The following is a 56659-nucleotide window of genomic DNA, read 5'->3' on the forward strand; positions in this document are numbered from 1 at the left end:
CGCCGACGGAGAGATCGATGCCGCCGGTCATGATGACGAAGGCCATGCCGAGCGCGATCAGGGCAAACATCGAATTGTAACGCAGGAAGCTCAATATGTTGTACTGAGACAGGAAGTTGTCGTAGCGCAGCGCTCCGAACAGGATCAGGCCGAACAGCGCCAGGATCACGCCTAGACGCGCCATGTCGCCGGAGGATCTGGGCGCTAGAGCCTTGAGGAATGCGTCCATCGACATTTCTCCTTCACGACCTACCTCGTTCATGACTTGCCGGCGCGCTGCTGGATAAACACCGCGAGCACGATCAGGGCCGCTTTGACGATCAGCGCGGCGGCGTCCGGCACGCCGTTGGCAAGCAGGGTGTAGCGCACCAGCTGGATCACCAGGGCACCGACCACCGTTCCGATGACATTCGCTCGGCCGCCGGTGAGCAGCGTGCCGCCGACGGCGACCGCGGCGATCGCGTCGAGTTCCATGCCGAGGCCGACGAGGTTCGCGTCACTCGCGGAATTGCGTGCGACGACGATCAGCCCGGCCACCCCGGCAAGCGCGCCACTGATCATGTAGACGATGAGCTTGACGCGCGGGACGGGCATGCCGGTCAGCCGGGCTGCCTTCTCATTGCCGCCGACCGCGATGATCTGCCGCCCGAAAACCGTATAGCGGATCGCGGCCCAGGCGATCGCTGCGATCACCGCCATCAGGATCACCTGCGCAGGAATGCCGGCGACGCGTCCCATTGCGATGAACTGGAAGCCTTCGTTCCTGAAAACCTGCAGGTTGCCGTTGGTCATCACCTGGGCGATGCCGCGGCCGGCGATAAAGAGCACGAGGGTCGCGATGATCGGCTGGATTGCGAAACGGGTTACCAGGAAACCATTGAAGAGACCAAGCAGGCCGGTGACGACGACCGGCAGAACGAGCGCGAGTGCGACCGCGACCGGCATGTTCGATATCGGAAAGAGCGTTCCCATGAAAATCATCGGCGCGAGCGCGCCGGCGATCGCCATCAGGGAGCCGACGGAGAGGTCGATGCCGCCGGTGGCGATCACCAGGGTCATGCCGGTGGCGACGATGACGATGGTGGCGACCTGGGTGAGATTGACGTTGAGCGTCTGCAGCGACAGGAAGTTCGGAGTGAAGACGACGTTGAAAAGGATCAGCGCCAGGAAGGCGGCGAATGTGCCGTAACGTCCGGCGAGTGTGTAGAAACGTTTGCCGGAGGGAACTGCGTCTGCGGCAGCCTGTGTCTCGATCGTCGTCATGCTATTCCACCTGGTGCGCCATGGCGGCAAAGAGCGCCGCCTCGCTTAGGTCCTTGCGCGGCAGTACGGCGACCGACGTCCCGTCGCTGAGAACGGTGACCTGGTCGGCCGCGGCCAGCAGTTCCTCGAGTTCGGAGGAAATCATCAGTACGCCGAGGCCTTCGTCAGCGAGCCGGCGCAAGAGGCGGAGGATTTCCGATTTCGCGCCGATGTCGATGCCGCGGGTCGGTTCGTCGACGATCAGCAGCTTCGGGTCGGTGCAGAGCCATCGGCCAAGCAGGACCTTCTGCTGGTTGCCTCCAGAGAGTTCCTTGATTGGCTGGTCCGGCGAGGCGCACTTGATCCCGAGCGCGGTAATGTAGCGTTCGACGATTTCATCCTGGCGCGCACGATCAATGATGCCGGCGCGGCTCAGCTTCGGCAAAAGCGCGAGCGTCATGTTTTCGCGGATGCTCATGTCAGGGATGATGCCGTCGACCTTCCGATCCTCGGCGACGAGGCCGATGCCGTCGGCGATGGCGTCCGCAGGCTGGCGATAGGAGCGCGTTTGGCCGTTGTACCGGATTTCGCCGCGTTCCAGGCGGTCGGCGCCGAAGATCAGATTGGCGGTTTCGGTGCGGCCGGAGCCGAGCAGGCCGGCAAGTCCGGAGATCTCGCCTTCGCGGACCGAAAGACTGACGTCCCGGACACGGACGCCGGATCCTGCATTCTGCACCGACAGCCGCACCGGCCTCCGCGTGCCCTCGTCGGCGTCCTTGGCGATCGCTTCGAAGGCTGCAAGTTCCTTTCCCAGCATGTGCCGCACCAGTGCCAGCTTGGGCATGTCCGCCATCGCGCTGGTGGCCACGGTCTTGCCGTCACGCATGATCGCGACCCGGTCGCAAATCCGGTAGAGCTCGTCGAGGCGATGGCCGATGAAGATGACCGAGACGCCGTCCCGTTTCAGCGTTCGGATCGTGTCAAAAAGAATGGCCACTTCCCGTTCATCGAGAGACGAGGTCGGCTCGTCCATGATGACCAGCCGCGCCCTTTGCGTCACGGCGCGCGCGATCGCCACCATTTGCCGGGTGGCAGCGCTGAAGCGAGCGACGGGTGCGTCGACATCGATCTCCAGATTGAAGTTCCGCAACACCGCAGCGGCACCCTCGCGCATCGCGCAGCGATCGATCAAGCCGAAGCGCCGCGGCTCGCGCGACAGATAGATATTCTCTGCAACGGATCGCTGCGGGGCGAGATTGATCTCCTGGTAAATCGTCGCGATGCCCCGGGCCTGGCTTTCCGCTGGCATGGAGAAGGCGACCTCCTCTCCGGCAAAGACGATCGTCCCCTCGTCGCGCCGGTAAGCGCCGGTGAGAATCTTGATCAGTGTCGACTTGCCTGCGCCGTTCTGCCCGACAAGCGCCATCACCTCGGCTTCGCCCACGTCAAGAGAGGCCGAGCGAAGCGCGGGAATGCCGTTGAACGACTTGGAAATGCCCTGCATGGACAGAAGCATAAGTCCCTCCGGATGCCGATCTGTCTTCTGCCGCGGACCGCCGATAATTGAGCCTGGGCATCGCTGATTGTACCACGCCTAGAGCGCCGCGCGTCTGAATTGGTGGGCAAAGATCGCTGCAGCAGCTCGCCACCGGCCGGAGCGGCATTGTTGCTCCGGCCTGGAAGGCGGATGTCAGTAAGCGTTGGCGAGTTCGGCAGCCGCGTTTGACGAGTCGTAGAACTTGTCCTCGTTTATGACCCAGGGATCGATCTTCTCACCCTTGGCATAGCGCAGCATCGTCTCGAAGGCCTTGGGCCCGAAGCGCGGATTGCATTCGACGACCGCAGCGATCTTCCCATCGATTACGGCCTGAACCGCTTCCTTGCCGCCGTCGATCGACAAGACCAGCACGTCCTTGCCCGGGACTTTGCCCGCCGCTTCGATTGCCGCAATCGCACCTATCGCCATTTCGTCGTTGTGCGCATAGACGATGTCGGCATCCGGATGTGCCTGCAGCAGGGCTTCGGCGACCTGCCTACCCTTGTCGCGTGCGAAATCGCCCGTCTGCGAGGCAACGATCTCGAAGCCGCCCGCCGCCTTGATCGCTTCGTCGAAACCTTTCTTGCGATCATTGGCGGGCGACGAGCCGGTCGTGCCTTCAAGCTCGATGATCTTCGACTTGCCGTTGGCATTCTTGACCAGCCACTCGGCAACGCGCTTCCCTTCCTCGATGAAATCCGAGCCGATGAAGGTGACGTAATCCTCACCGGCCTTGGCAAGCGACGGGTCGACGCTGCGGTCGAGCAAGATGACGGGGATGCCAGCCTTCTTGGCGGCCATGACGGCCGGGATCAACGGCTTTTCTTCGCGCGGCGCCAGGAAGATCAGGTCGACGCCCTGAGCGATCATCGAGTTGACGTCGGCCACCTGCTTGGCGGCGGATCCAGCGGCATCGGTGTAGACGAGCTGATGGCCGAGCTTCTCAGCCTCCGCTTTCATGCTGTTGGTCTGGGCGATGCGCCAGGGATTGTTGGACTCCGTTTGCGCGAAGCCGACCTTGTAGGTTTCCTTCTGTGCGAGTTTGGGCAGCTCAGCGAAGGCAACCGTGCCGGCGACGGCGATTGCGCCGGCCGCCGTGGCGGCAAGCATGAAGGCGCGACGTGAGATCCTGTTCATCGTGTTCTCTCCTCCCGGTTTGCCGGTACTCCTCTACCGGATGCGAGCACTTTGTGCTTCACATGGGCAAACCTTGCGCTAATAATATTAGCAGTCAAGGCTAAAGTTATTAGCACTTGCAAAAATCAATGCGGCGCTGCAGCGCCGACAGGGGGCCGAAATGGCGAAAGGCAACGGACGCAACGCGTCGCCGAAAGAAACGAGCGGCGGCCGGCCGACGATGACGGACGTAGCGCGCATCGCCGGCGTGTCGCAATCGAGCGTATCCCTCGTGCTCAACGAAATGTCTGGTGCCCGCATCTCGGCAGAAACGAGGACCCGTGTGCGCGAAGCCGCGCAGAAGATCGGCTACCGGCTGCCGAACACACGTCAGGACCTCGCCCGGGCACCGGCGATCGAGAAGGACACGATCGCCTTCATCGTCGACGAGATATCGACCAGCCCGCATCCAGTCGTCAGCCTCGACGGAATTCGCGACTACGCCTTCGAGCAGGGACTGCTCGTCTCCGCCCATGCGACCCGCTCCAATCCCGATCTTGAAAGCGCGGTGCTGCGCGCCATCTTGCGCGATCCGGCAATCGCCGGGGTCATCTACGCGACCATCTTCACCCGCCGGGTGAGCGTCCCGCGCGAGCTGGCGGATATCCCGACGGTGCTGTTGAATTGTTATGCCGAGCCGCGCCAGCATATGGCGATCGTGCCGGGAGAGGTCGCCGGCGGCTTCGCCGCAACCGCGCATCTGACCTCCCTCGGTCACCGACGCATCGGCTTTATCAACGGCGAGCCGTGGATGGACGCGGCGATCGACAGGCTCAAAGGCTACAAGCAGGCGCTCGCCACCGCCGACATCGCCTTCGATGAGACATTGGTGCGCGACGGCGACTGGCTGCCATTGCGCGGCTACGAGGCAGGCCTCGACCTGCTTGCGATGGACAATCCGCCAACCGCGATCTTCTGCGGCAACGACCTGATGGCAATCGGGGTGCTTGAAGCAGCCTCGGAGCGCGGGCTGCGCGTGCCGGAGGACCTGTCGGTGATGGGCTATGACGATCAGGAACTCGCGCGCTACACCCATCCGCCGCTTTCGACACTGGTGCTGCCGAACTACGAAATGGGCCAGAAGGCGGCTGAAATCCTGATCGACATGGCGATCCACGGTAAGAGGCCGCGCCCGATGACGATCAAGGTCGACGGGCCGTTGGTCCAGCGGGGAACGACCGCGACGATCTCCGGCGTGGCTTCGCTGCGTCGGTCACGATGATGGCCGTCGGCGGCCGTTCCTCAATTGCGAGGGAGGAGCGAAAACCTGCATCCTCCATTCGGTTCCCATCGCAAGGCCGATCATCAAGGCCGGGCCTTGTCGCCTACGATCAAGGACGCATAGCTGCGGCGGAACTGGGCGAGGGCTATGAGGATCTCGTGGCTGACGCGCGCGCGGAGATGGCAGCTGGTCCAATGGGGCGCGTGAGCCCGCTGATACGGGCACTCGCCGTCAGGCGTCGAAAGCCTCATCGTAGCGGCGTGAAATAGGAAAAAACAGATTGTACATCACCGCCGGCAGGAAGCGGCTGGGGGGGGGATGGTCGTATGCCACAATCAGAGGCCAATGGTGCTTGCATGCACGGAGAGTCTGTTCCGGGCAAGGAGGACACCTCGCCCGGGCGTCACCGATCATCAGCGGAGGCCCGAAGGTCAACAGAACTGCCGGTTACGGACCTGACATGGGTTGGTCTTGTCGGCTTGGCTGATCCAGTCCGTCCGGGTGTGGACGCCCTGATGGCGACGCTTCATCAGGCCGGGCTCCAGACGATCATTCTTACGGGCGGCGGCCCCCGAAAAGGTCGGCGTCAATGGTGCGGACAATATCGAAATCAACGACGCCGAGGAACTCGATAGTATGACGGCACAGGAGTTGACCGCCACCTTGCGCCGGGTGCACGCGTTCTCCCGCGTCTGTCTCGCGCAGAAACTCAAGGTCATTCGTGCCTTGCAGCAATCAGCGGCTACGGTGGCGATGATCGGCGACGGCATCAACGACAGTCCGGCCTCGCGCGCTGCCGATGTCGGGATTGCCATAGGTCTTGGCGGGTTCTCGGCGGCGCGCGAGACTGCCGACATCTTTCTGGCTACGGATGATCTTGGCGGGGTTGACTACAGTGAGCGCTGGCGCTTTTCCGCGCGGGCATCCCCGCCTACCGTCAACCGATCAACTGCGAGCCGAGGAAGATGAGGCAGCCAGCCAGGGCGCCCACGATCGTACCGTTCATGCGGATGTATTGGAGATCGCTTCCGACGACGAGTTCCAGGCGCTCGACGAGCGTTGGGCTGTCCCAGCTTCTGACCACTTCCGCTACAAATGCACCGATCTCGTGACGCCAAGAAACCAAATAGACGGCAAGTTCCTCCAGAAATTCATCGATGTGTCTCGACATCGCATTGTCGTTCGCAAGGGTCCTGCCGATGAGCATGCAGATTTTCTCAACGGCTGCGCGCGCTTTTGAGTTTGGCTGCGACAGATCCTCAAGCGTCACCCGTGAGGTCTCGCGCCACACCGCCGCGACCCATGCCTTAACATCCGGGTGATCGAGGATACGATTCTTGGAAGCGTTGATTTGCTTGCGCTGCTCCGAGGAGTTGAGGAGCTCATCGATCAACCCGGCGAGTGCTTGGCGAAATTTCAGCCGGATCTCGCTCTCCGGCTCCCGCAAATCGTTGAGGAGATCGGCACAACCGGTGATGATCGCGTCGGCAATTTTTCGGTTTATGGTCCGCGGTATCCACCAGCGACTGCGTTGTTGAACGAGGGAATAGATCTGGTCGCGGTTCTCTTCCAACCATCGGGCGGCAACACCAAGGGTGCGCTCGAACAGGACATCCGCCTCGCCGCTTTCGGTAATCATGTGAATCGCGCGTCCTATCACCGGCGCGATGTCGGCTTGCCGAATCTGCTTGCCCAGGGTCCGGCGGACGAACTCGCGCAGATCGTGGCTGTCCAATGAGCGAACGAGATATGGCATTGCGGCGACGACAGCATTGGCGATGACCGGTGCAGTCGCCGGGGCCGAGAGCCAGGTCGCAAAACGCTGCGCCGCGTGAGCGTTGCGCAACTTCTTTATCAGCACCTCCTGAGTAAAGAAGTGTCGTTCGATGAAACGGCCCAGGGTCTGTCCGATGCGCTCCTTGCTCTTAGGCACAATAGCCGTGTGCGGAATGGGGAGGCCTAGCGGGTGCCGAAAGAGCGCGGTCACTGCGAACCAGTCGGCAAGACCGCCGACGATTCCGGCCTCGCTCGTCGCGCGCAGAAGTCCGATCGAGAAGCCGGGAGCGGCGATGAAGTGTGTTCCAATGAAGACGACGCCCATGCCGATGAGAAGGGATGTCGCCAGGGCGCGATTGCGTTTCAGCCGACGTCGCAGGGCATCTTCGGCACGGAGCGGCGGAATAGTGCCGGGAGAGGAGGATGGGGTTAGGGTGTCAAGTGATCGAATACGATCCGGGGCCATGGCTCAACCTCTTTTTGCATCGACGCGTCTTTTGGGTCGTCGCGGGAAAAATCTTTCAACGCTCGACAACCGCCCAATCAACAAGCATGGCAAGAGCTGCTCTGATGCAAGTTGTTCGGGTGGGCGCTGCCGCCCGGCCAAGCGTGAGTATCCGACGATACTCCGATCCGTCCGTGTTGGTTACCGTCCAGCGCCGCGCGTCCTTTCAGACGCGCAAAGGTCGCTGTAGCACATTGAATTTCTGCATGTTTTATCCCTTAAATCGGCTCCGATTTGAGGAAACATACATTAGGGGAGATGGACGACATGCTGCCGCTCGCCTTTCTCGAACATCAGTCGCCCGGACGCGTCCGCCTGAAGGTTCCTTCAAAGCGCGGCGATCCGTTATTCTTCCAGGACGTTGCCCGGGATCTCGCCGGAAACGGGATTGTCGGCAACCTGCGGACCAATCCCCCCGGCAGCATATCATTTGGCCTCCGGCGATATCGACGCGCTCAGCGCCGATGTCGCCGCGCGCCGCATCTTCGAACTCCGTAGGACACGGTCCCGCACGGTCAGTGCTCGCTCCCTCGAACAAGTGGTGAAGCACGGCGGCGATGTCGGTGTTCTTGGGGGTATCGGCGTGGGGCTCGACGGGCTCGCCCTTCTGCAGGCGGTGCGAGGCAAGGCGTTCGGACCGCCAGCGAATTCTCTGGCACGCTTACGCCGCTCATCGACTCCTGCGGAGCCCCATGCTGGCTTCGACTCTGGCCGGGATCGGTGTCCTGCAACTCCTGAGGGGACGCGTTCTTGGATCCGCCTCGGCATTTGTATTCTATGCGTTGGTGATCCAGTATCTGGCCAATGCGGCCGACACCGACCGCCCACGCTCCAACTGATACTGTTCGAGTCGATCAGGCATGACAGGCGAGTTCGGCGCGCTTCATGCCTGATCGTCGCCGAGGAACGCAGCGACGCCGCGGCAACGTCGTTGTCGCTGATCAGGCAGACCGTCGACACCACCGATGAATAATCTTGTGGAACCTCCGATACTAGGGCACAATTTGTGGGTGCGGCGCTATCCAAGATCCGGCCGTCTCGCGCCGGGCGACAGTTCGCGTCGGAGGGTCGGCGTCGATGGACCAGGGGTTCTTTCTTCTGTTCGCTGCGGTGTCCGTGATCACGGCCCTGACTGTGGTTCTCGCGCGCAATCCGGTCCACAGCGCGCTGGCACTGATGGCCTGTTTCCTGCAGATCTCGGCGCTCTTCGTCCTGCTTGGGGCGCCGTTGCTCGCCGTCATCCAGATCTTCGTCTATGTCGGCGCGATCATGGTCCTGTTCCTGTTTGTGATCATGATGATCGACGTGCGCGAAGCGGTGCTGCAGAGGTTTTTGCCGGGCCGAAACCTGCCAGCTCTGGTGCTGCTCGTCCTGCTCGGCATCGAGATGCTCGTGCTGGTGCTCTGGAGCGACCGCTTTTCGGCGACAGAGCCCGCCGCCGCACGCGGCGGCGATCAGATCAGAGCGCTCAGCACGACACTCTTCGCCGACTATCTCCTGCCGTTTGAAGTCGCCTCCGTCATCCTCCTGGCGGCGCTAGTTGGCGCCATCATGCTGGCACGGAAGGAGTCGGGGTGATGGTTCCACTGTGGTGGTATGTTTTGCTCGGAGTGGTCCTTTTCGTGATCGGAGCGGCGGGCGTGCTGGTCAGGCGTAATATCCTGATCGTGCTGATGTCGCTGGAGCTGCTGCTCAACTCGGTCAACATCAATTTCATCGCTTTCGGGCGCTACTACGCCGATTTTCGCGGGCAGATATTTGCGATCTTCGTCATCGCAACCACTGCAGCGGAGGTTGCCGTCGCCCTCGGCATCCTGGTCGCCCTCGTGAGGAACAAATCCACCCTCAAGGTCGACGACGTGACCGTGATGAAAGGATAGCGGCTTGGACCCGGTGATATCAATCCGGCCGCTGGCTGCCGTCACCGTCGCAGGTCTGGCGGCCCTTGCAGTTCTCCTTTTGAACAAGCGCGAGAAACTCCGGGATCTGGTCTCGCCACTGGCCGCGATCGTCATGTTCGCAATTGTCGCCTCGATGGCGCCGACGGTGCTCGCAGGCGGAACGGTCGAATTGCGCCTGTTCGAGTTTCTGCCGGGGATCGACTTCGCCTTCCGGGTCGATGCTCTCGGCATGGTGTTTGCCACCGTCTCGTCGCTGCTGTGGATCGTGGCAGCGATCTATTCGATCGGTTACATGCGGCACCTGAACGAGCACGCGCAGACCCGATTCTTCGCCTGTTTCGCCACAAGCCTCGCGGCGGCCGTCGGCGGCGCTTTCTCCGCCAATCTGTTCACGCTGGTCATCTTCTACGAGGTCTTGAGCCTCGTGACCTACCCGCTCGTCTACCATCACGAGGACGAGGAGGGATGGGCCGGCAGCCGCAAATACCTCGTCTACCTGATGGGCGCATCGAAAAGCGTGCTACTTGCCGCGCTGGCGCTGACCTACCATATCGCGGGTTCGCTCGACTTCGTGGCGGGGGGGCTGCTGGGAAAGGCCGATGCGTCGGCGCCGCTGCTGACGGTCGTCTATTTCTGCTATCTCTTCGGTTTCGCCAAGGCCGCGGTGATGCCGATGCACGCCTGGCTGCCTGCCGCGATGGTGGCGCCGACACCGGTCAGCGCGCTCCTGCATGCGGTCGCCGTGGTCAAGATGGGCGTGTTCTGCGTGCTGCGGGTGGTGTTCCATGTCTTCGGCGTGGGGCTTGTGGGCGGGTTGGGACTGGGCATCGCGACGGCCTATCTCGTCTCGTTCACCATCCTGATGGCGTCTGTCTACGCGCTGACGCGCGACGACCTGAAGGCGCGGCTCGCCTATTCGACGGTGAGCCAGCTTTCATACGTGGTGCTGGGCGCGGTGCTCCTTTCGCCGGTCGCGATGGTCGGCGGAATCATCCACATCGCGGCGCATGCCTTTTCCAAGATCACTCTCTTTTTTTGCGCCGGGTCGATCTATTGCGCGTCCGGCAAGCGAAACATCAGCGACATGGCCGGTATCGGCCGGAGGCTCCCGTGGACCATGGGGGCGTTCTTCGTCGCCTCGCTCAGCATGATAGGGGTGCCGCCGACCGCAGGCTTCGTCAGTAAGTGGTATCTGACACTCGGCTCGGTTCAGGCGGGGGAGATCGCGTTCCTGATCGTGCTGCTGGCGAGTTCGGTCCTGAACGCCGCCTACTTCCTGCCGGTCAGCTACGTCGCCTTTTTCGGGGCGGAGGCGCCGGAGAGTCCGCCGACTATCCGCGAAATTCCGCTGGTGACGGTCCCTCTGGTCGCGACCGCCGTTCTGTCGGTCTTGATGGGCGTCTTCCCCGGCTATTTCCTCGCTTTGGCGGAAGGAGTGGTCAGATGATCGAGCGCATCGTCGGTTTCTTTGGCGACGAGACCCATGCGACACGGCGGCGTCGGTTGTTCTATCTGGTGCTCGTCCTGATCGTCGTCGCCGACTTTCTCGTCTCCCGCGAACATGCCGAATACCTGTGGGAGCGCCTGCCTGGCTGGTCGGCCGTCTACGGCTTCGGCTCCTGCGTGCTGCTGATTTTCGTTTCCAAGTTCCTCGGCCATCAGGGCGGACTCATGCGGCGCGAGGACTATTATGACTGACTTTGTCCATCCCGCCTTGCTGTTCATTCTTGGCGCCGTGCCGATCCCCTTCCTGAAAGGGACGATCCGCAAGGCCTATCTGGTGCTGATCCCGGTGCTGGCGATCCTTGCTGTGCTCACCGTGCAACCAGGCAGCTACGGAGCGGCGCGGTTTATCGGGCAGGAAATCCTCGTTGCGAAGATCGACAGGCTGACGATCATCTTTGCCACCGTTTTCACCATCATGGCCCTGATCGGCATGGTCTATGCGCTGCACCTGACGCGCCCCGGCCAGCATGTGGCGGCATTCGTCTATGTCGGCAGTGCGCTCGGCGTGGTGTTTGCCGGCGACTACCTGACCCTTTACCTGTTCTGGGAGGGCATGGCGTTTGCCTCTGCCTATCTGGTTTTCGCCCAGGGAGGCGAGCGCGCGACCCGCGCTGCGTTCCGCTACCTCATGGTCCATATCACCGGCGGCGTCGCCCTGTTGGGCGGCATCGTTCTCCACGGGCTCGCCACGGGCTCGCTACTCTTCGGTCCGATAGAAGGAGGCCCAATCGGGGGAGGAATGGGCGCCGGCGCCTATCTGATTCTCGCCGGGTTCCTGCTCAATGCAGCCGTGCCGCCGCTCAACGCCTGGCTCACCGACGCCTATCCGGAGGCGACCGTCACCGGGGCGGTGTTCATGAGCGCCTTCACCACCAAGACCGCCGTCTATGTGCTGGCGCGAGCGTTTCCCGGCACCGAACTGCTGGTCTGGCTCGGCACCGCGATGGCGCTATACGGCGTCGTCTACGCGGTGCTCGAGAACGATAGCCGGCGGCTTCTCGCCTATCACATTGTCAGCCAGGTGGGCTACATGGTGGCCGGCGTCGGCATTGGTACCGAAATGGCGGTGAACGGAGCCACCAGTCATGCTTTCGCGCATATCCTCTACAAGGGGCTCCTGTTCATGGGGGCCGGCGCGGTGATCCACGTCACCGGGCGGCGTAAGCTCACCGAGCTCGGTGGGCTCTACAGAAAGATGCCGCTGACGGTGGCGCTCTACATGGTCGGCGCCTTTGCGATCTCGGCATTTCCGTTCTTCTCGGGCTTCGTCACCAAGTCGATGGTGGTTGCCGCTGCGGGGCAGGATCACCGCGCGCTGGTGTTGCTAGCGCTTACGATGGCGTCGTCCGGGACGTTCCTGCACACGGGGCTCAAGCTCCCGTACTATATGTTCTTCGGCACGGACCGGAAGCTGGAGGCGCGGGAGCCGCCCGGCAACATGCTGGTTGCAATGGGCATGGCGGCGGCGCTCTGTATCGCTATCGGGGTTTTCCCTCAGCCACTTTACGCGCTTCTTCCCTATCCGGTCGACTTCGAACCCTATACCGGCGTTCATGTCACCGAGAGCCTCGGCGTGCTGATGTTCACCGCACTGGGATTCGTGCTGTTCCTCAGGGCGCTTGATCCGGAGAACACGATCAGCATCGACACCGACTGGTTCTACCGCAAGGGCGCGCGAACCTTTATGTGGCTCGCCGAAAAACCGCTTGCACGCTACGAGAAGGCGGTCAGCAACGTATCCGAGACCGCGGCGCTGCCCTTCCTGCACGGGACCGCGCGGACAGGACTGCGGGTCGATCTCAACGCAGTGGATGCCGTCGTGAATGGCGTCGCCCGCGCGATCCTCAATGGCGGCGGGACGTTGCGGCGCCTCCAGACCGGCGTCGTGACCCATTACGCGCTGGCGATGATCGCCGGTGTGATCGCGGCTACGGCCATTTTCGCCGTTGCGTGGCAATAGGGGGTGCGATGACGGTCCCACTGCTCAGCCTCATCGTCTTCGTGCCGGTCGCCGGGGCGGCGCTGCTGATGTTTCTGCGCAACGACGATGCGGTCCGGTGGACGGCGCTTGGTTTCACCGTTCTCGATTTCGCTCTCTCGATCGCGATGCTGGCCGGCTTCGACACCACGACCCATGAGATGCAGTTCACCGAGAGGCGCCCGTGGGTGCCCGCGCTCGGCATCACCTATGCGCTCGGCGTCGACGGGATCAGCGCGCTCTTCGTGTTCCTGACCGCGCTGTTGGGCTGGATTTGCGTGCTTGCCTCATGGGTCGCTATCGACCGCAAGGTGAAGGAGTTCATGATCAGTCTGCTCGCCATGCAGGCGCTGATGCTGGGGGTATTCTGCGCGCTCGACCTTTTCCTGTTCTACGTCTTCTGGGAGGCGATGCTGATCCCGATGTACCTGATCATCGGTGTCTGGGGCGGCGACGGTCGGGTCTATGCGGCGTTCAAATTCTTTCTTTACACGCTGGCGGGCAGCCTCCTGTTCCTGGTCGGCGTCATCGTGCTCTATTTCCAGGGCGGCGAAACCTTCGATATTCTTGCCCTGACAGCGAAGGATTTGCCGTTCCAGGTACAGTCTTGGCTGTTCTTCGCCTTCCTGATCGCTTTTGCGGTCAAGGTGCCGATGGTTCCGGTCCATACCTGGCTGCCGGACGCCCATGTGCAGGCGCCGACGGCGGGCAGCATCATTCTTGCCGGCGTGCTCCTGAAGATGGGCGCCTACGGGTTCCTGCGGTTCTCGCTGCCGATGCTGCCGGAGGCGTCGGTGTATTATTCTACGCTGATGCTGGCGCTTTCGGCGCTCGCGATCGTCTATGGCGGGTTTCTCGCGCTGGCGCAGGACGACCTGAAGAAACTGGTGGCCTATTCCAGCATCAGCCACATGGGCTTCGTCACCATGGGAATTTTCGCGCTGAACCTCCGCGGGCTCGAAGGCGGCATTCTGCAGATGTTCAATCACGGCGTCACGACCGGTGCTCTGTTCCTGTTCGTCGGCCTGATCTACGAACGGACCCATACCCGCAGCATTGCCGACTATGGCGGGCTGATGAAGGTGGCGCCAGTCTATACCGCGTTCCTTGCGCTGTTCACGCTGTCGTCGATGGCGCTACCGGGAACGAATTCGTTCGTGGGCGAGTTGCTCGTGCTGTCGGGCGGGTTTGCGGCAAACCTCGCCGTCGGCACTGCCGCCGTGCTCGGTGCATTGCTGGGCGCGGCCTACCTGCTCGGCATGTACAGGAAGGTCGCGCTTGGTCCGGTCAGCGTCCGCGCCCAATTCAAGATACGCGACGTGAACGGTCGCGAGATCACGGCGATCCTGCCGCTCGCCGTCTTCGTGCTTTGGGTCGGGCTCTATCCAAAACCCTTTCTCGACGTCATGGACGCCTCGGTGAAACACCTGCTGACGCAGGTGCATGACAGGGAGAGCGGCCAATGACCGCCACCGAGCTTTTCCAGTCGGTTCTGGCAAGCCTGCCCGAGATCGTCGTGGTCACCGGGGCCTGCGTTCTGCTGATCGTGGGACAGCTTGTGCCGAAGGGGCGGGAACATTTCCTTGTCTGGGCTTCCGTCGCGGTGGTGCTGATTGCCGCCTTGCTCACACTCATGCTGGCGGGCGAAGTGCGGCCGGCCTACACCGGCATGTTCATCGCCGACCGCTTCGCGGTATTCTTCAAGTTCGTGTTCTACCTGGCGACCGTCCTCACATTCCTGCTTTCGCGAAAATATGCCGACATAGAAGGGATCGGGAGCAGCGAATACTATGTCCTGCTGCTCTTCGCACTTTCGGGCATGATGATCCTGGCCTCGGCGACCGATCTCCTGTCGATCTATGTGGGCCTCGAACTGATGGTGCTCTGCACCTATGTGCTGACCGGCTTCCTGCGGGGAGAACGGCGTTCCAATGAAGCGGCGCTGAAATACGTCATCCTTGGCGCAGCCTCGACCGGGATCTTTCTTTACGGCGTTTCGCTGGTCTATGGCCTTACCGGCACCACACAACTGGACGCGATGGCCGCGGCGGTGAGCGGCGATCCGCTCGATCCGGGATTGTTGCTGGCGGTGGTCTTCATCGTTGCCGGGCTGGTCTTCAAGGTCGGCGCGGTGCCGTTTCATATGTGGGTGCCGGACGTCTATGAAGGCGCGCCGACGACGATCACCGCCTTCATGTCGGTCGGCCCCAAGGCGGCGGGCTTTGCGGTGATCCTGCGCGTGTTCCTCAACCCTCTGGTCGCAGCCTCGGACGTTTGGGTCATCGTCGCTGTGATTGCGGTGGTGACCATGGCGCTCGGCAGTTTCGTGGCGCTGGTGCAGGATAATTTCAAGCGCGTCCTCGCCTATTCGAGCATCGCCCATGCCGGCTTCGCCATCCTCGGCGTGGTGGCCGGCGGTCAGGACGGCATCGCCAGCGTGATGTTCTATCTGCTGATCTACGCTTTCATGAATCTCGGCATCTTCGGCACCGTCATCATGATGCGGAACGGCGATTTCTCGGGCGAGGTCATCGAAGACTACGCGGGTTTCGCCAAGTCGTATCCCGGCCTGGCATTTCTGATGCTGCTCTTTCTGTTCTCGCTGGCCGGCATTCCGCCGACGGCGGGGTTCTTCGCCAAGTTCTACGTGCTGGTAGCACTTGTCGAGCAAGGTTTTGTCATGCTGGCGGTGATTGCCGTGCTGCTGAGTGCCGTCGCCGCCTACTTTTACATCCGCATTGTCATGGTGATCTACATGCGCGAGCCGGAGAGAACGTTCGAGCCGGCGTTGACGCCCCTGGTCCGCGCCACGCTCGCCTTCACCGCCGCCGGCACCATCGGCATCGGCCTGTTTCCGGCGTGGTTTCTGGGGCTTGCTCAACGTTCGGTTTTCGGCGGCTAATCGATTGGATTTGCAATGATCCGCCCGGCGGAATAGACTGAGTGGTCAAGAAAGGATTGCCCAAGTCGGCTTTCCGGGCGACCGCATCACCGGTCCCGAATTGGGCCGTCTCGGCGCGAGCAAGGCCCTTTGCGCGTCCAAGAAGACGCGCGGCGCTGTTGGTGGGTGACGGGGACGGAATTATGACCCCAATGGAATTCCTGCCGGTTCTTTTCATGGTCGCTGGAATTGTTCTGGTGGCGCTGGCGACGCTTTTTGTCTCTTCGCTGCTGCGCCCGTCCAATCCCTATCCCGCGAAGAACATGCCCTATGAATGCGGCATGGACCCGGCGGGCGAGGCCGCTGGCGGCCGCCTGAGGGTGCAGTTCTTCATTCTCGCGATCCTGCTGGTCGTCTTCGATGTGGAGGCGATGTTCCTCTTTCCCTGGGCTGTCGTCCTGAAAGAGATCGGGCTGGTAGGCTATGTCGAGATGTTCGTCTTCATGTTGCTGCTTATCGTGGGCTTCGCCTACGCCTGGCTGAAAGGGGCGCTGGAATGGGAGGCGTAAACAACGCGATCCGCGACAGCGTTCTGTTCACCACGGCCGACAGCATCATCAACTGGGGCCGAAGATCGGCGCTGTGGCCGGAGACCTTCGGCATTGCCTGCTGCGCCATCGAAATGATCTCCGCGGGGTGCGCTCGCTACGATCTCGACCGCTTCGGCGTGGTGTTCCGGCCGTCGCCGCGTCAATCGGACGTGATGATCATCGCCGGCACCATAACCCGGAAGTTCGCGCCCGTGGTGCGCCGGCTCTACGACCAGATGCCGGAGCCGCGCTGGGTCATCGCCATGGGCACCTGCGCCATCTCGGGTGGGGTCTACAACACCTATGCCGTGGTGCAGGGCGCGGAAACCTTCGTGCCGGTGGACGTGCATGTGCCCGGCTGTCCGCCGCGGCCCGAGGCGCTCATGCACGGCTTCCTTCTGCTTCAGGAGAAGATCAAGAAGTCCAGGGCGCTTGCCGGGACGCCGCTGGAGAGGATCGCCCTGCCATGAGCGCGGAGACCTCTCTCATCCGCACCTTGATCACGGAACGTTTTGGAGGGGCAATCGAAGAGCTCGGCTTCTCGCATGGGGTTCACGCTTTCGCCTCTCCGCCCGACAAGATCGTCGAGCTTTGCCGATACCTGAAGGAACACCCGGCGCTGCGGTTCGATTTCCTGTCCGACATTTGCGGGGTCGATCACCACCCCGAGGCACCGCGATATGAGGCGGTGTACCACCTCTATTCGCTGCCGAACAAATGGCGCGTTCGGATCAAGTGCCGCCTCGGCGACCCGCCGCGGGTGCCCTCGGTGACGGGGGTCTGGCGCACCGCCAACTGGCACGAGCGCGAGGCGTGGGACATGTACGGGATCAGGTTCGAAGGCCATCCCGACCTGCGCCGGATCTACATGTGGGAAGGGTTCGAGGGCTTCCCGCAGCGCAAGGATTTTCCGCTCCGGGGCTACAAGGACGAGCTGAACCCGTTCGGCGCCGAAGGCACACCGCCGACCCAGCCGGACCTTGCCACCAAGGACATCCCCTAGAGCGGGATGAGGAAAAGTGTGTGCGGTTTTCCGCCCGCATCCCGTATCAACTGGTTTAACGGAGGCCGCTCGACACCGGGAAATGTGAGATGACCGAAGTCACTGAGCTCACGAGGCCGCAAGGCGAGGCAATCGACACCAAGGAGGTGCTTCTCAATCTCGGCCCGCAACATCCCAGCACGCATGGAGTGTTGCGGCTCGTCCTCGAGCTGGACGGCGAGTATGTCTCCCGCGTCGACCCGCATATCGGTTACCTGCACCGCGGCACCGAAAAACTGGCCGAGAGCTTCACCTACACCCAGATATTCCCGCTCACCGACCGGCTCGACTATGTCTGCCCGCCCTCGAACAACCTGGCCTTCGCGCTGGCAGTCGAGAAGCTCCTGGGTATCGAAGCGCCGATCCGCGCGCAGTATATACGCGTGCTCATGGCGGAACTCGCGCGGATCTCCGGCCATCTCCTGATCACCGGCGCCCTGCCGATGGATCTCGGCGCCATGACCGCGCTGCTTTATGCCATGCGCGAGCGCGAAATGATCATGGACCTGTTGGAGATGGTCAGCGGGGCGAGGATGCACACCTCGTTCTGCCGGGTTGGCGGTGTGCGCGAGGACCTTCCGGACGGCTTCTTCTCGAAGATCAGGGAGTTCTGCGACATCTTCCCGAACCGGATCCGCGATTACGAGCGGCTGCTCGAGAACAACCGGGTGTTCCTGAAGCGCACCCAAGGGATCGGGGTGATCTCCGCCGAGGACGGCATTGATCTTGGACTGAGCGGCCCGAACCTGCGCGCCTCAGGCGTCGACTGGGATATCCGGCGCGACGAGCCCTACGAGATCTACGATCGGCTCGACTTCAAGGTCATTACCCGCGACGAGGGCGATTGTTATGCGCGCTGGCAATGCCGGGTCGAGGAGATGCGCGAAAGCGTCCGGATCATCGAGCAATGTCTCGACCAGATGCCCGAGGGGCCGTTCCAGATCGACATGCCGACCATCGCCTTCCCGGTGGACAAGGAGCGGGTGCACTGCTCGATGGAGGCGCTGATCCAGCATTTCGACCTGTCGGCCTATGGCTTCAATGTGCCGAAGGGCGAAGTCTATTCGGCGATCGAGGCGCCAAAGGGCGAACTCGGCTTCTACATCATCAGCGACGGGTCGCCGAAACCTTTTCGCATGAAGGTGCGGGCACCTTCGTTCGTCAACCTTCAGGCACTCTTCGGGGTCACCAACGCCCACTACCTGGCGGACATGATCGCCGTGCTCGGCAGTCTCGATCCTGTCATGGCGGAGGTGGACAAGTAGCAGGAGATTTGAACGCGATGACCATGCGCGAAGAGATCGAACAGGCGGCGGCGCGGTATCCCGACCAGCGCTCGGCGATCATGCCCGCGCTCCTGATCGCGCAGAAGGAACATGGCCATCTGCCCGGCCCGGTGCTGGAAGAGGTCGCCGACATCCTCGGCGTCGAGCGGATCTGGGTCTACGAGCTGGCGACCTTCTACACCCTCTTCCATACCGAGCCGGTGGGCATGTTCCATCTGCAGCTCTGCGACAATGTCTCCTGCATGCTGTGCGGCTCCGATAACCTGCTGGGGCATCTGGAGGATGTCCTCGGGATCAAGAAGGACGGCACGACCACGGACGGGCTGTTCACGCTCTCGACCGTCGAATGCCTCGGCGCTTGCGAGATGGCCCCGGTGATGCAGGTCGGCGACGATTATCACGGCGACCTTGACATTGCCCGGGTCGACGCGCTGCTGGACAGGCTGCGCGCGACGGTGCGGCAAGCGACCGGCCCCGATCTCACCGCCGCAGGAACACCGGGAGAATAGCGCCATGTTCGAGCCGGTTCTTCTCAAGAATGTCGACATGCCGGACGGTCATTTGCTGTCGACCTATGAAGCCGGCGGCGGCTACAAGGCGCTGGCGAAGGTGCTTACCGACTACACGCCCGACGAGGTCGTGGAGCTCGTCAAGCAATCCAACCTGCGCGGTCGCGGCGGTGCCGGATTTCCGACCGGCATGAAATGGAGTTTCGTGCCGAAAGGGGCCGACAAGCCGAAATACCTGTGCTGCAACGCCGACGAAGGGGAGCCTGGCACATTCAAGGACCGGATCATCATGGAGCGCGACCCGCACCAGCTCATCGAGGGGCTGGCGGTCAGCGCCTACGCGATCGGGGCGGAAACCGCCTATGTCTACGTCCGCGGAGAATATGTGGCTGCTATCCGTCGCCTGGAGCAGGCGATCGTCGAGGCTCATGAAAAGGGCTATCTGGGAAGGAGCATTCTTGGATCGGATTTCAACTTTACCGTCCACATCCACTGCGGCGCCGGCGCCTATATCTGCGGCGAGGAGACCGCGATGCTCGAGTCGCTCGAGGGCAAGCGGGCGCAGCCGCGATTGAAACCGCCGTTTCCGGCCGTGGCCGGGCTCTACGCCAGCCCTACTGTGATCAACAATGTCGAGACGCTCGCCTGCGTGCCGCACATCGTGACACGCGGGGCGGCCTGGTTTCGCGGCATCGGCCCGGACAAGAGCCCCGGTCCGAAGCTCTATTGCGTGAGCGGGCAGGTGCGCAAACCCGGCCTCTACGAGTTGCCGATGGGCATACCGCTCAAGGAACTGGTTGAGAACCACGCCGGCGGTCCGCTGCCGGGACGCAGGATCAAGGCGGTGATCCCGGGCGGGGTTTCGGCGCCGGTCATCCCGGAGCCCGGGCTGGAAGTGGGGATGGATTTCGACTCGCTGGCCGCCGCCGGATCGATGCTCGGCTCGGCCGGCGTGATCGTGGTCGACGACTCCACCTGCATGGTCAAGGTCGCCACCCGGATCATCGAGTTCTTCCATCACGAGTCCTGCGGCAAGTGCACGCCGTGTCGGGAGGGACTGAACTGGGTCGTGAAGGTCCTGCGCCGGATCGAGGCCGGGGAGGGCGAGCCGGGCGATCTGGAACAGCTGGAGATGCTCTGCAAAGGCATTTTCGGTAACACGTTCTGCGCCTTGGGCGACGGCGCGGCCATGGGCTTGCGGGCCGCCCTTAAGCATTTCCGCGACGAATTCGTCACCCATATCGAGGAGCGGAGGTGCCCGTTCCACTGAAGGATGGGCTGCGAGGAACTATGGTTAGCATTACCATCGACGGACAGACGCTGGAAGTTGAGGCTGGCTCCACAGTGCTGCAGGCTGCCGAACGCTTGGGCATCGACATCCCGACCTTCTGCTATCTGAAGCGGTTGCCGGCGCTGGCCTCGTGCCGCATGTGCCTGGTCGAGATCGAGGGGCTGCGGCGATTGCAGCCGTCCTGTGCCACCGTGGTCACCGACGGAATGGTGGTGCGGACGAACACGCCTCAGATCGACGAAACGCGTTCTTCCATGCTCGACATGCTGCTCGCCAACCATCCCCTCGACTGCCCGATCTGCGACAAGGGCGGCGAGTGCGAGCTTCAGGACATGGTGATGGCATACGGGCCACGCAAAAGCGAGTTCCACGATCCCAAACGAGTGTTCCACTCGAAGGACATCCGTCTGAGCCCGGTCATCATCATGAACGTCAACCGCTGCATCCAGTGCCAGCGCTGTGTGCGGATGTGTGAGGAAGTCGTCGGCGCGGTCGCTCTGGGCACCGTCGAAAAAGGCATGGATACCGCCGTCACCGGCTTCGAGGGCAGCCTCGCGAGTTGCGACCAGTGCGGCAATTGCGTCGAGGTCTGCCCGGTCGGCGCGCTGATGAGCTTCCCCTATCGCTACAAGGCGCGACCCTGGGATCTGGCCGAGACCGACACGGTCTGCCCGCATTGCGGCACCGGATGCCAGCTGACCGTCGGCGCGCGCAAGGGCGAGTTCATGCGGGTCCGCTCGAAGCAGGAGCACGGGGTCAACCGCGAAACGCTCTGCGCGCGTGGGCGCTTCGGCCTCGACTTCATTGAGAGCCGGGACCGGATCAAGCGGCCGATGATCCGCCGTGACGGCGCCCTCGTTCCGGTTTCCTGGGACGAGGCTGGGGATTATCTGCGCCGGCGACTGTCGGCCGTCGAGGACAAGGTTGCCGGCGGACTGGCCTCGCCGCGCCTTTCGAACGAGGTGCTCTACCAATTCCAGAAGCTGATGCGGACGGTGTTCCGGACGAACAACATCGACTGTTCGACGCGCTGGTCCACGCCCTTCGATGCGCTCGGGCCGTTGGTTACCGGTTTCCATACCCGCGCGCCGCTGGACGAGGTCATCGGCAACGACTGCGTGCTGGTCGTCGGCGGCAACGTGACCGAGGAGAACCCGGTCACGGAATACCTGCTGCGCGACGCCGCGCGCCGGCGGCAGACCGGATTGCTCATGCTCTCGGCGCGGCCATCCCGTCTGGAAGCCGATGCCAGGGCGGTGGTTCGCGTCCCTCCTGGCGGAGAAGCGGCGAGCCTTGCAGCTGTGGTCGCCGCGCTCATGACAACGGCTGATCAGAGCTTGCCGGGCGACGTTCTTGCGGACATCGGTGCGGTAGTCGGCGGTCAGGCGGCGATCACCGGCCGTGACGGACCGGATCGTCTGGCCACGGCGCTTAAGGAAGGCCGCAGCGTCACCCTGCTTGTCAGCGTCGACCTCCTGAGATCACCTGAAGCGCGTGCCACACTGCAACAGCTCAACAATCTGCTCCAGGTTCTTCGCCTGCTCGGCAAGGACGTGGCGATGCAGTTCCTTTTCGACCGTGCCAACCAGATGGGTGCCTGGGACATGGGAGTCCTGCCGGCGGCTCTGCCGGGGCTGCGGGCGGTATCCGATGACGCGGCGCGCACAGCGCTCGCCCGGAGCTGGGGCGCCGAAGTCCCGTCTGAACCGGGCGCGGATCTCGACGCAATGCTGGAGCTCTGCGTCGGCGGCCGGATGGGCGCGCTCTACATCGCCGGAACCGACCCCCTAGTCAGCTATCCCGACAGGGATTTCGTGACACGGGCGCTTGGCGCCGCCGACCTCGTGATGGTGCAGGACAGCTTTCTCACGGAAACGGCGGGTCTGGCCGACGTCGTGCTGCCCGCGGCGGGTTACGGCGAGGAATCCGGCACGTTTACCAACAACGAGGGCCGGACGCAGAAGATCAGCAAATTCCGCGAGCCCGCCTTCGACGCGCGGGGCAATCTGGCGGTTTTCGACTTCGTCGCGGCGCTCCGCAATCAAGCGCTGCGGCCATCGACGCAGGGCGAGATTTTCGACGAGATCGCCTGGCTTGTTCCGGCCTATCAGGGTTTGACGCCGGATGGGCTTGGCGCAGACGGCGCCTTCACAAAAGCGGCCCCGACGCCACCGGCTCATGAGTTCTTCGCGGCACCACCTACCGCGAAAGCAACCAACCAACTCGTGCTGGTCACCGGCAACGGCCTGTTTCACAACGGATATCTTTCCGAACGCTCGGAGATCCTGAATACGATCGCGGATGACCCCTATGTCGAGATGAGCGCGCAGGATGCCGCTGAGCTTGGCCTTTCCGATCAGGATCAGGTACTCGTGCAGTCCGCTCATGGCGAACTGACGGCGACGCTCAAGGTCAACCGGCGCTTTCCGAGGGGCCTCGTGTTTGTTCCCGAAAACTACAGGGACCTGCGCCTCAACAGCCTGATGCGGCGGGGAGAATATCCATGTCCGGTGGAGGTTCACGAAGCAAGGGCATCTTCGGGATCATCCCTCTCACCCGATACGGCGGCGAGCGCTGAGGATGTCGACCAAGGCATGGCCGGTGGCTTACCCTGACCCTGCATCGCACACCGAGCGCATCCTCTCTTGAATCGCGAGCGCGACCCTTGCGCGCCTCGACAGACGCGCGCCGCTGCAGTCTTGTCAATGATAGTTGACCCCGCAAATGTAATCGTGCAGCTCCTGCTCCGTGCGCAATGCTTCGTCGAGCCTATGCTTGACCACGTCGCCGATGCTGACCACGCCGACAACGACGTCACCATCCGTGACCAGCACATGGCGTGTACGCCGTTGGGTCATGATCGCCATCGCAAAGGGCAGCAAATCCTGTGTCGAACAGGTCGCCACGCTGCGGTTCATTATGTCGCCGACCCGCATCATCGTTGCCTCAGGCCCGTATTCCGCCACGGCATTGCAGCAATCGCGTTCGGAAAGCGTGCCCATGTATTCCCCGGGTAAGGGACTGACGACCACAAAGCCTATATTGTTGTCGCGAAATAGCCGCAGGACTTCCACCATCGTCTGATCGGGACTGACCGCGATGACTCCGACCCCCTTGTTCCTCACGATTTCGCCGACAAACATCTGAGCCTCCTATCCAAGCGCCCCGGTTTGACAGCTGGCAGGCGTTCACGTTCGCCGGATATTCCGCCACCAGTTGTAACCCTGTGGCTCGTTCGTCTCCACAAGCACATCCTTCTTCGTGTTCAGGCGCGCAGCGACCACGCCGCCGCCGGTCGCCGCCTTGCCTGGTTTGGTGAGCAGGTTGTCGCGCCCGATCACCAGATCTCGCGAGGAAAAACTTGAGAATTCATACTGTTGACCAAGCGCGATCGCATCCGCCGGACAGGCGTCTTCGCATAGCCCGCAGAACAGGCAGCGGGCCGTGTCGATTTCGAACTTGGCCGGGCGCCGGTTGCCCTTCTCGTCCTCGTAGGGGACGACTTCGATGCAGTAGCAGGGACAGATCCGCGCGCAGAGCTCGCAGGCCACGCACTTGATCTCGCCCTCTTCGTCGCGCTTCAGGAAGTGATGCCCGCGATAACGCGGATAAGGCAGCCATTTCTCCTTGTCCGGATACTGCATGGTCACGGATCTGGAGAACATATAGCCGAAAGTCAGCGCTAGGCCGTTCGCCAGATCAGCAAAAAACGCCCAACCGATCCATGTCCCAATTGTGTTCCGTGCGCGCGACATCGCCGCCTCGCTCTCAGCATCATGCGTCTATTCGGACGCACAGGTACCGCTGCAGCCTTTGAATTGCTGGGCCGCTGCGGCCCTAAGAGAAAGCAATACCAGTTATAATTATGTTCGCCATCGACAAAGGAAGCAAGACTTTCCATCCGATCGCCATCAGCTGGTCGTAGCGATAGCGGGGGAGGGTGAAGCGAAGCCACATGAACAGATAGACGAAGAACGCCACCTTGAGCACGAACCAGACGAGCGGCGGCAATGGCAGTAGCACGCCGTTCCAGCCGCCGAAGAACAGGATCACGACCAGGACCGACACCAGGAGCATGATGGCGTATTCGCTTGCCATGAAGAACGCGAAGCGGATGCCACTATATTCGGTATGGAATCCGGCCCCGAGATCGCCTTCCGCTTCCGCCAGATCGAAGGGAATGCGCTGGGCTTCGGCCAGCCCGGCGACGAAGAACACGAAGAAACCGACCGGTTGATAGACGACGTTCCAGACATCGGCCTGGGCTCGCACGATGTCCAGAAGGCTCATGGACTGCGCCATCATTACCACGCCGATGACCGCGAACCCCATCGGGATCTCGTAGCTGATCATCTGCGCGCAGGTCCTGAGGCTGCCCAGGACCGCGTATTTGCTGTTCGCGGCCCAGCCGCCGAAGATGATGCCGTAGACCTCCAGGCCGATCACGGCGAAGACGAAAAGGAGCGCCACGTTCAGGTTGGAGACGTAGAGCGTGATCTCGTTGCCGAGGACCGAGACGGTTTCGCCGAAGGGGACCGCGACGAACACCACGAAGGGCGGGGCGAGCGCCAGGATTGGAGCCAGTTTGAACAGGAAGCGGTCGGCATCGGCCGGGATGTGGTCCTCTTTGGTCAAGAGCTTGATGCCATCCGCCACCGGCTGCAGCAGCCCGTGCCATCCGACGCGCATCGGTCCCATCCGCTGCTGGATGTGCCCGGCGATCTTGCGTTCCACCCATGTTAGCGGCAAGGGCAGCAGCAGCAGGATCGCAATCAGCAACGCCACTTTGAAGATGATCAGGCCAAGAGCGACGATAAGTTCCATGATCCGCGGCTACTTGTCCAACGGTTGAAACGCAACCGGACCTGCTCCGGCTGTGAGCACTTTGCGCACCTGTCTGGATGCACGGTACAACGGCCACGCACCACATACAATGCCATCGCGGCTCCGCGGTCACCCGGCGGCGATACAAGCAAGGACGGGAAGGTTTCTCCCGAAGAGGTTCAGACTTTCATGCGGCCTTGGATCATTCGGCCTTGGATCATTCTGGGGCGCTAGTGGAATGGGGAGGAATGACTGGCGGCTGGGCGTCACTCACTGACCCTGCCAGACATGGCGGCGGCCGATTGTGCACGGCGGCGTTCTCCCTGGGCCTAGGGAGACGGGGCACAGCCGCGCGGGGCGTTATCGTTGATCCGGGCTGTCCAGTCGCAACGAAAGCTGCACCCCGCCGCGTTTCAGCGCAGGCAGCGGACCGCTTAATTGAATTCGCCCGAAGATCTGTTTCCGTCGCTCTTGATGGCGTTCTCGCTGACGTCGCGCTGCGGCGACGGCAGCCATAGCTCGCTCGATTACTTCCTCCGCACGGGTCATGGCGGCCTCCGATTTGTTCACTATATGTTCTCATTCGCAGATGAGAATGTCAACTGATATCGGGGTGTCGCTTCAACACTGTTGGGCTTGAGTCTGCGGGCTGCAGGCATGGTCGGCTGTTGCCTAGTAGCCACCCGACACGAAGACGGCCTCGCCAGTCATGAAGCTGCAGGCATCCGAGGCAAGGAAGAGCGCGGCGCCCACCATTTCATCGGGGGTGCCGGCGCGGCCCATCCAGTTGAGTGTACGGACATAATTCGCCCAGCCCTCGGGGTCGCTGTCGCGACGGGCGGCGTTGCGGTCGGTATCGACGAGACCGGGGGCAAGCGTGTTGAGCAAGACCCCGCGAGCCGCGTAGTCGCGGGCAAGACTCTGGATCAGATTGTGCTGAGCAGCTTTCGTCGCCGCGTAAATCGAGACGATCGACTTCGGTCGCAGCTGGTTGATGCTGCCGATGTTGACGACGCGACCCCAGCCGCGTTCGGCCATACCCGGCAGCACGGCCTGCAGCATCTCGACCGTCGAGCGCAGATTGACGTCGATCTGTGTCGCGAAGTCCTCGATCGTGACGTCGTCGAATGTTCCGTTGATTTGGGCAGATGCATTGACGACCAGTATGTCCAAGGGACCGGCGGCTGCTACCGCCTCGGCGACAATCTCCCGGCCGGCGCCCGCCGGCGATAATTCCCCGTGGATCGAAACAGCATGGCCTCCGGCTGCGCGGATCGCCTGCTCGACCTCATCTGTCGCCCCAGACCTTTGGCCGTGCAGAACCACCCGCGCCCCATAGGCGGCAAACCCCCGGGCCATCGACGCGCCGATGCCGCGGCTCGACCCCGTCACCAGAGCCGTGCGGCCCTTCAACGAGAAGATGTCCAGATATTTCGTCACGAGATCTCCTCATCCGGCGAACGGATTGGTGGGCAGGCCGCGCTCGCCGGGTTCGCAGGCGAAAATTCCACCCGAAAGGGGGGCCTCGGCCAGGGTCGAGGCGGGCAGTCGCGTGCGGGCGCTGGTGACGAACAGGGTTGCCAGATTATGGCCGCCGAAGGCCACGCTGGTAGGACGCGGAATCGGCAGGTCGATGGCGCGGTCGAGCCGGCCGTCCGGCAAGTAGCGGTTCACGCGCCAACCGTCCCATATGGCACACCAGACGCCGCCGTCCGCATCGACGGCAAGCCCGTCCGGACGGCCTTCGGACTCAGGTACGCTCACGAAGACGCGACGGTTGGAGATAAGCCCTTCTCGCGCGCCGAAGTCATAGGCGTAGACGATGCCCGGAACGGTATCGACAAAATAGAATGTGCCGCCGTCGGGACTCCAGGCGAGCCCGTTGGCGACAGTGAAGCCGCTATCGGCGCGGACAACGTCGCCCGCGCCCGTGAGGCGGTAGAGACTGCCGCTGGGGCGGCTCACGTCGAGCCGCATCGAGCCGACCCAAAGCCGGCCGCTCGGATCGATCTTGGCATCGTTCAGACGGTTCTCCGGCAGACCGGGCTCCGGCTCTGCGAAGGGGGTAAAGAGACCGTGATCGAAATCGAAGCGCTCGATGCCGTCCTGCGATGCCACGAGCAGTCCGCCATCACGCGTCGGTAGAACGGCGCTGACAAGCTTGGAGACGTTACAGCTCTCGTTCTTGCCGGAAATCGGGTCGAAGCGATGGATGGCCGGGTGCAGGATATCGACCCAGTAGAGCCGCCTCTCCCTCTCGACCCATGCGGGCGCTTCGCCGAGCTGCGCGCCCCAGGGCAGCACGCAATGCACGCCGCTGAAGCCGCCGGACCGCGCGCGGGGCCGCGGACCGGAGCTGATCGCCACAGCGCCGACCGAGCCGGTGATGCGCCGCGCGGCTGCCATCAGCTCGCGGCCGACCGGATGAATGGCGGAATTGTCGAGGCGGGAAGCCGGCCCCAGCACCACCAGAACGCCGAGCGGAACACCGTCGCGTCCGGCGATGGGAGCGGCGACGGAGTTCACACCGGTCAGATGCTCTTCATAGGAAACGGCATAGCCACGGGCGCGCGTCAGGAGCAGATCGGCCTCCAACGCCTGCGGATCGGTGATCGTTTGCGGCGTAAAGCGGTCATAGACGATCCGGCTCGTCAATGCGCGGGCGAAGGAAGGTTCCTGAAAGGCGAGCAGCGCCTTGCCGGCGGCCGTGCAGTGTATGGGCACGCGGCGGCCGACGTCGATCAGCACGCCGAGCCCGTCGCTCGACCGCTCTTCCAGATAGACGACGCGTTGACCGTCCAATCGGCAAAGCGCCACTGTCTCGCCGAGTTCGACCGAGAGGCGTTCGAGTTCCGGGATGGCAGCGCTGACGAGGTCGAATTTATCCCACACCCGATGCGACAACTCGAGGAAACGGTGGCCAAGCAGATACGCGCCGCTTGCTTCATCCTGGCGGACCAGACGGTAGACCATCAGCGTCTTGAGCATGCGCGCCAGCGTGGGCTTGGGTACTCCACTCGCCTTTTGCAGGTCGGCGAAGCGCAACGGCTTCGCCGATTCGGCGATGAGGTCGAGAAGGGCGAGTCCCTTGGCGAGCGCTGCCGCACCGGCGGGGGCTCCACGGTCTTCGAGCCCGCCTATGCCTGCCTTCTCTTCCATGCCTCTACCGCCTCGTCTAGCATGCGCATGATCGGCCATTCCGGCTCGAAGCCGAGCATTTCGCGCATGCGCTGATTGGAAGTGTGATACCACACACCGGCGCCGGGAAGATCAACCGTCACAAGCGGCAGCCCGGTCTTCTCGGCCATTACGGGCAGGACGTCTGCGAAGTCAACAGGATCGGTTGCCCCCAGATTGAAGACGCCGCCGGCCGCTTTCGGATGGGTGAGTGCGATGAGCACGCCCTTGGCCATGTCGCGGGTGTCTGTGATGTGCATCCGGAACGGCCGACCGTCCTCGTTGCGTGTGAGCACGAGCGCCGGCTGCCCGGGATCGGCCGCTCTCAAGAGGTCGGCCGCGGCCTGGTTTCCGAAGCCTTCCTGCTGCTTGATTTTCGGACGCAGGAAGAAGCGCGGACCGGAGAAAAAGCTGTCCGGATCGAGCAGTTCGCTGGCGCTCTGAGTGTGCGAGAAGCGCAGGATCACCGTCTCCATCGGCGATACGCGCCCCTGGAACGTCACCAGTTCCTCGCCAATGAGCTTGGTCATGCCATAGGGCGAGAGCGGCTTCGTCGGGTGGTCCTCGGTGATCGGCTGGAACTCCGGCTTGTTCTCCGGATAGACCTCGCCCGAACTCGCGAAGACGAAGCGCCCGACCTTCGCGTCGGCTGCTGCCTCGAGCACGATCTGCGTGCCCTCGACATTGGCGCGGAAGAGCGTGTCGCGGTCAGCCGGAAGCCACGATATGAAGGCGCCGAGATGGAGAACGGCGTCGACGCCCTCGCAGGCACGGCTTGCCGCCTCGCGGTCGTCGAAAGCGCCGACGACCTCCTCGAAGGCTGCGTCTTCCAGACCGGCCGAGCGCAGGTCGAAGCCCCGCACCTGGTGTCCTGAAGCGAGCAGTTGCCGGGCGACAAAGGAGCCGATCCTGCCGGCGGAACCGGTTACAAGCACCTTCATGTCAGTTCATTGCCTTTTCTGTCTCTGCGTCAAAGAGATGGATCTCGGAGGCGTCGAAGGAGAGCAAAAGCTCTTTCCCTTCGCGGATGGGTCCGGCATGCGCGATGCGGGCGATCAAACCCTTGCCGCGCTCTTCGTCGCGCGAAGCCGCATAGGCATGTGCGCCGGGCTCGAAGTAGACATATTTCTCCGAGCCAAGGCTTTCGACCAGCGTCGGCTTCACGGTGAATGTGATGTTGCCCTGACCGAGCGCGAGGTGTTCGGGCCGGATGCCGACGATGACCTCGCCGGCACCAACGCCCGCAGGGGCGTCGAAGGTCTGGCCGAAGAGAGTCAGCCTGCCGCCTTCCACCCTGGCACGCAGGAAGTTCATGCCCGGCGAGCCGATGAAACCGGCGACAAAGAGGTTGGCTGGTCTCGCAAACAGCGTATCGGGATCGGCGATCTGCTGAATGACGCCGTCGCGCATGATGACGACGCGGTCGGCCATTGTCATCGCCTCGATCTGGTCATGGGTGACGTAGACCGTGGTGACGCCGATGCGCTTGTGAAGCGCACTGATCTCCGCGCGGGTATGGACACGCAGCTTGGCGTCGAGATTGGAGAGCGGCTCGTCCATCAGGAAGGCGCGCGGTTCGCGCACGATGGCGCGCCCGAGTGCGACGCGCTGGCGCTGCCCGCCCGACAGCGCCTTTGGGCGGCGCTCAAGCAGATGGTCGACAGCGAGGATTTTTGCCACCTCGCGAACGCGCTTGTCGATCTCCGCTTTCGGGGTGCCCCGCATCTTCAGGCCGAAACCGATGTTCTGCCCGACGGTCAGGTGCGGATAAAGAGCATAGTTCTGGAAGACCATGGCGATGTCGCGGTCACCCGGGGCGAGGTCGGTAACATCCTTGTCGCCGATCAGGATCTTGCCGCCGCTTGCCGGTTCAAGCCCCGCGAGGATCTTCAGCATCGTCGATTTCCCGCAGCCCGAGGGGCCGACGAGGACCACGAACTCGCCGTCTGCGATCTCCAGTGAAAACTCTTTGAGGACGTTCAGCGCGCCGTAGTTCTTGTAGACGTTTTGAATGCTTATGCCGGCCATTTCACTTCTCCGCGCCGGCTGTGAGGCCGCCGACCAAATAGCGTTCCAGGAACAGGTAGATGACGAGGATCGGGAGCGCGATGAACACGGCAGCGGCCGAGATCTCGTTCCAGTCGGTGACGTACTCTCCCTTCATCGTGGTGATGCCGAGATTGGCCGTCCAACTGCCCTGTGCGTTGGTGAGGAAGGTGCGGGCATAGGCATAGTCCGCCCAGGAGAGCACGAAGGCATAGAGGGCCGTCGCTGCGAGCCCCGGGGTGGCGACCGGCAGCACGACCCGGAACATGGCGCCGAGCGGAGAGCAACCGTCGACCATGGCGGCCTGCTCGAGCTCGCGCGGGATCGTGTCGAAATAGCCCTTCAGCATCCAGGTGGTGAAGGGGATGATCAGCGTCGCGTGGGCGAGAACGAGCGACCAGAGGCTGCCGATCAGCCCGATCGAGCGGAAGATGCCGAAGAGCGGGATGACCAGCAGCGTTGCCGGCAGCATCTTGGCGGTCAGGATGAACAGGCCGAGCGACCGCCCGCCCCTGAGGCTGAAGCGCGAGAGGCTGTAGCCGGCGAAGACCGAAACGATCATCGACAGGCCGACCGAGCCGATCGCTGCAAGGGTCGAGTTCCACAGCCACAGCAGGATTGGTCGCTCGGAGGCGACCTTGGTAAAGGTGCTCCATTGCGGCTCCGCCGGCCAGAAGGACGGCGGCAGCTGGCGGATCTCGGCGAGCGTCGAGAGCGCGGTGACGAACAGCCAATAGATCGGGAAGAGCAGGATGCCGCAGACGACCGCGAGGCCCACATAGAGCGCGAAGGATTGAGAGCCGGTACGTTCCATCGTTTTGAGCCTCCTAGTACATCGCCTGGGACTTGCGGCCGAGCATCAGAAGGCTGGCGACGACGCACAGGACGAGCGTCACGATGCCGATCGCAGAGGCGTAGCCCATGTTGAAGAAGCCGAAGGCCTGATCGTAGGTCATGATGGACAGTGTCTGGGTCGCCTTCAGCGGTCCGCCGTCGGTCAGCACCTTGATGATCGAAAAATCGCGGAACACCCAAAGGATGACGAGCACCAACGTCACGCCGAGCACGGGCATCAGCACGGGGATCGTGATGTATCGGAAGCGCTGCAACGCACTGGCGCCATCGACCTTGGCGGCATTGTAGAAGTCCTCCGGGATAGATTGCAGGCCCGCAAGTGTCATGATCGAAACGAAGGGATAGCCCTTCCAGATCATGGTTATTGCCACCACCCAGAAGGCGGCGGTTGGTTCGGAGAACCAGTTGATCATCTGGCTCGTAATCCCGACCTTGATGAAGAGCCAGTTCATGAGGCCGAAGGAAGAATCGAAAATCCAGGCGAAGATGACGACGGCAATCACTTCCGGAACAGCCCAGGGCAGGGCGACGAAAAGCCGTGCGAGTGTCCGCCCCTTGAAGCGGTTGTTGACCAGAAGAGCCGTGCCGAGACCGACGGCAAAGCAGGCGGCGCTGACGACCACCACGAGTTTGATTGTTACCCAGCAGGCGTTCCAGAAATCCGGCGATGTGAAAAGCTTGCCGTAGTTCTCCAGGGTGAAGGGCCTGCGCGGCGCGTTGAGCGTGGCCATGCCGATCTTCTGAAACGACAGGTCAAGCGACACGAAGAGCGGATAGACGATGATCAGAGCCACCAACGCGACGGCCGGTAGCAGCAGCAGGTAGCCCAGCCAGTGCTGTCGGCTTGGGCGTGCCAGATCGAGGAAGCGTAGGCTCATGTCTCTGCCTTCAGGATTTAAAAGGACGGGCGCTCCCATGCGAGCGCCCGGGACTCTTCATTGGTCGGCAAAGCGTTCTATTGAAGCGCCTCTGCCTTTTCGTGCATTGTCTTGGCGACGGTCGCCGGATCGAGGTCCTCGATGATCATCCGCTGCACTTCTTCCTGGATCATTTTAGAGAATTCGTTGAACTGAACCTCGAAGCCGATCGGAATGCGGTCGATCTTGTGCTCTGCCGCCGCCTTTTGCGATTCCACCATGAGATCGAAATGCGGGATTTTCGCCTTGGCATCGGTCAGGTCCGCGCGCGGACTCGGAGGCGTGGAGGCAGCCAGCGTCGCAAAGCTGGTCTGGAATTTCTCCGAGGCGGCGATGGCGATGAAGTCCCAGACCAGTTGCTTCTTCTCGTCCGAAATCTCGCTCGGCATCGCGAGCACGTTCGACGAGCCGCCGAGCGGCGGGTCGAAGGGGACGCTCGCCAGCTTCAATTTGTCCTTGGCCGCCCCCTGCTGCATGATGGAATAGATCCACGGACCGTCGACCTTCAACGCGATCTTGCCATCGGCGAAGAGCTTGCGGACTTCACCCGCCGAAAGGTCGCGCGGCGTCAGGTTTTCCTTGACGATCGTCTTCCAGCGCGTCAGGCCCTCGACCATCTCGGGCGTGTCGATCGTTACCTCGCCTTCAGCATTCGTGAAGCGCGCGCCGGCATCGAACAGATAGCTCGCCATTTCCGCGATATATTGGCCGCCGCCGCCCTTGGTTTCGTGGCCGGTTCCGAATTGGTCGACAATACCGTCGCCGTTCAGGTCCTTGGTCGTCGCTTTGGCGGCTGCGAGGAACTCCGCGTAGGTCTTGGGAACGGCGACACCCGCCTGTTTCAGGATCTCCTCGTTGTAGCCGAAGATCGTGCCGTAATAGAGCATCATGATGCAGACGGTCGTCTCCTGGAACTTGCAGATGTCCTGGCCGCTCCAGCCGTTGAGATCGAGTCCCGCCTTTTCGACCCAGGGACCAAGATCCTCCAGCCAGCCATTGTTGGCGAAGGCCTGGAACTCGAACGAGGCCAGGTGGACGATGTCGGGCGGAGTGCCGCCGGCAAACAGCGTCGTCATGGTGTCGGCATAGGCGCTGCGTTCGACCTTGGTCCATTCGATGGTATCGCCGGGGTGCTTTGCTTCCCACTCCTTGATCACCGAGGCCCACCAATCGCCGACGCCCTTCTCGTCCTTCTGCCAGGAGACGAATTTGAGCACTTCCGCGCCGGCCGAGGTGGGCAAGGCGGCGCCGACGAGCATCGCGGCAACCGCAGACGCGGCGATCCGTTTTCCTATGGTTTTCATGTTCTCCTCCACTCCTCCACTCCTCCGCAAAGTATCCGTGTTCAGTACTTCTTGAGCAGTCCGCGAGCCTCCCTGGACGGCTCGACGCCGAGGCCGGGTCCCGTCGGCAGGACGTACTCGCCCGCGGCGCAATCCATGTCGCCGTCGAGAAGCCGGCGGTTGGGTTCGAAAATCGAATGCTGGAACTCGTGGCAGTCGACATTGGCGAGCGCCGCACTCGCCTGCAGGCTTGCCGCCATGAAAATGCCGGAGCCGATCGTTGCATGCGGGATGATCTTGATGTGGTGTGCCTGGGCATATTCGCCGATGCGCATGAATTGCGTGATGCCCTTGTGCCCCATTTCCGGCTGCACGATCGCAACCGCACCTCGGGCGACGCGCGGCACCATGTCGTAGACCGTGCGCCATTCCTCCCCGACCGCAATCGCGGTCGACACGCCGGCCGCCACCCGCGCCAAGCCGTCGAGATCTTCGGTGCGCACAGGCGCCTCCGCGAACCACAGCCCATGCGGCTCCATCGCCTTGATGAGCGTGATTGCTTCGCTTGCGGTTTGCGCCCAATGCATGTCGCAGGCGATGCGTGCTTCGGCGCCCAGCCTTTCGCGCAGCGTTTCGATCTCCGTCGCGACGCCGTCGTCGGCAACGGGAGAGGCAAATTTGAAGGAAGAGAAGCCCTTGGCTTGCCAGTGGGCGGCGAGTTCGGCCCGCTTGGCGCGCGTATCTTCCGGCAAGCCGGAGACATAGGCGGCTATCCGGTCGCGGCGCTGCCCGCCAAGCAGCTTGCAGATGGGCAGACCGGCGAGTTTGCCGGCGAGGTCCCACAGTGCGATGTCGATCGCAGCCAGGGCGTCGACATAGAAACCACCCGTGTAGCCGCGCACGCGCATCAGGTCGTAGAGGTCGTCGTGTATCGCCGCGGCATCGAACGGATCGCGGCCGATAGTGAAGTCGGCCAGAAGATCATCGATGATCTCCATGGTCGCACGCGGAGCGACCAGTCCATAGGTTTCACCCCAGCCAACGGCACCGTTCACTGTTTCGATCCGGACGAGCACGCTGCGATCGAACGTCGGATAGACCGTGCGATTGCCCTTGCGCACCAGATAACCGCGCGGGCTCGCTTCCTCGCCCCGACGCGGCTTTCCGAGATAGGGCCTCTCGCGCGGCAGGGTCAGCGTGAACGTCTCGATCTTCTTGACGCGGTCACTCATGCGCCAAATCCCCCTGCGATCGGTGCCGACACCAGAGATTGTAGCCCACATTCGGCAAAGCAGCTTTCGATGTCCCGCACCGCCAGCGCATCGAGCTCGGGCGTGGGCGCGCGCACGGCGCGATTGTCCAAGACGCCGCGGAGCCCCAGCACATGCTTGGTGAGGCGCATGCGGTAGACGGCCTGCAAAACCAACAAAGGCAATGATTTAACGTAGAGCGCCCTCGCTTCGCTTCTACGTCCGGCGCGGTAATCCCGGTCGAGGGCAACATGCAAATCGGCTATCTCCAGCGCCGGCATTGCGGCGCATGCTCCGCGATCGTACTCGTCCAGGATGTAGCGGGCGCCGCCGCCGCCGATCACGCCCAGCAGATGTTCGGGCGCATCGGCGAGGATCGCCGTGATTGCCGGGCCTGCGGGCAGCGTCTCCTCTTTCACGTAGCGGACCGCTGCGACCTGACGGACGACCTCCAGCACCGCCTCAGGCGACAGATCGGAGCCGCGCGGCGCAGGCGCGTTTTGAAGAATGATTTCAGCGCCCGGCAACTCGGCCACCACTGCGGCGAGAAACGATGCCACCGCGCCCGCGCCGGCGCCGATCGACTTCGGCGGCTGCACCATCAGGCGCGTGACTCCCAAGGCAAGCGCGTGCCTGCCGTAATTGACGACCTCTTCCACGCTCGGTGCGCTCGCGCCCGCCACGATCGGCACGCGCCCGTCGACCTCAGCGACCACGAGTTCAAGCAATGCTGCGCGCTCCTCGACGCTAAGCGTCTCCACTTCGCTGGCAAATCCAGGGAAGACGACTCCGTCGACCCCGGCATCGACCGCGAAGCGGACGACCCGACGCATCGCGTCGAAATCGACGCCGGCATCCGCAAAGGGGGTCGGAAGCACCGGAAGTATCCCCGTCAGAAGCATCGCTAGGTCCATATCATGAGACTTATGTTTTATGTTGTGGACCATAAGCGAGAATGGTAGGTGATGTCAATCACGCACCGCGATGGGAAGGAGACCTGACTTGTCCAGCGCTTCCAGAAATTCAGTCACAGTCGTGCTCGATTGGGGCACCAGCGGCTTCCACGCCTTTCTGGTGGATCCAGAGGGTTCGCTCGTCGATGCGAAGAAAGGCGCGCAGGGTATCCAGTCCGTGCCGAAGGGCGAGCATGGGCGCGTGCTTTCGGACGCTCTCGCAGCCTGGCGCAATGAGCATGGCCCACTCGCGATCGTCGCGGCAGGAATGATCGGCAGCCGCAATGGCTGGCTCGAGATGCCTTATGTGCCGACGCCGGCGACGGCCGCGGATTTCGCTGCGGCCAGCCGCACCATCGAACTTCCCGAAGGAGACCGGCTCATGTTCCTTCCGGGGCTGACCGATCCGTCGGCCTTTCCGTTTCCCGACGTCATGCGCGGCGAGGAGACCCAGCTTGTGGGCTTCGGGCTGGAACAGGACATCGTCGTCGTTCTTCCCGGCACCCATTCCAAATGGGCCGAGATCCGCCACGGCCGCATCGAGCGATTCCGCACTTTCGTTACCGGCGAGATCTTCAACACGCTTGCGAACCATTCCTTCCTGGCGAAGGTCGCGACGGCGGAAGGCGACCACGCCAGCGCGGCTTTCGCCGAAGGCGTAGCGCTTGCCCGCGACGAAAGCGGAAGGGCCGGCGGCCTGTTGACCCGGCTCTTTGCCGTGCGCACCGGCTGGCTCGCTGGCAAGATCACGCCCGAGGAGATGAAAAGCCGGCTGTCCGGTTTGATCGTCGGGTGGGAATTCGCCGAGGCGCGTGCCGGGGGCTGGTTCAACGAGGGCGACACGATCGCGGTCGTTGGCGATGACGGCCTGGTCGAGGTTTACGAGGCCGTGTCCAAGGCCTTTGGCGTGAATCTTGCGCCGGCCCCTGCCGACGCAGCGATCCGCGGCGCGCTCGCCATCTCGGAATACGATCTTCGCTCGCGCGGCCGGGAAGGTTCTGGCAGATCGTACCAGCGCGCCTGAGCACGCCGTCCATAAAAGCGCATCGAGGACAACCGCCGCCCTTGGGAAGCGGGAGGCATGATCCTATCTAAGGGTGGTCCCAATCTTCGAAGGCGATCGCTCATGTCAGACAAGTCGATCAGAATTCCCGGGCCCGATCATCCTATCACCATCGATCACAATCCGGCGCGCGTCGTCGTCAAGCTTGACGGTCGCGTCGTCGCCGACACGCGCGATGCGCTGACGTTGCGCGAGGCGTCCTACCCGGCGGTGCAGTATATCCCCCGCAAGGACGTGGACATGTCGCTGCTTGCGCGCACCGATCATTCGACGCACTGCCCCTACAAGGGCGATGCTTCCTATTACAGCATCACGCGCGGTGGCGAGCGCTCGAAAAACGCCGTCTGGACCTATGAAAATCCCCATGCGGCGGTACGGGAAATCAAGGACCACGTCGCGTTCTATCCGGATCGGGTGGATTCGATCGACGAACTGTAGGCGCCCCTTGCATCGCATGTTGTCTCGTCCACACCGGGATCGGGCAGCCGGAGAAGGCTTGCCCGCAACGAGTGTTCCGCCCGAAGCCAGTCGGGAGAGCAACCTCGTTGAGCCCGGTGTCATTCGGCTGCTGCCGCTGGGGCTATGGCCTGCGCCACCGCTGCGGCCAAACGCTTGGACGAGGCGATGGCATCACTCATGGATTGCTTGTGCCGGGCATCGCCGAATTCCTGATACTCGACGCGGACGACATGCATATCCGAGACGCCGAGATGGTGTTTCACTGTTCTCAGGTGCGGGATGAGCTGATCCATATCGCCCCGGATACCTGCCGGCTCGAACCCAAACTCACCTGAAGAACTCAGCACCACCATCTGCTTCCCGGACATGATCGGCCGGAGGGGGAAGTCGCCGCGACCGAGGTCGAAAGAGAAGGTCCGGCCGACGCGGACCACATTGTCGACCCAGGCCTTGAGGGCGGAGGGCATGCCGTAGTTGTACATCGGAACGTTGACGACCAGAACGTCGGCCGCGGCGAGCTCGTCGATGAGGTCATCGGAGGCGGCAAGGATCTGATGCTGCTCCGGCGTGCGCGCCTCGACCGGGGTAAAGGCAGCGGCGATCCACGGCTCCGTGATATGGGCTGGCGGTTGTTCGGCCAGATCGCGAATGATCCAGACGCCGTCGGGACGATGCCTTCTCCATTCCCGTTCGAATGTATCGCCCAGGGTGCGGGTGAGGGACCGAGAGCGGCGGGCGCTTGCATCGAGGCGCAGAAGGGTTTTCATCGAGTTATTCCCTTGGTGAATTTTTCTCGTGCAAAATGCGGCTTCCAAGGCGATGTTTAAAACGAGAAATCCACCCACTCGAATGAAGGAAACTCATCTCAGTGCGAGCTTCTCTCTCTGCAATTCGGATCTTCGAGGCCGCAGCCCGGCTCGGCAGTTTCAAGGACGCTGCGGGCGAGCTTGGCTTGACATCCACTGCCGTGTCTCACAGGGTTCGCGGCCTTGAGGGTGATCTGGGCGTCGACCTGTTTCGGCGCTCGCACAGGAAAGTCGAGCTGACGCAGGCGGGCGCGGAACTTCTGGAGGCCGCTCGCGCCGCCGTATCGCTGCTCGATAACGCGATTGACCGGATCAGCAGCGAAACGCGCAGCGTGACATTGACGACAACGCCGGCCTTTGCAGCCCTGTGGCTGGCACCCCGGATCTCCGAGTTTCAGGCGCAGTTCCCAAACCTGTCGCTGCGGACCGAGGCCAGCCACACGTCAATCGATCTTGAGCGAACGCGAGGCATAGACGCCGCCGTAAGGTATTCGCCCAATACTTCCGGCGAGGGCCAACTTCTGGTGCGCGAGCGGTTCAGGGCCTTCGCATCGCCCGGAACCTTCGTGCGCCAAGCCGAGACCCGGAGCGTGGCAGTCCTCTCGTATCACTGGAGATCTCGCGGTCTGGAGAAGCTTGCGCTCGATCCATGGGAAACGGCTCTGGGGCAACACGGATCCCTCAAGGTCATTTCCTATGACGACGAGCATCATGCAGCTCTCGCCGGCGTCTCGGGCAAGGGGGTCGTCGTGCTCAGCGACGTGCTCGCGCAGCACCTGGTCTCCAGCGCGCTTTTTGAAGACGTCCTGCCCGACGTTTCCATTCCCGGCCATTGCTACCGTATCCTGGTGCCAAACCGGACAAGGACGGACCGCGACACACGACAAGTTCTCGAGTGGTTGTAGGATGAAATGCGTAGCTTGAGGACATGACGCCTGCGCAACCGGCTTTTGCGCGAGGCACGCAAGTTGCGGTGACGTCCGCTCGTCACGGAATGTGATACTGCTGAAACACCTGGAGGAAGAGCTCGCGTTCGGTGGTGATGTCGAGCTTCTCGTAGATCCTGGCGCGATGGTTCTTCACCGTGCCCGCCGCAATGCCGAGCTTGCGGGCGATAGTCGCATTCGGATGCCCTTTGAGGATCAACTCGACGAGTTCACGCTCGCGTGTGGAAAGCTCCGGCCACAGAGCGGCTGAGGCCTGCGAGGCATTGACCGGCGCTGCCCCCGGCACGGCAGGTACATCGGTGCGCCGGAAATCGGGCGCCTGTGCGCGCGTGTCGAGTTCATGCAGCGCGGCGAAGACTGTAAAGCGGTTGCGAAGCGTCTCGATCTCGTCGTCGCGATACATTTTCGTCGAGCGGTCGAGAAAGATGCCAAGGCACCAGTCCCCGCCGTCCTCCAGCAGAATGCCAACCTCGTCGCAGATTTCCGATTGCGCCAGGAACTCTGCGATATAGCGGCCGCGTTTGGCTTCGTCATCCGCAAGGCTATTCAGCGGGACGATCCCAGGTCGCCGCTCACGTCGCCAATAGGCATAAAAGGGATCAAAGACGTAATAGGTGTCGAGATAGCGGCCGGCCATTTCGTCTGAATAGCGGCGATGTTTTATAAATTCTGGCTTGCGCGTGACGGAGTAGCGCACGACCGTCACCAAATCCTGCGGCACGGACGATCCGATCATGTCGATCAATCGATCGACGTGACTGTCCGTGCCCGTCGCAGCGATCGCATCGGCCAAGGTTTTCCAGAATCCATTGCTGTTCATGTCGTCGTCTAGCACTCTTCCCCCGGCCGGTCATTGTGCCTTTTGGCCTATTTCCCGCCTCCCAAACCGCCAATAGGCTGCCTCCATCATCAGAGCCATGGAGGGTGAAACCTTGGAAAACCCAATCGTGATCGGCATTGACGCGGGCGGCACGATGACCGACACCATCCTTGTCGATCAGCACGGACACTTCAAGATCGGCAAGGCCGCCACCACCCCGAGAAACGAGGCTGAAGGCTTCATCGCCTCGTCCCAGGACGCAGCGGATGCTTGGGGCATCTCGCTTGAAAGCCTGTTTTCGGGCCTCGACGTGGTGCTCTATTCCGGCACCGGCATGCTCAACACGCTTCTGTCGCGCACCGGCCGCAAGCTCGGCCTCATCACCACAAAGGGCATGGAGGACATGGTGCTGATGGGCCGCGGCCTGCAGGCCTGGGCCGACTATTCCTATGCCGACAGGCTGCATGCCGTCACCCATGCCCATCCTGATCCACTGGTGCCGCGCCGCCGAACGCATGGCGTGACCGAGCGCATCGATCATTTCGGCGACGTCATCCTGCCGCTTTACGAGCAGGAGGTGATCGCGGCGGCCCGTGCACTGATCCGCGACAAGGTCGACGCGATCTGCGTCATGACCATCTTTAGCCACGTCAATCCGGTGCACGAGAAGCGCATCGCCGAAATCTGCCGCGAGGTGATCGAGGCCGCCGGCGTCGAGATCAGCGTCTATACCAGCCATGAGGTGCGCCCGGTGATCCGGGAACAATCGAGGCTGAACTCTGTGCTGATCGAGGCCTATGCGACCTCACGGGGGCGCCGGCAGCTCAAGGGCATCGAGGAGGCTTCTCAAAAATACGGCTTCAAATATGGCGTGCAGACGCTGCTCTCCTTCGGCGGGCTCACCTCGATCAACCATCCGCGCCTGCACGAGACGATGATCTCCGGCCCGATCGGCGGCATTCTCGGCGCGGCCTATGTCGGCAAGCTGATCGGTAACGATTCGCTCATCTGCTCGGACATGGGCGGCACATCCTTCGACATGGGCGTCATTTCGCGCGGCCAGACCCGCATTGAAAACGAGCCGCTGATGGACCGCTTCAAGCTGAACGTGCCGACGCTCCATCTCGACACGATCGGCGCGGGCGCGGGGATGATCCTGAAGGTCGACCCGCTGACGAAGAAGGTTTCGCTCGGGCCGGAAAGCGCCGGTGCCGATCCCGGCCCGATCTGCTTTGCCAAAGGCGGTACCGAGCCGACAATCGCTGATTGCGATGCAATCCTCGGCCGGCTGAACCCGCATTACTTCCTCGGCGGCAAGGTGGTGCTTCAGGTCGAGAAGGCGCGTGCAGCCTTCAAGGAAAAATGCGCCGACGTGCTCGGCGTCGGGGTCGAGGAAGCGGCCGAGGGCATGATCGACATGCTGGAGCAGGACGCCAACAACGCACTGCGTCGCGTCATCTCGGGCCAGGGCATCCACCCGTCGGAATTCACCCTGCTTTCCTATGGCGGTTCGGGGCCACTGCATCTTGCCGGCTGCTCGCGGGGCATCGGCTTCAAGGATATCATTACGTTTCAGTTCGCTGCCGCCTTCTCCGCCTTCGGCTGTACGACGGCCGACTATATGCGCCGCCATTCGGTCTCGACCCAGATCGATATCGGTGCACGCGCATCCGAGGATCAGCTGGCTGCTGCGGGCGCGCAGGTGACGCGTGTGTGGCGCGACCTCGAAAAGGCCGCCGTCGACGAAATGCTCGCGGACGGCCACGGACACGACAAGATCAAGACGGTCCCCTTCTTCATGGCCCGCTATACCGGTCAATTGGAGGACGTAGAGGTTATCGCGCCGCTGTCGTGCATCGAGACGGCCGACGACATGCGGACGGTGCTGGCGCAGTTCGAAGAAGTCTATGCCAAAGCCAATCATCGCGTATCGCGATATGGCGAGGCGGGCTTTTCGTTGATGGAGCTCGGCGTCATTGCCACGGCCGACAAGATCAAGCCGGTGCTCGCCAAGCGGCCGCTCGGAACCTCCAATCCGCAATCGGCTCACAAGGGCGTTCGCGACGCCTATATCGGCGGCCGCTGGCACAAGGCCAATCTCTACGAGATGGATCTGCTTCAGCCCGGACACGAGGTGATCGGCCCGGCAATCATCGAGCACCCGGCAACGACCCTCGTCGTGCATCCCAACGATCGCGTCTTCGTCGATGAATGGACGCTGCTTCACTACAACCACGCCTGAGCTGGAGGTTATGACTATGCTGGACAGAACGGCAAATTCCCTGCAGCAGCGGCTGCTCGAGTCGGAGCGGCTGATGGGCGAGACCGGCTGCTATGACGGCATTACCGAACTTCGTCTGCGCAAAGAGGACCCGCTGAAGTTTGAGACGCTGCACACCAAGCTGCGCGCCTATTGCGTCTCTGCTCGTGAAATGGCCCGGCGCATCTCCGCCTCGCCAGGCGTCCGCGAAGTGGGCGAAATGGTGGTGGCGATCTACACGCCCGAAGGCGACGCGATCGCACTTTCGAATGGCATCATGGTGCATGTGCATACGATGAGCCGTTTCATCAAATGGATGATCAGGAACGGGTACGAGCAGAATCCCGGCATCCGCGACGGCGACATCTTCGCCAACAACGATGCATTCATCGGCACCGTGCAGGTGCCAGACGTCATGGATGTCGTGCCGATCTTCTTCGAGGGCACGCTGGTCGGCTGGGCGGGCGCGGTCTGCCATGAGCTCGAGTCCGGCGGCATCACGCCCGGCGGCGATGTTTGCCTTGCGCAGGAACGCTTCACCGAAGGCTTGTTCGTGTGCGCCGAAAAGATCGGCGAGAATGACGAGATCCGCCGCGATTACGTCATCCGTTGCGAGCGCAACTTGCGCATGCCGATCTATTGGGTGCTGGACGAGAAGGCCAAGGTCGCGGCCTGCATCGACATGCGCGAGAGCGTAAAGCAGCTCATCGGCGAGATCGGTCTCGGGTATTGGCAGCAGCTTTCGAAGGAATATATCGAGGAGGGCCGGAGAGCCCAGCTTGCCCGCACACGACAGCTCACCGTGCCCGGCATCTACCGCGGCCACACCTTCTACGGCCATGTGACTGAAGGCAAGCCCGGCTTCCAGCCGCTCGCCGATCCGAACTGGTTGTACAACATCCCGATCGAGATGGAGATCACCAGCGAGGGCAAGATCCGGCTCGATTTCGATGGCACCCAGCCGTGGGGTTATCACTCGATGAACTGCACGCCGGCCGGCATGGACGGCGGCATGTTCGTGACGCTCACCCAGCACATGAACTTCGAGGGGTTGGTCAATGACGGCGCCTGGATGGCGACCGAAATCAACATCCCGCACGGCACCTGGACCAATCCCGACAACGAGATGGCGGCGACCGCCACGTCCTGGGCATTGTTGCTGCCGGCTTATGGCGTTTTCCAGCGGCTGCTGTCACGCGGCTTCATCGCCCGAGGCTTCGTCGAGGAAGCCTTTGTCGGCCAGGTCAATTCGCCGATGATCGAGATGGGCGGCACCAGCCAATATGGCAGCGGCTTCGGCATGGCGCATTTCGAATGCGCTGCGGCCGGCTCCGGCGCGCTGGCGATCAAGGACGGCCTCGACACGGCCTATGTCGGCTGGAACCCGGAATCCGACATGGGCAATATCGAGATCTGGGAACAGAATATGCCGATGGTCTATATCGGCAGGTCGATCGTGCCGAACTCCGGCGGGGCCGGCAAATATCGCGGCGGTTGTGCCTTCATCTCGACTTGGCTCATCAACAAGACGGATCACCTTCGTCTCGTGACGTCGGAGCATTCCTCGCGCGTGTTCGACAATGGCGGCATGTGCGGCGGCTATCCGGCGCCGACCTGCGAGAAGCATCATGCTGTCAGGAACTCCGACATCTTCGAGCGAGCCGAACGCCGCCAGCCGCTCGCGCATGGGCCTGGTACCGATCCGCTGGTCTCTGATTTCGAACGCACCTACGAAGGCGAGCAGGTGTGGGAGGAAGGGCCCTATATCACCCGTCCGCACAAGGCCGGCGACATCTTCAGCCATGCCTATAATGGCGGCGGCGGTTTCGGCGATGTGCTCGAGCGAGATCCGATCAAGACGGCATGGGATGTCGAAAACGGCTTTCTCACGCGCGAAGCCGCCGGGAAGGTATTCGGCATCATCCTCGAGGAGGATGCGGATGGCTACCCCCAGGCCGATATCGACGCGACGGTCGCGCGCCGTGCCGAAATGCGCGAGGAGCGGCTGAAAAGGGCTATTCCGGTATCCGAGTGGATCGCCAAGGAAAGCGAGCGCGTCAGGACGTCCGATTTCGCGCCGGAAGTCGCCAAGATGTACCGCAGCGCGATGAAGCTCTCACCGCGCTTTGCCAAGGATTTCAAAGAATTCTGGGGCCTCGCCTCCGATTTCGCCATTGCTGGGGAGAAATGAGCCATGACTGGATATTCGAAGGAAGTCATCAACGACCTCGTCAACGGCACACTACCCTGGCCGCAGACGCGGCGGATCATGAGCGCCTACAAGGACGACGATCGTTTCTTCAAGTATCTCGCAGTGTTGCAGGATCGCGTTTCGTGGAGCGATCCGATCCTGCTGCCGGTTGGCGACCACCTCTTCATCTGCGATAGCGCCGAGGGCCGGATCACCCGCTGCGAATGCGGGCATTCCTTCGGAGATTACCGCAAGAACTGGAAGCTCAAGGCGCTGATCAACGTCCGCAACACGGAGGAAAGCCTGCGCGAAATCTACCCGAACAGCGATATTCCCGATCCGAGCTGGATGGAGATCCGCGAATTCTTCTGCCCGAACTGCGCGCATCTGCACGAGGTGGAAGCGGCAGCACCCGGCTATCCGATCGTGCATGATTTCGAACCGGATCTGGAAGGCTTTTATCGAGACTGGCTCGGCAGGCCGTTGAAGGAGGTGGCATGACAGGCAAGCTCAAGGGCCGCAGCGCGGTCATTACCGGCGGGTTGACGGGCCAGGGGCTGGCGATCGCGCAAGCGCTCGCCGCCGAGGGCGCCAATGTCGCTGTTGGCTCGTTTGTCCGCGAAGCGGTGGGCCGGCAGGGCGACGCGGCGGCTTATCCTGATCCGCAGGAGATCGTCGAGGTCCGGGACCGGCTCGCCGCTTCCGGAACGGCAGTTTACGCAGGCCATCTGGATGTCCGCGACAGCGGGGCGATCGACGATTTCGTGCGTGCGGCGGAAGAGGTCTGTGGTCCCGTCGACATTCTTGTCAATGCTGCCGGCACGACGGCCGAGCAGCCGGTCTCAGGCCATTCCGACGAACTCTGGCTGAAGATCATCGACACCAATCTCAACGGCGCCTTCCGCATGATGCGAAAGCTGCTGCCGCAGATGATCGAGCGCAAGTGGGGGCGGATCATCAACATAGGCTCGACGGCTGCCACCGTTGGCTGGAAAGACAATCCCGCCTATTGCGCCTCGAAATCGGGGCTTCTCGGCCTCACGCGCTCCGTGGCGCTCGAAGGCGCGCCGCACGGGGTCACCTGCGTGATGATCAGTCCGACCTGGGTGGAAACGGAACTGATGCGCCGCAACGTGCAGCAGGTCGTCGAACGAGAGGGCAAGGGGCGGACGATGACGGAGGCGATGGCGGACATCGCCGCGCAAAATCCGCAGAACCGCATCATTCAGCCCGACGAGATCGCCGCCCTTGCCGCCTTTCTGTGCGGCGAGGGCGCAAGGGGCATCACCATGGAGAACATTCAGATTACGGGCGGCGCACTTTGGTGAGCCGCCTTTTCGGTCTTTTGACGTGAGTTTCGCAGTGCAGACAAAACCTAAAAACAGGGAACAGGACAATGCTGAAACATATTGCTGCAATGACCACAGGACTGCTTTTGACGACGGGCGCCGCTTTCGCTGGCGAACCCGATAGCTGCAAGGCCGTACGTTTCTCCGATGTCGGCTGGACGGACATCACATCGACGACCGCCGCTGCCTCGGCAATTCTCGAAGCGCTCGGCTATGCGCCGGAGAGCAAGCTGCTGTCGATACCGGTCACCTACACCAGCATGAAGAACAGGGATATCGACGTCTATCTCGGCGACTGGCAACCGAGCATGGAAGCCGACCGCAAGCCTTTCCTCGAGGACAAGTCGATCGAGGTCATCGGCCCGAACCTCACAGGTGCCAAATACACCTTCGCCGTGCCGAAATACGTCGCCGACGCAGGCGTCAAGGATTTTTCCGATCTCCAGAAATTCGCCGACAGATTCGGCCGCAAGATTTATGGAATCGAGCCCGGCAACAACGGTAACCGCATGATCCTCGACATGATCAACAAGGGTGATTTCGGCCTCAAGGACTGGGAACTCGTCGAGTCGTCGGAGCAAGGCATGCTTGCCGAGGTCGAAAGGGCGATCAAGGCTAACCAGTGGGTCGCCTTTCTCGGATGGGCGCCGCATCCGATGAACACGAGGTACAAAATCGATTATCTCGCGGGCGGCGACGCCTATTTCGGACCGAACTACGGCGGCGCTGAGGTCTATACCAACATTCGCGCGGGTTACGCCGCCGAGTGCCCGAACGTCGCGAAATTCGTCACCAATCTTCGCTTCACACTGGATATGGAAAACGAGATCATGAACGGCATCCTGAACGACGGCAAGGATCCGAAGGCGGCCGCGACCGACTGGCTGAAGGCCAATCCAGGCGTGATCGAACCGTGGCTGGAAGGCGTGACGACGTTGGATGGCAAGCCGGCGCTCGACGCGATCAACAGCGCATTCAAGGGCTGAAAATCTGCGGGAGGTCGCAACTCTCCCGCAGCTGCCCCGGCGAGTCCGGTTTCGCTGGTGGTAACCAACACAGAGCCCTCGGCTGCGCCGTGAGCCCGCGCCATCCTGAATGATACTGCCCTCTTCTGCAGGTGAGGGCAGGGAGCAGGCTATTTTTCCAGCCACGGATAGCGGGCGGTGTCCTTGCCCGCGTAGTCGGGGTCGAGGTAGATGAAGCAGCGCTGTATCTTCCAATCGCGGATCTCGAACACGTCGCACCACCGCCCGGCCTGCCATTCCGGAAAGCCGGCGCGCCACGGGCCGTCGCGGTGCTCGCCATGGCTTGTGCCCTCGCAAACCACGAGATCGGAGCCGGAGAAGATCCAGTTGAAGTGCGAGTAGTGGTGGACGATCGACTTGAGGGTCGCGCCGACATCGCCGAACAGGTTGCCGATCTGCTCTTTGCCGTTCGCCAAGCCCCATTTCGGGAAGTAGACCTGCGCGTCCTCGGCGAAGAGTTCGAGGATCGAGCCGCCCGTCGACGTCACCCCGCCGTTGTCGAAGGCCTTCAGATATTCGAGCGCGACCGATTTGCGCTGCTCGTCCGTCATCGTCTGCGACGTTACTGCCATGCTGTTCCTCCGTGAATGAACTGCGAAACGATCAGCGTCTACAGCGCCGCGCGTTCTTTGAGACGCGCTAAGGTCGCTGTAGCACTTTGAATTTCTGCATGATTTCCTCCTTAAATCGCTTCCGATTTAAGGAATCATGCAGAAGGCTCGGTGTTGGCGGCCTTGGCCGCGAGATAGGCGAAGGCGAGGATAGGACCCAGCGTCGCCCCGCCGGCCCAGTAGGCCCGTGCCGAGGCCGAGGCCACACAGTTGCCGACACCGTAGAGACCGGGGATCGGGCTGCCCGTATGGTCGAGGACCTGTCCGTCGGGGTTGGTGACCGGTCCGCCCTTGGTGTCGAGACTGCCGCCGGTCAACAGCGCGGCGTAGTACGGGCCGCCATCGCTGATGGGATACATCGTCGGGTTCGGCATGGCTGGGCTTTCGGCCGCCGGCCCGTTGAACAGGAGCTCCACCTGCCGCTCGCCGCGGTTGAAATCGAGATCCTTGCCTTCCAGGGCAAACTTGTTGAAGCGTCGGATTGTCGAGTTCAGCGTCTCTTCGAAGTCATCGGCGATTGTCATGTTGCCAATGCGGTTGGCATATTTTTTGAAGCGCGCACGGATGTTTTTCGTCAGTTCTGCGAGCGTGTTGCCCTTGATGACGTGACCATCGTCCTTTCCCTCGGGCACGATGAAGCGGCCGTACTCGTCGCTTGCCGAATATTGCTGGCTGCGCGAATCCCAGATTGCGATCAGCACCAGGTTTGGGTACTCGGATTTCGTTGGGTTCCAGGTGAAGAAGGCCTGCGCGGCTTCGTTGTAAGCAAGCTTCTCGTTGGTGACGCGGCGACCGTTCCGGTCGACGTAGATCATGGAGTCGCCGGATGGAGAGAAGGTGCCGATCAACGACGGGTCATCGTTCAGCGCCTTCTCGAGCACGATCGGGCACATCCAGGCGTAGTTCATATTGCGGAGCTCGGCACCGGCAGCCGCGCCGATATTGACGAAGTCGCCCTCGTTGGTACGCGCGGCGCAGCCACCGAAAACCGGCACGCTCAGGAAATTCTTGCGCATGCCGACATCATGGGTGAAGCCGCCCGAGGCGAAGATCACGGCCTTGCGCGCTTTAAAAGCGACGGTCTCGCCGAGGGCCGTATCGGCCTCGACGCCGATTACCGCGCCGTTCTCGTCGATATCAGTACGCTGCACGCGATGCCCGGTGCGGATATCGACCCCGTCGGCACGCGCCTTGGCGCTCATGGTACGGATCGCCACCTCGCCGCCGTCCGACATGGATTCGCGGGCATCCTTGGGCAAGAGCACGCGGCCTTTCGGCGCCTTGTCCTCCGGCAGCTCCGCCCAGTAGTCGGGCACAAAGTCGCAGTGCCGGTATTCGAGCGCGCCTTTCTCGGCGAGCAGCTCGGTTGCCGGCGAGGCGTTGTCGTAGATGGCAGCGAAGGAATCATATTCCCACCGCGACATGCCGAACGTCGGGTGATCGGGATCGTAGGCTTCCGGGCGCGCCAGGCGCGCCATGTAGCGGATGCAGTCCTCCTTTTTGTCCTCGATGCCGATCTCCTGCATGTGCCTGTTGTTCGGCACCCAGTACCAGAAGGCGGCCTTCCGGGTCGTGCCGCCGAGCTCGTCGGCCTTCTCCAGCAGCACGACCTCGTTTCCCTGCCAGCGGGCAAACAGCGCGGAAGCAAGACCCGCCGCGCCGCCGCCCACAACCACGATATCGGCCTCCACATCGAAGGCGGACCGCTTGACCGGCAGAGCCGATTTCCTGAGAATCGTCGACATGGGCTCCTCCTCCTGATGTCAACACCCGGGCACAGTTGATCCCGTTCATGCCGACGCTGCCAATTCGCGGCCCGCACGTCTTTCAGGTCTTTGCGCTTTACAAATTCCTGTAGGGTGATCGGCGCGGCGCGAGGGACGTCCCGACTTGTGTGCAGATAGGGCCGTAAGAGGTCACCCGAGACCTTTGGAGCGAACCTGGCCCGGGGTACAACCCAGCTTCCGATTCAAGACCGATGTCATGTGTTGCTGCGATGAGAAACCGCAGCGGAAAGCGACTTCGGCGATCGAAAGGTCAGTTTGGAAGAGAAGCTTCTGCGCTTGCTCGACCCGCCGTTTCAGGACGAACTGGTACGGCGGCAGCCCCGTACGTGCCTTTATGCCCTCGAATACCACGCGCAACGGTAGGTCGACGATCCTGCTCAGGCGGGCGCAGCTAATGTCACTCTCAAGTTCAGCATCAATGAAGGCGGTGAGGCGGTCGAACTCGGCGTCCGAAAGCGCGGCGGCACGCGCGGGCTTGACGGAATGAAGGCCGCGCATCGTCTCGAGATAGACCAGGCCGCCGAGATAGTGGATCTCCAGCGGATCGAGCGGCCGGTTGAAGCGGAGGCGCTCGCGGGCATAGGTGGCAAGATGACGGATCGATCTCAGCCGAATATTGTTGGTGCTTCCGGCGCTTCGCGCTCCGTCGAGGCTGCGGTCACTTATGGATGCCTGGAATTCATGGGAGTAGGAGAAGGCGATGAAACCCTGATGGACGCTGCTCGTCGCGACGCGGACGTTACCTTTGCGGGGGTGAAAGGCGGCGGTTTCGCCGTGGAATAGCAGCGCTTCCTCACCGTCATCCTCGAACTTGGCTTTCGAAACGATGTCTCCGAGGAGCAGGCATATGACGTCGGCCTGATTGGCGAACTCAAGCGTATAGGGTTTCGCGCCCGCAATGCAGTAGTCGATGCCGCCGTAGCTGCCGCGTGCCGGAAATTGCTCCAACCCACCGTAGCGGAGCTCTCGCGCCCGCCCAATAGTTGCCGTCATTTGGTCATCCTCCCAGGCTGACCGCTTTGCTTTGCCAGCATGACGGCTTGAATACCGCCAGCCTGGATTGTTCTTGTCATTCTGATACATGAATACACGGTCGCATGCGCGGTGCGGCACCGCGACCATCGTTCATCTCGCGGTCGAGCCCCGCTTTGAAAGAACAAAATTGTGGGCCGGCGTGCGGCGGACGAGTCGCCTCGCAAAGCGTCTGCGGCGTTACGGTCGTCCTTTCCCTCCCAAGATGACGAACCTAAGGCAGTCTAACAGACGCGACTTATCCGTTAATGATTTCCGCGCGAGTCAATATAACAGATTGTTATGACGCGCGCCGAGCGCCACCTCATCCAACTTGCGGCCGGATTGGGACCATTCCTTGTTTCATTGAAACAGTGAAATGATCTAACGCTTTGAAATGACGCAATTCTGGACGGAACACCGCTCCCACGCTTTTCCTGGAACTGCGCCAGGGGCAGAAGCGCGCCGATCCTGTTCAGCGCTGGGGCGCTGAGGGCACGTAGTCGCGTCCTATGTCGATCGAGGCCGGGCGCCCGCCGAGGAAAAGGTCGCTGATGCGTGGCGCGGTCCTGCTGATGACCTTGCCAGACTTGATAACGAACAGGCGGTTCGCCTTCAATCTCAGCGCCTCGATGACGTCGGCCGCCTGCAGCATGATGAGATCCGCCTTGCAGCCGACTTCGAGGCCGTAACCTTCGAGCCCCATGGTCTTTGCCGAATTGGCGGTAATTGCGTCGAAGATCTTGTGCTTGTCGTCGATGCCGGCCATCTGCGCCACATGGATTGCCATGTGGGCCACCTCCAGCATGTCGCCCGAGCCCATCGAGTACCAGGGGTCCATGACGCAGTCATGCCCGAAGGAGACGTTGAGGCCGGCCGCCATCAGTTCCCGCACCCGTGTCATGCCGCGCCGCTTCGGGTAGGTGTCGTGACGGCCCTGCAGCATGATGTTGATCAACGGATTGGCGATCACGTTGATTTCCGCCTCGGCCATAAGAGGGATGAGCTTGGAAACATAGTAATCGTCCATGGAATGCATCGAGGTGAGATGCGAACCGGCGACGCGTCCCTGGAGACCGAAACGCACCGTGTGGGCCGCCAGCGTTTCGATGTGGCGCGACATAGGATCGTCGGTCTCGTCACAATGCATGTCGACCGGCAGCCCTCGATCGGCGGCAATGCGGCACAGCGCCTCGACCGAGCGGGCGCCCTCTTCCATCGTCCGTTCGAAATGCGGAATGCCGCCGACGATGTCGACACCCATGTCGAGTGCGCGCTCAAGCGAAGCTACCCCGTCCGGGGCGCGGTAATAGCCGTCCTGCGGGAAGGCGACGAGTTGCAGGTCGATATAGGGAGCTACCTTTTCCTTGACCTCCAGCAGCGCTTCGGCCGTCGCGAGGCGGGGATCGGAAGTGTCCACATGGCTGCGAATGTAGAGAAGGCCCTGGCTGACGGCGAGGTCGCAATAACGCAGCGCCCGCTCGACCAGCGCTTCCTTCGTCAAGAGCGGCCGCAGCTCGCCCCACAGCGCGATACCCTCCAGCAGCGTGCCGGAGACGTTCATTCGCGGCGTGCCGAGCGACAGCGTCGCATCCATATGAAAATGCGGATCGCAGAACGGCGGGCTGACCAGGCGACCGCTCGCGTCGATCTCCTCGCCGGCAGTCGCGGCAATCGATTTCTCGATGGCTGCGATCTTGCCGCCGGCAAGGCCGATATCGAAGCCCTGGCGGCCGTCCGGAAGGTTCGCGTTGCGGATGATCAGGTCGAACATGGTCAGTTCTCCGGGTGTTCGCTCAGCGCTCGCCGCGCCGGTAAGGTTGCATCAGAGCCTGGGGGACGCGGGCGCGCCGGGCCATCAGCACCAGCGCCGCGATCGACAGCAGATAGGGGATCATCAAGAAGATCTGATAGGGGACGCCGCCGCCCAGCACCGCCTGCAGGCGGAGCTGAAAGCTGTCGAACAGCGCAAACAGCAAAGCGCCGATGAGCGCACGGCCCGGACGCCAGGAGGCGAAAACGACGAGCGCGATGCAGATCCAGCCGCGTCCCTGCACCATGGTCGGGAAGAAGCTGTTGAAGGCCGAGAGCGTCAGGAAGGCTCCACCGACGCCCATCAGCGCGCTGCCGAAGATGACGGCGCCGTAGCGCATCACCATCGGGTTGATACCCTGCGCCTCGGCGGCGTGCGGATTTTCCCCGGTCATACGGATGGCAAGCCCGAGCGGCGTGCGGAAGAGCACGTAGCCGAGTACTAGCGCCAACGCGATCGCCCCGTAGGTCGGCAGCGTCTGTGTGAAGAGCGCGGGACCAATGAAAGGGAGGGATGAGAGCGCCGGCAGGTCTATCGGCTGGAACGGCTCGATTGTCGGCGGTGTGCCTGCCACCGGCACCAGCAGCCGGAAGACGTAGTAGCTGAAGCTCGAGGCGAAAAGCGTCACGCCGAGACCTGATACATGCTGGGACAGGCCGAGCGTCACCGTCAGCGCCGCGTGCAGCAGGCCGAAGACCCCGCCGGCGAGGGCCGCGACCAACAGGCCGGTCCAGAGATTGGCGCCGTTATACACGGCCAGCCAGCCAATCATCGCGCCGAACGTCATGATGCCCTCTATGCCGAGGTTCAGGACGCCGGAGCGCTCGCACAGGAGCGCCCCGAGCGTGCCGAGGATCAGCGGCGTCGCAATGCGCAGGACAGCCGCCCAGAGGCCCGCCGAAGCGAAAATGTCGATCACGGCGTTCATCGGCGAATCCTGTACTGGGTGAAGAAGACGCCGACCAGCATACTGATCAGCGACAGGGACACCGTCACATCGGCAATATATGTGGGAATGCCCATGCTGCGGCTCATCCCGTCGGCGCCGACGAACATGACGGCCGTGAACAGGGCGGCCAGCACGACGCCCAAAGGATTGAGATTGGCGAGCATGGCCACGACAATGCCGGAATAGCCGTAACCCGGCGACAGGTCAGTCGTGACGTAGCCCTGCACGCCCATGACTTCGATGGCCCCTGCGAGGCCGGCGAGTCCGCCTGAGATGCAAGCCACCTTCACCAGCGTGCGGCCGAGCGGCACGCCGGCGAATACGGCCCCGGCGGGATTGAGGCCGGCCGCGCGCGACTGCATGCCGAATACCGTGCGCGACTGCACCAGATGGACGGCGACGGCAAGGACGAACCCGATCCCCAAGCCGATATGGAGGCGGGATCGGGCGAGAAGCTTCGGCAGGACCGCGTCGTCGGCGACCGGTTGGGATTGTGGCCAGCCGAAGGCCATAGGGTCCTTCAGGACGCCATCGATCAGCATGGAGACAAAGAGCAGGGCGACGAAATTGAGGAGAAGCGTGGTCACGACCTCGTCGACGGAAAAGGACAGCCTCAGCCACAGCGGCACGAGCAGCAGAACAATGCCGGCCGCCGCACCGACCGCGAGAAGCAAAGGGATCTGCACGGCCGAGGGCAGGCCGGCGAGGAGCTGCGAGCTTGCAGCGGCAACCGAGATCGCGCCGAGATAAAACTGGCCCTCGCCGCCGATATTCCAGAGTCGCGCCCGGAACGCGACGGCCGCGGCGAGGCCCGTCAAAATGAGCGGGCTTGCGCGAGTCAGGGTCTCTGTCGCTGAAAGCCGCGAACCGAAGGCGCCGACGAGAATGCGCCAATAGGCCTCCATGACGGGCGCACCGGCAATGGCGATGAGTATTCCCGCCAGCGCGAGCGCGCAGAGGACGGCAAGCACAGGCGTTGCGATCACCAGTGCGACCGAACGATGTTCGCGTCGTTCAAAGCGCATCGGAAATCTCGTGCTCCTCGTTCCATTCGCCGGCCATCATCAGGCCGAGTTTCGTGGCATCGGCCTCTTGCGCTGAAACAGGCGGCGAAAGCCGTCCGTTGACGATGGCCTGAATGCGGTCGGCAAGTGCCATGACTTCGTCCAGGTCTTCCGAGATCAACAGCACTGCCGTCCCTTCGCGCCTTGCTTGAAGCAGGCGTTCGTGCACGGCGGCGACTGCACCCTCGTCAAGCCCGCGTGCCGGCTGCGCCGCAATCAGGATGCGCGGTCGCTCGATCAGATTGCGCCCGAGGATGAGTTTCTGCATGTTGCCGCCCGAAAGCAGGCGGGTCCGCGTCGTCGGCTTGCCTCCGCGCACGTCGAAGGCATCGATGATCATGCGGGCGAATGCCTGGCCTGCCGATCGGTCGACGAGCCCGTGGCGCGAGAATCGTGGCAGGCGTTCGAGAATCGCGTTCTCCCATATGGCCATCTCGCCGATCGCGCCTTCGTTGTTGCGGTCTTCCGGGACGCGGCCGATTCCCGCCAGCACAGCACCCTCCACCGACAGGTCGCCGATCGGCTCACCGAACAGCACGACGACGCCCTTGTCACGGCTGACCGTGCCGGACAGCAGATGCGCCAGTGTCGTCTGGCCATTGCCGGAAACGCCGATGATGCCAAGAACCTCGCCGGCGCGCAGGGTGAAATCGATTGATTTCAATCGCTCCACCCCGTCGATAATAACGCTGACGCCGGCAACCTCCAGCACCACTTCGCGGGGCGTCGACGGCTCGCGCACTGGACGGGCAACCTTGCGGCCGACCATCAGTTCGGCAAGCTCCGCCTTGTTCGTCTTGCTCGCCAGACGCTCCGCCACCTTGCGGCCGCCGCGCAGCACGACGATCCTGTCGGCCGCGGCCATGACCTCGTCCAGTTTGTGCGAAATGAAGATCAGCGAAAGCCCCTCGCGCGCCATGTATTTCAGCGTCGAGAATAGCCGCTCGGACTCCAGATTGGTCAGCACCGCAGTCGGCTCGTCAAGGACCAGGATACGCGCATCGTTGTAGAGCGCCTTCAGAATCTCGACGCGCTGCTGTTCGCCGACCGAGAGGTCACCGAGGCGCGCGTGCGGGTCCACCGTCAGGCCGAACCGCGAGCAAATGCCCTGAAGCTTTTGCCGCGCCGCATCCGTGCCGGATCGAAGCCGCCAAAGGCTCTCAGTGCCGGCCATCACGTTTTCCAGCACCGTCAGGTTGGGAGCGAGCGAGAAATGCTGGTGCACCATGCCGATGCCGGCGCGGATCGCCGCGCGTGGCTTGCCCGGTGGCAATTCCCGCCCCTCGATCAGCACCTTGCCGCTGTCCGGCACATAGTGGCCGAACAGGATGTTCATCAGCGTGGTCTTCCCAGCGCCGTTTTCGCCGAGAAGGGCAACGATCTCGCCCTTTCCAAGGCTCAGCGAGATGTCGTCATTGGCCAGATTATTGCCGAAGAGCTTGCTGATGCCGCAAATGTCGAGAGCGGCGTTGATCATGGCGCAAATCCCGCGACTGCAAAGCGATGCTGCCAACGCCCTTGCCGTTCGAGGCGTGCCGCAAGGTGGAAGAGGAGGCGATCGCGCCCCATTGGAGCCAATATCTGCACCGGCAGCGGCAAGCCATCTCCATCCGCGCCGAAAGGAAGCGTAAGCGCTGGAAAACCCGTGACATTGGCAAGCGCCGCGAGGGGCGCGAACGCCGTCATGCGATGGATCTGCAGATCGATGTCGTCGTGGTCGAAGGGGAAGGCACCGATCGGCAGGGGCGCCGATGCGAGCATCGGCGTCAGGATGCAGTCCACCCGGTCGAAAAGCGACCAGATCGCGCGGCTCGCATGGACCGCGGCGTCAAGCGTGGCCCAGAGCGCGGTCGCCTCGAGCCGTGATCCATGGCTGATGAACGCCTGCGTCAGCCGTTCCGCACGTGAGGCATCAAGTCCGGTGGACCTGACGAAATTGCCAAGATTGACGGCGATGATGTCGCGCAGCGCCCGGCCGCTTGCGGCGACGCCTGCGGCGAAGGCTTCCCAATGCATGGCAACGATGCTGTGGCCTTCCGCCTCAAGGACGTGGGCCGCCGCTTCGACGGCCTCGCTGCGTGCCGGTTCGGTCGGGTAGTCGTCGCCGGTCTCGACCAGTAGGCCGATGCGCAATGGACCGGACGGGGCAGGTGCGAGGGACGGATCGGCAAACGGTCCCCTGGCGTTTCCGGCAGCTGCGTCGAAAATCGCTGCAAGGTCGCGGACGGAGCGGCACAGCGCCAGCTCGCTGGCGATGCCGCCGAGATGATTGCCAAAGGACGGTCCTGCCGGCATGACGCCTCGGGTCGCCTTCAGACCGAAGAGGCCGCAACAGGCCGCGGGCACCCGGATCGATCCGCCGGCATCGGTCGCATGGGCGATCGCTACGATGCCCGCCGCGACGGCCGCCGCCGCCCCGCCGGAGGAGCCGCCAGGCGTCCGACCAGGATCGAGGGGGTTGCGGCAGACTGGCCCTGTCGCCGGCTCGCTCGCAAGCGACAAGCCCATTTCCGGCACCGTGGTCAGTCCGAAGAAACAAAGGCCGGCCGCGCGAAGCCGGGCCGCCAGATCGCTGTCGTCCGCCATGTCAGTGCCGCGGTCGACCAGGTTCGAACCGGCCGCCACCGGAAGATCGGTGAAGGGGCCGCCCAGATCCTTGGCAAGACTCGGGACGCCGAGAAGCGGTGCGGGCTGCCCGCCGTTCGGCACCCGCCTCAGGCGGGTGTCGGCATTTTTCGCCGCGGCTCTTCCGAGCGT

The 56659-nt window shown here is 62.6% G+C and carries 53 protein-coding genes and 1 pseudogene (1 of these 54 cut by a window edge); 26 read left to right on the plus strand and 28 right to left on the minus strand.

Annotated elements, in window-relative coordinates; all coding sequences use genetic code 11:
• From QN219_RS24520 to QN219_RS24535, 4 genes and pseudogenes are all read right to left on the minus strand, one after another.
• Positions 1-229 (minus strand): annotated as a pseudogene (locus tag QN219_RS24520) (ABC transporter permease); the annotation flags it as partial.
• 29 nt (positions 230-258) lie between these two features.
• On the minus strand, positions 259-1263 hold the full coding sequence (locus QN219_RS24525; RefSeq protein WP_284002678.1) for an ABC transporter permease: 1005 nt from the start codon (positions 1261-1263) through the stop codon (positions 259-261).
• A 1-nt stretch (position 1264) separates the two neighbouring features.
• Positions 1265-2758 carry a sugar ABC transporter ATP-binding protein gene (locus QN219_RS24530; protein WP_284002679.1) on the minus strand — a complete coding sequence of 498 codons (1494 nt, stop codon included), beginning with the start codon at positions 2756-2758 and terminating at the stop codon, positions 1265-1267.
• 174 nt (positions 2759-2932) lie between these two features.
• Complete coding sequence (locus tag QN219_RS24535; RefSeq protein ID WP_269286128.1) at positions 2933-3916, minus strand: ABC transporter substrate-binding protein; 984 nt, start codon at positions 3914-3916, stop codon at positions 2933-2935.
• A gap of 160 nt (positions 3917-4076) precedes the next feature.
• On the opposite strand from QN219_RS24535, the gene QN219_RS24540 reads away from it, so the two are divergent.
• The 3 genes from QN219_RS24540 to QN219_RS24550 all read left to right on the plus strand — a co-directional run bounded on the left by QN219_RS24540 (position 4077) and on the right by QN219_RS24550 (position 6146).
• Positions 4077-5177 carry a LacI family DNA-binding transcriptional regulator gene (locus QN219_RS24540; RefSeq protein ID WP_284002680.1) on the plus strand — a complete coding sequence of 367 codons (1101 nt, stop codon included), beginning with the start codon at positions 4077-4079 and terminating at the stop codon, positions 5175-5177.
• Positions 5177-5446 (plus strand): DUF5132 domain-containing protein, encoded by a 270-nt coding sequence (locus QN219_RS24545; RefSeq protein WP_284002681.1) that lies wholly within the window; start codon positions 5177-5179, stop codon positions 5444-5446. The genes QN219_RS24540 and QN219_RS24545 overlap by 1 nt, the downstream gene beginning before the upstream one ends.
• 367 nt (positions 5447-5813) lie before the next feature.
• Entirely contained in the window at positions 5814-6146 is a 333-nt protein-coding gene (locus tag QN219_RS24550) for an HAD family hydrolase (RefSeq protein WP_284002682.1), read from the plus strand.
• On the opposite strand, the gene QN219_RS24555 is transcribed toward QN219_RS24550, so the two are convergent.
• A complete protein-coding gene (locus tag QN219_RS24555) occupies positions 6115-7419 on the minus strand; it encodes a DUF445 domain-containing protein (protein ID WP_284002683.1) in 1305 nt (434 codons plus the stop codon). The genes QN219_RS24550 and QN219_RS24555 overlap by 32 nt on opposite strands.
• A gap of 731 nt (positions 7420-8150) precedes the next feature.
• On the opposite strand from QN219_RS24555, the gene QN219_RS24560 reads away from it, so the two are divergent.
• The 15 genes from QN219_RS24560 (at position 8151) to nuoG (ending at position 23057) form a co-directional block, all read left to right on the plus strand.
• On the plus strand, positions 8151-8297 hold the full coding sequence (locus tag QN219_RS24560; RefSeq protein WP_284002684.1) for a hypothetical protein: 147 nt from the start codon (positions 8151-8153) through the stop codon (positions 8295-8297).
• A gap of 238 nt (positions 8298-8535) precedes the next feature.
• The gene (locus QN219_RS24565; protein WP_284002685.1) at positions 8536-9036 is read left to right on the plus strand and encodes an NADH-quinone oxidoreductase subunit J; all 501 of its coding nucleotides are present in this window, start codon (positions 8536-8538) and stop codon (positions 9034-9036) included.
• Positions 9036-9338, plus strand: coding sequence for an NADH-quinone oxidoreductase subunit NuoK (nuoK, locus tag QN219_RS24570; protein ID WP_173512065.1), 303 nt, complete (start codon positions 9036-9038; stop codon positions 9336-9338). The genes QN219_RS24565 and nuoK overlap by 1 nt, the downstream gene beginning before the upstream one ends.
• Positions 9339-9342: 4 nt before the next feature.
• Positions 9343-10806 (plus strand): monovalent cation/H+ antiporter subunit D family protein, encoded by a 1464-nt coding sequence (locus tag QN219_RS24575; RefSeq protein ID WP_284002686.1) that lies wholly within the window; start codon positions 9343-9345, stop codon positions 10804-10806.
• The gene (locus tag QN219_RS24580) at positions 10803-11057 is read left to right on the plus strand and encodes a hypothetical protein (protein WP_284002687.1); all 255 of its coding nucleotides are present in this window, start codon (positions 10803-10805) and stop codon (positions 11055-11057) included. Before QN219_RS24575 ends, QN219_RS24580 begins: the two co-directional genes overlap by 4 nt.
• Positions 11050-12825: a Na(+)/H(+) antiporter subunit D gene (locus QN219_RS24585; RefSeq protein ID WP_284002688.1), complete on the plus strand. Its 1776-nt coding sequence runs from the start codon at positions 11050-11052 to the stop codon at positions 12823-12825. Before QN219_RS24580 ends, QN219_RS24585 begins: the two co-directional genes overlap by 8 nt.
• Before the next feature lie 8 nt (positions 12826-12833).
• Positions 12834-14309, plus strand: a complete 1476-nt coding sequence (locus tag QN219_RS24590) for an NADH-quinone oxidoreductase subunit M (protein WP_284002689.1) — start codon at positions 12834-12836, stop codon at positions 14307-14309.
• Positions 14306-15745, plus strand: coding sequence for an NADH-quinone oxidoreductase subunit N (locus tag QN219_RS24595; RefSeq protein WP_284002691.1), 1440 nt, complete (start codon positions 14306-14308; stop codon positions 15743-15745). The genes QN219_RS24590 and QN219_RS24595 overlap by 4 nt, the downstream gene beginning before the upstream one ends.
• Positions 15746-15927: 182 nt before the next feature.
• A complete protein-coding gene (locus QN219_RS24600) occupies positions 15928-16293 on the plus strand; it encodes an NADH-quinone oxidoreductase subunit A (protein ID WP_269286113.1) in 366 nt (121 codons plus the stop codon).
• Positions 16281-16784: an NADH-quinone oxidoreductase subunit NuoB gene (gene nuoB, locus QN219_RS24605; RefSeq protein ID WP_173512072.1), complete on the plus strand. Its 504-nt coding sequence runs from the start codon at positions 16281-16283 to the stop codon at positions 16782-16784. Before QN219_RS24600 ends, nuoB begins: the two co-directional genes overlap by 13 nt.
• Positions 16781-17317, plus strand: coding sequence for an NADH-quinone oxidoreductase subunit C (locus QN219_RS24610; protein ID WP_284002692.1), 537 nt, complete (start codon positions 16781-16783; stop codon positions 17315-17317). The genes nuoB and QN219_RS24610 overlap by 4 nt, the downstream gene beginning before the upstream one ends.
• Before the next feature lie 89 nt (positions 17318-17406).
• On the plus strand, positions 17407-18621 hold the full coding sequence (nuoD, locus tag QN219_RS24615) for an NADH dehydrogenase (quinone) subunit D (RefSeq protein ID WP_284002694.1): 1215 nt from the start codon (positions 17407-17409) through the stop codon (positions 18619-18621).
• Between the two features lie 17 nt (positions 18622-18638).
• Entirely contained in the window at positions 18639-19151 is a 513-nt protein-coding gene (nuoE, locus tag QN219_RS24620) for an NADH-quinone oxidoreductase subunit NuoE (RefSeq protein ID WP_284002695.1), read from the plus strand.
• A 4-nt stretch (positions 19152-19155) separates the two neighbouring features.
• Positions 19156-20421 carry an NADH-quinone oxidoreductase subunit NuoF gene (gene nuoF, locus QN219_RS24625; RefSeq protein ID WP_284002696.1) on the plus strand — a complete coding sequence of 422 codons (1266 nt, stop codon included), beginning with the start codon at positions 19156-19158 and terminating at the stop codon, positions 20419-20421.
• Positions 20422-20441: 20 nt separating this feature from the next.
• Positions 20442-23057: an NADH-quinone oxidoreductase subunit NuoG gene (gene nuoG, locus QN219_RS24630; protein WP_284002697.1), complete on the plus strand. Its 2616-nt coding sequence runs from the start codon at positions 20442-20444 to the stop codon at positions 23055-23057.
• A gap of 87 nt (positions 23058-23144) precedes the next feature.
• Here the strand turns inward: nuoG and QN219_RS24635 are convergent, their stop codons facing one another.
• The 13 genes from QN219_RS24635 to QN219_RS24695 all read right to left on the minus strand — a co-directional run bounded on the left by QN219_RS24635 (position 23145) and on the right by QN219_RS24695 (position 35708).
• Positions 23145-23585, minus strand: coding sequence for a CBS domain-containing protein (locus QN219_RS24635; protein ID WP_284002699.1), 441 nt, complete (start codon positions 23583-23585; stop codon positions 23145-23147).
• A 45-nt stretch (positions 23586-23630) separates the two neighbouring features.
• A complete protein-coding gene (locus QN219_RS24640) occupies positions 23631-24197 on the minus strand; it encodes an NADH-quinone oxidoreductase subunit I (protein WP_284002701.1) in 567 nt (188 codons plus the stop codon).
• Positions 24198-24279: 82 nt separating this feature from the next.
• A complete protein-coding gene (gene nuoH / locus QN219_RS24645) occupies positions 24280-25266 on the minus strand; it encodes an NADH-quinone oxidoreductase subunit NuoH (protein ID WP_173512080.1) in 987 nt (328 codons plus the stop codon).
• Between the two features lie 360 nt (positions 25267-25626).
• A complete protein-coding gene (locus QN219_RS24650) occupies positions 25627-25815 on the minus strand; it encodes a hypothetical protein (RefSeq protein ID WP_246299684.1) in 189 nt (62 codons plus the stop codon).
• Between the two features lie 123 nt (positions 25816-25938).
• Positions 25939-26706 (minus strand): SDR family oxidoreductase, encoded by a 768-nt coding sequence (locus tag QN219_RS24655; protein ID WP_284002702.1) that lies wholly within the window; start codon positions 26704-26706, stop codon positions 25939-25941.
• A 9-nt stretch (positions 26707-26715) separates the two neighbouring features.
• Positions 26716-28425: an SMP-30/gluconolactonase/LRE family protein gene (locus tag QN219_RS24660; protein ID WP_284002704.1), complete on the minus strand. Its 1710-nt coding sequence runs from the start codon at positions 28423-28425 to the stop codon at positions 26716-26718.
• The gene (locus QN219_RS24665) at positions 28404-29384 is read right to left on the minus strand and encodes an NAD(P)-dependent oxidoreductase (RefSeq protein WP_284002706.1); all 981 of its coding nucleotides are present in this window, start codon (positions 29382-29384) and stop codon (positions 28404-28406) included. The genes QN219_RS24660 and QN219_RS24665 overlap by 22 nt, the downstream gene beginning before the upstream one ends.
• Before the next feature lies 1 nt (position 29385).
• Positions 29386-30471 (minus strand): ABC transporter ATP-binding protein, encoded by a 1086-nt coding sequence (locus QN219_RS24670; RefSeq protein WP_284002707.1) that lies wholly within the window; start codon positions 30469-30471, stop codon positions 29386-29388.
• 1 nt (position 30472) lies between these two features.
• Positions 30473-31303 (minus strand): carbohydrate ABC transporter permease, encoded by an 831-nt coding sequence (locus QN219_RS24675; RefSeq protein ID WP_284002708.1) that lies wholly within the window; start codon positions 31301-31303, stop codon positions 30473-30475.
• A 13-nt stretch (positions 31304-31316) separates the two neighbouring features.
• A complete protein-coding gene (locus tag QN219_RS24680) occupies positions 31317-32222 on the minus strand; it encodes a sugar ABC transporter permease (protein WP_284002709.1) in 906 nt (301 codons plus the stop codon).
• Positions 32223-32299: 77 nt separating this feature from the next.
• The gene (locus tag QN219_RS24685) at positions 32300-33565 is read right to left on the minus strand and encodes a sugar ABC transporter substrate-binding protein (protein ID WP_284002711.1); all 1266 of its coding nucleotides are present in this window, start codon (positions 33563-33565) and stop codon (positions 32300-32302) included.
• A 41-nt stretch (positions 33566-33606) separates the two neighbouring features.
• On the minus strand, positions 33607-34776 hold the full coding sequence (locus tag QN219_RS24690; protein ID WP_284002713.1) for a mandelate racemase/muconate lactonizing enzyme family protein: 1170 nt from the start codon (positions 34774-34776) through the stop codon (positions 33607-33609).
• Positions 34773-35708 carry a dihydrodipicolinate synthase family protein gene (locus QN219_RS24695; protein ID WP_284002714.1) on the minus strand — a complete coding sequence of 312 codons (936 nt, stop codon included), beginning with the start codon at positions 35706-35708 and terminating at the stop codon, positions 34773-34775. Before QN219_RS24695 ends, QN219_RS24690 begins: the two co-directional genes overlap by 4 nt.
• A gap of 88 nt (positions 35709-35796) precedes the next feature.
• Here QN219_RS24695 and QN219_RS24700 point away from each other — a divergent pair, with 88 nt between their 5' ends.
• Positions 35797-36771 carry a 2-dehydro-3-deoxygalactonokinase gene (locus tag QN219_RS24700; RefSeq protein WP_284002715.1) on the plus strand — a complete coding sequence of 325 codons (975 nt, stop codon included), beginning with the start codon at positions 35797-35799 and terminating at the stop codon, positions 36769-36771.
• A 102-nt stretch (positions 36772-36873) separates the two neighbouring features.
• Positions 36874-37248: a DUF427 domain-containing protein gene (locus QN219_RS24705; RefSeq protein ID WP_284002716.1), complete on the plus strand. Its 375-nt coding sequence runs from the start codon at positions 36874-36876 to the stop codon at positions 37246-37248.
• 119 nt (positions 37249-37367) lie between these two features.
• Here the strand turns inward: QN219_RS24705 and QN219_RS24710 are convergent, their stop codons facing one another.
• A complete protein-coding gene (locus QN219_RS24710; RefSeq protein WP_284002718.1) occupies positions 37368-38114 on the minus strand; it encodes an NAD(P)H-dependent oxidoreductase in 747 nt (248 codons plus the stop codon).
• A gap of 23 nt (positions 38115-38137) precedes the next feature.
• On the opposite strand from QN219_RS24710, the gene QN219_RS24715 reads away from it, so the two are divergent.
• Positions 38138-38980, plus strand: coding sequence for a LysR family transcriptional regulator (locus QN219_RS24715; RefSeq protein ID WP_284002720.1), 843 nt, complete (start codon positions 38138-38140; stop codon positions 38978-38980).
• Positions 38981-39062: 82 nt separating this feature from the next.
• Here QN219_RS24715 and QN219_RS24720 read toward each other — a convergent pair whose 3' ends face one another.
• Positions 39063-39842: a helix-turn-helix transcriptional regulator gene (locus tag QN219_RS24720; RefSeq protein WP_284002721.1), complete on the minus strand. Its 780-nt coding sequence runs from the start codon at positions 39840-39842 to the stop codon at positions 39063-39065.
• Between the two features lie 112 nt (positions 39843-39954).
• On the opposite strand from QN219_RS24720, the gene QN219_RS24725 reads away from it, so the two are divergent.
• The 5 genes from QN219_RS24725 (at position 39955) to QN219_RS24745 (ending at position 46628) form a co-directional block, all read left to right on the plus strand.
• Positions 39955-42084 (plus strand): hydantoinase/oxoprolinase family protein, encoded by a 2130-nt coding sequence (locus QN219_RS24725; RefSeq protein ID WP_284002722.1) that lies wholly within the window; start codon positions 39955-39957, stop codon positions 42082-42084.
• A gap of 16 nt (positions 42085-42100) precedes the next feature.
• The gene (locus tag QN219_RS24730) at positions 42101-44293 is read left to right on the plus strand and encodes a hydantoinase B/oxoprolinase family protein (RefSeq protein ID WP_284002723.1); all 2193 of its coding nucleotides are present in this window, start codon (positions 42101-42103) and stop codon (positions 44291-44293) included.
• A gap of 3 nt (positions 44294-44296) precedes the next feature.
• Positions 44297-44794, plus strand: a complete 498-nt coding sequence (locus tag QN219_RS24735; protein WP_284002724.1) for an acetone carboxylase subunit gamma — start codon at positions 44297-44299, stop codon at positions 44792-44794.
• A complete protein-coding gene (locus QN219_RS24740; RefSeq protein ID WP_284002725.1) occupies positions 44791-45621 on the plus strand; it encodes an SDR family NAD(P)-dependent oxidoreductase in 831 nt (276 codons plus the stop codon). The genes QN219_RS24735 and QN219_RS24740 overlap by 4 nt, the downstream gene beginning before the upstream one ends.
• 68 nt (positions 45622-45689) lie before the next feature.
• Entirely contained in the window at positions 45690-46628 is a 939-nt protein-coding gene (locus QN219_RS24745; RefSeq protein WP_284002726.1) for a choline ABC transporter substrate-binding protein, read from the plus strand.
• A 149-nt stretch (positions 46629-46777) separates the two neighbouring features.
• On the opposite strand, the gene QN219_RS24750 is transcribed toward QN219_RS24745, so the two are convergent.
• The 8 genes from QN219_RS24750 to QN219_RS24785 form a co-directional block, all read right to left on the minus strand.
• Positions 46778-47239, minus strand: a complete 462-nt coding sequence (locus QN219_RS24750; RefSeq protein WP_284002727.1) for a nuclear transport factor 2 family protein — start codon at positions 47237-47239, stop codon at positions 46778-46780.
• Positions 47240-47373: 134 nt separating this feature from the next.
• Entirely contained in the window at positions 47374-49023 is a 1650-nt protein-coding gene (locus tag QN219_RS24755) for an FAD-dependent oxidoreductase (protein ID WP_284002728.1), read from the minus strand.
• 171 nt (positions 49024-49194) lie between these two features.
• Positions 49195-50058 (minus strand): AraC family transcriptional regulator, encoded by an 864-nt coding sequence (locus QN219_RS24760; RefSeq protein ID WP_284002729.1) that lies wholly within the window; start codon positions 50056-50058, stop codon positions 49195-49197.
• Positions 50059-50551: 493 nt separating this feature from the next.
• Entirely contained in the window at positions 50552-51850 is a 1299-nt protein-coding gene (locus QN219_RS24765) for an amidohydrolase family protein (RefSeq protein WP_284002730.1), read from the minus strand.
• 22 nt (positions 51851-51872) lie between these two features.
• Positions 51873-52817, minus strand: a complete 945-nt coding sequence (locus QN219_RS24770; RefSeq protein WP_284002731.1) for an ABC transporter permease — start codon at positions 52815-52817, stop codon at positions 51873-51875.
• Positions 52814-53863: an ABC transporter permease gene (locus QN219_RS24775; protein ID WP_284002732.1), complete on the minus strand. Its 1050-nt coding sequence runs from the start codon at positions 53861-53863 to the stop codon at positions 52814-52816. The genes QN219_RS24770 and QN219_RS24775 overlap by 4 nt, the downstream gene beginning before the upstream one ends.
• Positions 53853-55379 carry an ABC transporter ATP-binding protein gene (locus QN219_RS24780; RefSeq protein ID WP_284002734.1) on the minus strand — a complete coding sequence of 509 codons (1527 nt, stop codon included), beginning with the start codon at positions 55377-55379 and terminating at the stop codon, positions 53853-53855. Before QN219_RS24780 ends, QN219_RS24775 begins: the two co-directional genes overlap by 11 nt.
• Positions 55376-56659 carry the 3' portion of an amidase gene (locus QN219_RS24785; RefSeq protein WP_284002735.1) on the minus strand. It continues 132 nt past the right edge of the window, so only the last 1284 of its 1416 coding nucleotides appear in the window; the start codon falls outside the window, past its right edge; it ends in the stop codon at positions 55376-55378. Before QN219_RS24785 ends, QN219_RS24780 begins: the two co-directional genes overlap by 4 nt.

Origin of the sequence: Sinorhizobium sp. 8-89 (genome assembly GCF_030124325.1) — a bacterium.
GTDB lineage: Bacteria > Pseudomonadota > Alphaproteobacteria > Rhizobiales > Rhizobiaceae > Sinorhizobium.

What these genes read in the sequence shown, in the direction of transcription:
- QN219_RS24535 (WP_269286128.1), bottom strand. Translation starts at nt 3,916, where the DNA reads ATGAACAGGATCTCACGTCGCGCCTTCATGCTTGCCGCCACGGCGGCC.
- QN219_RS24760 (WP_284002729.1), bottom strand. Translation starts at nt 50,058, where the DNA reads ATGACGGCAACTATTGGGCGGGCGCGAGAGCTCCGCTACGGTGGGTTG.
- QN219_RS24730 (WP_284002723.1), top strand. Translation starts at nt 42,101, where the DNA reads ATGCTGGACAGAACGGCAAATTCCCTGCAGCAGCGGCTGCTCGAGTCG.
- nuoG (WP_284002697.1), top strand. Translation starts at nt 20,442, where the DNA reads ATGGTTAGCATTACCATCGACGGACAGACGCTGGAAGTTGAGGCTGGC.
- QN219_RS24635 (WP_284002699.1), bottom strand. Translation starts at nt 23,585, where the DNA reads ATGTTTGTCGGCGAAATCGTGAGGAACAAGGGGGTCGGAGTCATCGCG.
- QN219_RS24735 (WP_284002724.1), top strand. Translation starts at nt 44,297, where the DNA reads ATGACTGGATATTCGAAGGAAGTCATCAACGACCTCGTCAACGGCACA.
- QN219_RS24650 (WP_246299684.1), bottom strand. Translation starts at nt 25,815, where the DNA reads ATGACCCGTGCGGAGGAAGTAATCGAGCGAGCTATGGCTGCCGTCGCC.
- QN219_RS24680 (WP_284002709.1), bottom strand. Translation starts at nt 32,222, where the DNA reads ATGAGCCTACGCTTCCTCGATCTGGCACGCCCAAGCCGACAGCACTGG.
- QN219_RS24705 (WP_284002716.1), top strand. Translation starts at nt 36,874, where the DNA reads ATGTCAGACAAGTCGATCAGAATTCCCGGGCCCGATCATCCTATCACC.
- QN219_RS24780 (WP_284002734.1), bottom strand. Translation starts at nt 55,379, where the DNA reads ATGATCAACGCCGCTCTCGACATTTGCGGCATCAGCAAGCTCTTCGGC.
- QN219_RS24670 (WP_284002707.1), bottom strand. Translation starts at nt 30,471, where the DNA reads ATGGCCGGCATAAGCATTCAAAACGTCTACAAGAACTACGGCGCGCTG.
- nuoK (WP_173512065.1), top strand. Translation starts at nt 9,036, where the DNA reads ATGGTTCCACTGTGGTGGTATGTTTTGCTCGGAGTGGTCCTTTTCGTG.
- nuoH (WP_173512080.1), bottom strand. Translation starts at nt 25,266, where the DNA reads ATGGAACTTATCGTCGCTCTTGGCCTGATCATCTTCAAAGTGGCGTTG.
- QN219_RS24695 (WP_284002714.1), bottom strand. Translation starts at nt 35,708, where the DNA reads ATGGACCTAGCGATGCTTCTGACGGGGATACTTCCGGTGCTTCCGACC.
- QN219_RS24665 (WP_284002706.1), bottom strand. Translation starts at nt 29,384, where the DNA reads ATGAAGGTGCTTGTAACCGGTTCCGCCGGCAGGATCGGCTCCTTTGTC.
- QN219_RS24560 (WP_284002684.1), top strand. Translation starts at nt 8,151, where the DNA reads ATGCTGGCTTCGACTCTGGCCGGGATCGGTGTCCTGCAACTCCTGAGG.
- QN219_RS24660 (WP_284002704.1), bottom strand. Translation starts at nt 28,425, where the DNA reads ATGGAAGAGAAGGCAGGCATAGGCGGGCTCGAAGACCGTGGAGCCCCC.
- QN219_RS24600 (WP_269286113.1), top strand. Translation starts at nt 15,928, where the DNA reads ATGACCCCAATGGAATTCCTGCCGGTTCTTTTCATGGTCGCTGGAATT.
- nuoD (WP_284002694.1), top strand. Translation starts at nt 17,407, where the DNA reads ATGACCGAAGTCACTGAGCTCACGAGGCCGCAAGGCGAGGCAATCGAC.
- QN219_RS24690 (WP_284002713.1), bottom strand. Translation starts at nt 34,776, where the DNA reads ATGAGTGACCGCGTCAAGAAGATCGAGACGTTCACGCTGACCCTGCCG.
- QN219_RS24530 (WP_284002679.1), bottom strand. Translation starts at nt 2,758, where the DNA reads ATGCTTCTGTCCATGCAGGGCATTTCCAAGTCGTTCAACGGCATTCCC.
- QN219_RS24755 (WP_284002728.1), bottom strand. Translation starts at nt 49,023, where the DNA reads ATGTCGACGATTCTCAGGAAATCGGCTCTGCCGGTCAAGCGGTCCGCC.
- QN219_RS24750 (WP_284002727.1), bottom strand. Translation starts at nt 47,239, where the DNA reads ATGGCAGTAACGTCGCAGACGATGACGGACGAGCAGCGCAAATCGGTC.
- QN219_RS24565 (WP_284002685.1), top strand. Translation starts at nt 8,536, where the DNA reads ATGGACCAGGGGTTCTTTCTTCTGTTCGCTGCGGTGTCCGTGATCACG.
- QN219_RS24610 (WP_284002692.1), top strand. Translation starts at nt 16,781, where the DNA reads ATGAGCGCGGAGACCTCTCTCATCCGCACCTTGATCACGGAACGTTTT.
- nuoE (WP_284002695.1), top strand. Translation starts at nt 18,639, where the DNA reads ATGACCATGCGCGAAGAGATCGAACAGGCGGCGGCGCGGTATCCCGAC.
- QN219_RS24720 (WP_284002721.1), bottom strand. Translation starts at nt 39,842, where the DNA reads ATGAACAGCAATGGATTCTGGAAAACCTTGGCCGATGCGATCGCTGCG.
- QN219_RS24640 (WP_284002701.1), bottom strand. Translation starts at nt 24,197, where the DNA reads ATGTCGCGCGCACGGAACACAATTGGGACATGGATCGGTTGGGCGTTT.
- nuoF (WP_284002696.1), top strand. Translation starts at nt 19,156, where the DNA reads ATGTTCGAGCCGGTTCTTCTCAAGAATGTCGACATGCCGGACGGTCAT.
- QN219_RS24580 (WP_284002687.1), top strand. Translation starts at nt 10,803, where the DNA reads ATGATCGAGCGCATCGTCGGTTTCTTTGGCGACGAGACCCATGCGACA.
- QN219_RS24775 (WP_284002732.1), bottom strand. Translation starts at nt 53,863, where the DNA reads ATGCGCTTTGAACGACGCGAACATCGTTCGGTCGCACTGGTGATCGCA.
- QN219_RS24740 (WP_284002725.1), top strand. Translation starts at nt 44,791, where the DNA reads ATGACAGGCAAGCTCAAGGGCCGCAGCGCGGTCATTACCGGCGGGTTG.
- QN219_RS24745 (WP_284002726.1), top strand. Translation starts at nt 45,690, where the DNA reads ATGCTGAAACATATTGCTGCAATGACCACAGGACTGCTTTTGACGACG.
- QN219_RS24540 (WP_284002680.1), top strand. Translation starts at nt 4,077, where the DNA reads ATGGCGAAAGGCAACGGACGCAACGCGTCGCCGAAAGAAACGAGCGGC.
- QN219_RS24585 (WP_284002688.1), top strand. Translation starts at nt 11,050, where the DNA reads ATGACTGACTTTGTCCATCCCGCCTTGCTGTTCATTCTTGGCGCCGTG.
- QN219_RS24550 (WP_284002682.1), top strand. Translation starts at nt 5,814, where the DNA reads ATGACGGCACAGGAGTTGACCGCCACCTTGCGCCGGGTGCACGCGTTC.
- QN219_RS24555 (WP_284002683.1), bottom strand. Translation starts at nt 7,419, where the DNA reads ATGGCCCCGGATCGTATTCGATCACTTGACACCCTAACCCCATCCTCC.
- QN219_RS24525 (WP_284002678.1), bottom strand. Translation starts at nt 1,263, where the DNA reads ATGACGACGATCGAGACACAGGCTGCCGCAGACGCAGTTCCCTCCGGC.
- QN219_RS24675 (WP_284002708.1), bottom strand. Translation starts at nt 31,303, where the DNA reads ATGGAACGTACCGGCTCTCAATCCTTCGCGCTCTATGTGGGCCTCGCG.
- QN219_RS24770 (WP_284002731.1), bottom strand. Translation starts at nt 52,817, where the DNA reads ATGAACGCCGTGATCGACATTTTCGCTTCGGCGGGCCTCTGGGCGGCT.
- QN219_RS24765 (WP_284002730.1), bottom strand. Translation starts at nt 51,850, where the DNA reads ATGTTCGACCTGATCATCCGCAACGCGAACCTTCCGGACGGCCGCCAG.
- QN219_RS24590 (WP_284002689.1), top strand. Translation starts at nt 12,834, where the DNA reads ATGACGGTCCCACTGCTCAGCCTCATCGTCTTCGTGCCGGTCGCCGGG.
- nuoB (WP_173512072.1), top strand. Translation starts at nt 16,281, where the DNA reads ATGGGAGGCGTAAACAACGCGATCCGCGACAGCGTTCTGTTCACCACG.
- QN219_RS24685 (WP_284002711.1), bottom strand. Translation starts at nt 33,565, where the DNA reads ATGAAAACCATAGGAAAACGGATCGCCGCGTCTGCGGTTGCCGCGATG.
- QN219_RS24595 (WP_284002691.1), top strand. Translation starts at nt 14,306, where the DNA reads ATGACCGCCACCGAGCTTTTCCAGTCGGTTCTGGCAAGCCTGCCCGAG.
- QN219_RS24545 (WP_284002681.1), top strand. Translation starts at nt 5,177, where the DNA reads ATGGCCGTCGGCGGCCGTTCCTCAATTGCGAGGGAGGAGCGAAAACCT.